This is a genomic window from Pseudarthrobacter siccitolerans (genome assembly GCF_001046895.1).
In the GTDB taxonomy this organism is placed as follows: Bacteria; Actinomycetota; Actinomycetes; order Actinomycetales; family Micrococcaceae; genus Arthrobacter; species Arthrobacter siccitolerans.
Window position 1 is genome coordinate 1 of the sequence record NZ_CAQI01000035.1, and the last position, 55,634, is coordinate 55,634.

General features: G+C 63.0%; 62 protein-coding genes, 1 tRNA gene and 1 pseudogene (1 of these 64 running past the window's edge). 48 read left to right on the plus strand and 16 right to left on the minus strand.

Annotation, left to right across the window (positions count from 1 at the left end):
* Window positions 1-111: 111 nt before the first annotated feature.
* Entirely contained in the window at window positions 112-1,329 is a 1,218-nt protein-coding gene (locus ARTSIC4J27_RS05885; RefSeq protein WP_050054295.1) for a pyridoxal phosphate-dependent aminotransferase, read from the minus strand.
* 278 nt (window positions 1,330-1,607) lie between these two features.
* Between ARTSIC4J27_RS05885 and ARTSIC4J27_RS05890 the strand changes: the two genes are divergently transcribed.
* From ARTSIC4J27_RS05890 to rplL, 9 genes are all read left to right on the plus strand, one after another.
* Window positions 1,608-1,680, plus strand: a tRNA-Trp gene (locus tag ARTSIC4J27_RS05890).
* Between the two features lie 83 nt (window positions 1,681-1,763).
* A complete protein-coding gene (gene secE, locus ARTSIC4J27_RS05895) occupies window positions 1,764-2,048 on the plus strand; it encodes a preprotein translocase subunit SecE (RefSeq protein WP_050054296.1) in 285 nt (94 codons plus the stop codon).
* 113 nt (window positions 2,049-2,161) lie between these two features.
* Entirely contained in the window at window positions 2,162-3,010 is an 849-nt protein-coding gene (nusG, locus tag ARTSIC4J27_RS05900) for a transcription termination/antitermination protein NusG (protein WP_050054297.1), read from the plus strand.
* A gap of 129 nt (window positions 3,011-3,139) precedes the next feature.
* Window positions 3,140-3,571: a 50S ribosomal protein L11 gene (gene rplK, locus ARTSIC4J27_RS05905; RefSeq protein ID WP_003803853.1), complete on the plus strand. Its 432-nt coding sequence runs from the start codon at window positions 3,140-3,142 to the stop codon at window positions 3,569-3,571.
* Window positions 3,572-3,703: 132 nt separating this feature from the next.
* Window positions 3,704-4,411, plus strand: coding sequence for a 50S ribosomal protein L1 (rplA, locus tag ARTSIC4J27_RS05910; protein ID WP_050054298.1), 708 nt, complete (start codon window positions 3,704-3,706; stop codon window positions 4,409-4,411).
* Window positions 4,412-4,538: 127 nt separating this feature from the next.
* The gene (locus tag ARTSIC4J27_RS05915; RefSeq protein ID WP_050054299.1) at window positions 4,539-5,672 is read left to right on the plus strand and encodes a GNAT family N-acetyltransferase; all 1,134 of its coding nucleotides are present in this window, start codon (window positions 4,539-4,541) and stop codon (window positions 5,670-5,672) included.
* Window positions 5,673-5,679: 7 nt separating this feature from the next.
* Complete coding sequence (locus ARTSIC4J27_RS05920) at window positions 5,680-6,798, plus strand: GNAT family N-acetyltransferase (protein WP_050054300.1); 1,119 nt, start codon at window positions 5,680-5,682, stop codon at window positions 6,796-6,798.
* A 297-nt stretch (window positions 6,799-7,095) separates the two neighbouring features.
* Window positions 7,096-7,677, plus strand: a complete 582-nt coding sequence (rplJ, locus tag ARTSIC4J27_RS05925; protein ID WP_050054301.1) for a 50S ribosomal protein L10 — start codon at window positions 7,096-7,098, stop codon at window positions 7,675-7,677.
* 78 nt (window positions 7,678-7,755) lie between these two features.
* On the plus strand, window positions 7,756-8,133 hold the full coding sequence (gene rplL / locus ARTSIC4J27_RS05930; protein ID WP_050054302.1) for a 50S ribosomal protein L7/L12: 378 nt from the start codon (window positions 7,756-7,758) through the stop codon (window positions 8,131-8,133).
* Window positions 8,134-8,201: 68 nt separating this feature from the next.
* Here the strand turns inward: rplL and ARTSIC4J27_RS05935 are convergent, their stop codons facing one another.
* Window positions 8,202-8,687, minus strand: a complete 486-nt coding sequence (locus ARTSIC4J27_RS05935) for an aminoacyl-tRNA deacylase (protein ID WP_050054303.1) — start codon at window positions 8,685-8,687, stop codon at window positions 8,202-8,204.
* Entirely contained in the window at window positions 8,687-9,886 is a 1,200-nt protein-coding gene (locus tag ARTSIC4J27_RS05940; RefSeq protein ID WP_050054304.1) for an acetyl-CoA C-acetyltransferase, read from the minus strand. The genes ARTSIC4J27_RS05935 and ARTSIC4J27_RS05940 overlap by 1 nt, the downstream gene beginning before the upstream one ends.
* A gap of 452 nt (window positions 9,887-10,338) precedes the next feature.
* Here ARTSIC4J27_RS05940 and rpoB point away from each other — a divergent pair, with 452 nt between their 5' ends.
* The 7 genes from rpoB to ARTSIC4J27_RS23395 all read left to right on the plus strand — a co-directional run bounded on the left by rpoB (window position 10,339) and on the right by ARTSIC4J27_RS23395 (window position 23,001).
* Entirely contained in the window at window positions 10,339-13,848 is a 3,510-nt protein-coding gene (gene rpoB, locus ARTSIC4J27_RS05945; protein ID WP_050054305.1) for a DNA-directed RNA polymerase subunit beta, read from the plus strand.
* A 105-nt stretch (window positions 13,849-13,953) separates the two neighbouring features.
* The gene (locus ARTSIC4J27_RS05950; RefSeq protein WP_050054306.1) at window positions 13,954-17,853 is read left to right on the plus strand and encodes a DNA-directed RNA polymerase subunit beta'; all 3,900 of its coding nucleotides are present in this window, start codon (window positions 13,954-13,956) and stop codon (window positions 17,851-17,853) included.
* Window positions 17,854-18,290: 437 nt separating this feature from the next.
* Window positions 18,291-18,665, plus strand: a complete 375-nt coding sequence (gene rpsL, locus ARTSIC4J27_RS05955) for a 30S ribosomal protein S12 (protein WP_009358312.1) — start codon at window positions 18,291-18,293, stop codon at window positions 18,663-18,665.
* Between the two features lies 1 nt (window position 18,666).
* Entirely contained in the window at window positions 18,667-19,137 is a 471-nt protein-coding gene (rpsG, locus tag ARTSIC4J27_RS05960; RefSeq protein ID WP_026531948.1) for a 30S ribosomal protein S7, read from the plus strand.
* 69 nt (window positions 19,138-19,206) lie between these two features.
* Complete coding sequence (gene fusA, locus ARTSIC4J27_RS05965; protein WP_050054307.1) at window positions 19,207-21,321, plus strand: elongation factor G; 2,115 nt, start codon at window positions 19,207-19,209, stop codon at window positions 21,319-21,321.
* 264 nt (window positions 21,322-21,585) lie between these two features.
* Window positions 21,586-22,776 (plus strand): elongation factor Tu, encoded by a 1,191-nt coding sequence (gene tuf, locus ARTSIC4J27_RS05970; RefSeq protein ID WP_050054308.1) that lies wholly within the window; start codon window positions 21,586-21,588, stop codon window positions 22,774-22,776.
* 99 nt (window positions 22,777-22,875) lie between these two features.
* Window positions 22,876-23,001, plus strand: a complete 126-nt coding sequence (locus ARTSIC4J27_RS23395; RefSeq protein ID WP_268794383.1) for a hypothetical protein — start codon at window positions 22,876-22,878, stop codon at window positions 22,999-23,001.
* A gap of 13 nt (window positions 23,002-23,014) precedes the next feature.
* On the opposite strand, the gene ARTSIC4J27_RS05975 is transcribed toward ARTSIC4J27_RS23395, so the two are convergent.
* Window positions 23,015-24,451 carry a GH1 family beta-glucosidase gene (locus ARTSIC4J27_RS05975; RefSeq protein ID WP_050054309.1) on the minus strand — a complete coding sequence of 479 codons (1,437 nt, stop codon included), beginning with the start codon at window positions 24,449-24,451 and terminating at the stop codon, window positions 23,015-23,017.
* A gap of 384 nt (window positions 24,452-24,835) precedes the next feature.
* Between ARTSIC4J27_RS05975 and rpsJ the strand changes: the two genes are divergently transcribed.
* The 31 genes and pseudogenes from rpsJ (at window position 24,836) to ARTSIC4J27_RS06130 (ending at window position 43,404) form a co-directional block, all read left to right on the plus strand.
* Entirely contained in the window at window positions 24,836-25,144 is a 309-nt protein-coding gene (gene rpsJ, locus ARTSIC4J27_RS05980) for a 30S ribosomal protein S10 (protein WP_043119398.1), read from the plus strand.
* Window positions 25,145-25,161: 17 nt separating this feature from the next.
* Window positions 25,162-25,812 carry a 50S ribosomal protein L3 gene (gene rplC / locus ARTSIC4J27_RS05985; protein WP_050054310.1) on the plus strand — a complete coding sequence of 217 codons (651 nt, stop codon included), beginning with the start codon at window positions 25,162-25,164 and terminating at the stop codon, window positions 25,810-25,812.
* 4 nt (window positions 25,813-25,816) lie between these two features.
* On the plus strand, window positions 25,817-26,440 hold the full coding sequence (gene rplD, locus ARTSIC4J27_RS05990) for a 50S ribosomal protein L4 (protein WP_050054311.1): 624 nt from the start codon (window positions 25,817-25,819) through the stop codon (window positions 26,438-26,440).
* The gene (gene rplW / locus ARTSIC4J27_RS05995; RefSeq protein ID WP_011692807.1) at window positions 26,437-26,742 is read left to right on the plus strand and encodes a 50S ribosomal protein L23; all 306 of its coding nucleotides are present in this window, start codon (window positions 26,437-26,439) and stop codon (window positions 26,740-26,742) included. The genes rplD and rplW overlap by 4 nt, the downstream gene beginning before the upstream one ends.
* Before the next feature lie 29 nt (window positions 26,743-26,771).
* Window positions 26,772-27,611, plus strand: a complete 840-nt coding sequence (gene rplB, locus ARTSIC4J27_RS06000) for a 50S ribosomal protein L2 (protein WP_050054312.1) — start codon at window positions 26,772-26,774, stop codon at window positions 27,609-27,611.
* 12 nt (window positions 27,612-27,623) lie between these two features.
* Window positions 27,624-27,905: a 30S ribosomal protein S19 gene (rpsS, locus tag ARTSIC4J27_RS06005; RefSeq protein ID WP_003803803.1), complete on the plus strand. Its 282-nt coding sequence runs from the start codon at window positions 27,624-27,626 to the stop codon at window positions 27,903-27,905.
* A gap of 38 nt (window positions 27,906-27,943) precedes the next feature.
* A complete protein-coding gene (gene rplV / locus ARTSIC4J27_RS06010; protein WP_050054313.1) occupies window positions 27,944-28,309 on the plus strand; it encodes a 50S ribosomal protein L22 in 366 nt (121 codons plus the stop codon).
* Entirely contained in the window at window positions 28,310-29,140 is an 831-nt protein-coding gene (rpsC, locus tag ARTSIC4J27_RS06015; protein WP_050054314.1) for a 30S ribosomal protein S3, read from the plus strand. It begins immediately after the preceding gene.
* A complete protein-coding gene (rplP, locus tag ARTSIC4J27_RS06020; protein WP_050054315.1) occupies window positions 29,141-29,557 on the plus strand; it encodes a 50S ribosomal protein L16 in 417 nt (138 codons plus the stop codon). It begins immediately after the preceding gene.
* 2 nt (window positions 29,558-29,559) lie between these two features.
* Complete coding sequence (rpmC, locus tag ARTSIC4J27_RS23465; protein WP_018760452.1) at window positions 29,560-29,889, plus strand: 50S ribosomal protein L29; 330 nt, start codon at window positions 29,560-29,562, stop codon at window positions 29,887-29,889.
* Window positions 29,886-30,192 (plus strand): annotated as a pseudogene (rpsQ, locus tag ARTSIC4J27_RS06030) (30S ribosomal protein S17). The gene rpmC and the pseudogene rpsQ overlap by 4 nt, the downstream one beginning before the upstream one ends.
* Window positions 30,193-30,820: 628 nt before the next feature.
* Entirely contained in the window at window positions 30,821-31,189 is a 369-nt protein-coding gene (rplN, locus tag ARTSIC4J27_RS06035; RefSeq protein WP_009358299.1) for a 50S ribosomal protein L14, read from the plus strand.
* A gap of 3 nt (window positions 31,190-31,192) precedes the next feature.
* Window positions 31,193-31,555 (plus strand): 50S ribosomal protein L24, encoded by a 363-nt coding sequence (rplX, locus tag ARTSIC4J27_RS06040; RefSeq protein WP_013601824.1) that lies wholly within the window; start codon window positions 31,193-31,195, stop codon window positions 31,553-31,555.
* Window positions 31,555-32,136, plus strand: a complete 582-nt coding sequence (gene rplE, locus ARTSIC4J27_RS06045) for a 50S ribosomal protein L5 (RefSeq protein WP_050054317.1) — start codon at window positions 31,555-31,557, stop codon at window positions 32,134-32,136. The genes rplX and rplE overlap by 1 nt, the downstream gene beginning before the upstream one ends.
* Before the next feature lie 86 nt (window positions 32,137-32,222).
* Window positions 32,223-32,621 carry a 30S ribosomal protein S8 gene (gene rpsH, locus ARTSIC4J27_RS06050; protein WP_050054318.1) on the plus strand — a complete coding sequence of 133 codons (399 nt, stop codon included), beginning with the start codon at window positions 32,223-32,225 and terminating at the stop codon, window positions 32,619-32,621.
* 18 nt (window positions 32,622-32,639) lie between these two features.
* Window positions 32,640-33,176, plus strand: a complete 537-nt coding sequence (gene rplF, locus ARTSIC4J27_RS06055) for a 50S ribosomal protein L6 (protein ID WP_050054319.1) — start codon at window positions 32,640-32,642, stop codon at window positions 33,174-33,176.
* A gap of 2 nt (window positions 33,177-33,178) precedes the next feature.
* A complete protein-coding gene (rplR, locus tag ARTSIC4J27_RS06060; protein ID WP_050054320.1) occupies window positions 33,179-33,562 on the plus strand; it encodes a 50S ribosomal protein L18 in 384 nt (127 codons plus the stop codon).
* On the plus strand, window positions 33,559-34,281 hold the full coding sequence (gene rpsE / locus ARTSIC4J27_RS06065) for a 30S ribosomal protein S5 (RefSeq protein ID WP_050054321.1): 723 nt from the start codon (window positions 33,559-33,561) through the stop codon (window positions 34,279-34,281). The genes rplR and rpsE overlap by 4 nt, the downstream gene beginning before the upstream one ends.
* A 2-nt stretch (window positions 34,282-34,283) precedes the next feature.
* Entirely contained in the window at window positions 34,284-34,490 is a 207-nt protein-coding gene (gene rpmD / locus ARTSIC4J27_RS06070) for a 50S ribosomal protein L30 (RefSeq protein ID WP_050054322.1), read from the plus strand.
* A 2-nt stretch (window positions 34,491-34,492) separates the two neighbouring features.
* A complete protein-coding gene (rplO, locus tag ARTSIC4J27_RS06075) occupies window positions 34,493-34,984 on the plus strand; it encodes a 50S ribosomal protein L15 (protein WP_050054323.1) in 492 nt (163 codons plus the stop codon).
* Between the two features lie 215 nt (window positions 34,985-35,199).
* Window positions 35,200-36,510: a preprotein translocase subunit SecY gene (secY, locus tag ARTSIC4J27_RS06080; RefSeq protein ID WP_050054324.1), complete on the plus strand. Its 1,311-nt coding sequence runs from the start codon at window positions 35,200-35,202 to the stop codon at window positions 36,508-36,510.
* 5 nt (window positions 36,511-36,515) lie between these two features.
* Window positions 36,516-37,085 carry an adenylate kinase gene (locus tag ARTSIC4J27_RS06085; RefSeq protein WP_200900761.1) on the plus strand — a complete coding sequence of 190 codons (570 nt, stop codon included), beginning with the start codon at window positions 36,516-36,518 and terminating at the stop codon, window positions 37,083-37,085.
* 70 nt (window positions 37,086-37,155) lie between these two features.
* Window positions 37,156-37,983: a type I methionyl aminopeptidase gene (map, locus tag ARTSIC4J27_RS06090; protein ID WP_050054326.1), complete on the plus strand. Its 828-nt coding sequence runs from the start codon at window positions 37,156-37,158 to the stop codon at window positions 37,981-37,983.
* Between the two features lie 21 nt (window positions 37,984-38,004).
* Window positions 38,005-39,048 carry a P1 family peptidase gene (locus ARTSIC4J27_RS06095; RefSeq protein ID WP_083435349.1) on the plus strand — a complete coding sequence of 348 codons (1,044 nt, stop codon included), beginning with the start codon at window positions 38,005-38,007 and terminating at the stop codon, window positions 39,046-39,048.
* Between the two features lie 172 nt (window positions 39,049-39,220).
* Window positions 39,221-39,442, plus strand: a complete 222-nt coding sequence (gene infA, locus ARTSIC4J27_RS06100; protein WP_009358723.1) for a translation initiation factor IF-1 — start codon at window positions 39,221-39,223, stop codon at window positions 39,440-39,442.
* A 70-nt stretch (window positions 39,443-39,512) separates the two neighbouring features.
* Window positions 39,513-39,626, plus strand: coding sequence for a 50S ribosomal protein L36 (gene rpmJ / locus ARTSIC4J27_RS06105; RefSeq protein WP_009358722.1), 114 nt, complete (start codon window positions 39,513-39,515; stop codon window positions 39,624-39,626).
* 174 nt (window positions 39,627-39,800) lie between these two features.
* Window positions 39,801-40,175 carry a 30S ribosomal protein S13 gene (gene rpsM / locus ARTSIC4J27_RS06110; protein ID WP_003803743.1) on the plus strand — a complete coding sequence of 125 codons (375 nt, stop codon included), beginning with the start codon at window positions 39,801-39,803 and terminating at the stop codon, window positions 40,173-40,175.
* 106 nt (window positions 40,176-40,281) lie between these two features.
* Window positions 40,282-40,683: a 30S ribosomal protein S11 gene (gene rpsK / locus ARTSIC4J27_RS06115; RefSeq protein ID WP_009358720.1), complete on the plus strand. Its 402-nt coding sequence runs from the start codon at window positions 40,282-40,284 to the stop codon at window positions 40,681-40,683.
* A gap of 131 nt (window positions 40,684-40,814) precedes the next feature.
* Window positions 40,815-41,825, plus strand: a complete 1,011-nt coding sequence (locus tag ARTSIC4J27_RS06120; RefSeq protein ID WP_013601812.1) for a DNA-directed RNA polymerase subunit alpha — start codon at window positions 40,815-40,817, stop codon at window positions 41,823-41,825.
* Window positions 41,826-41,893: 68 nt separating this feature from the next.
* Entirely contained in the window at window positions 41,894-42,478 is a 585-nt protein-coding gene (gene rplQ, locus ARTSIC4J27_RS06125; protein ID WP_050054328.1) for a 50S ribosomal protein L17, read from the plus strand.
* A gap of 32 nt (window positions 42,479-42,510) precedes the next feature.
* On the plus strand, window positions 42,511-43,404 hold the full coding sequence (locus ARTSIC4J27_RS06130) for a tRNA pseudouridine synthase A (RefSeq protein ID WP_200900762.1): 894 nt from the start codon (window positions 42,511-42,513) through the stop codon (window positions 43,402-43,404).
* On the opposite strand, the gene ARTSIC4J27_RS06135 is transcribed toward ARTSIC4J27_RS06130, so the two are convergent.
* On the minus strand, window positions 43,401-45,068 hold the full coding sequence (locus ARTSIC4J27_RS06135; protein ID WP_050054330.1) for a sensor histidine kinase: 1,668 nt from the start codon (window positions 45,066-45,068) through the stop codon (window positions 43,401-43,403). The genes ARTSIC4J27_RS06130 and ARTSIC4J27_RS06135 overlap by 4 nt on opposite strands.
* A gap of 256 nt (window positions 45,069-45,324) precedes the next feature.
* Between ARTSIC4J27_RS06135 and ARTSIC4J27_RS06140 the strand changes: the two genes are divergently transcribed.
* Complete coding sequence (locus tag ARTSIC4J27_RS06140; protein WP_050054331.1) at window positions 45,325-46,116, plus strand: response regulator transcription factor; 792 nt, start codon at window positions 45,325-45,327, stop codon at window positions 46,114-46,116.
* A 28-nt stretch (window positions 46,117-46,144) separates the two neighbouring features.
* Here the strand turns inward: ARTSIC4J27_RS06140 and ARTSIC4J27_RS06145 are convergent, their stop codons facing one another.
* From ARTSIC4J27_RS06145 to ARTSIC4J27_RS06195, 11 genes are all read right to left on the minus strand, one after another.
* Window positions 46,145-46,609: an Hpt domain-containing protein gene (locus ARTSIC4J27_RS06145; protein ID WP_050054332.1), complete on the minus strand. Its 465-nt coding sequence runs from the start codon at window positions 46,607-46,609 to the stop codon at window positions 46,145-46,147.
* Window positions 46,610-46,703: 94 nt separating this feature from the next.
* Window positions 46,704-47,588: a type II secretion system F family protein gene (locus tag ARTSIC4J27_RS06150; protein WP_050054333.1), complete on the minus strand. Its 885-nt coding sequence runs from the start codon at window positions 47,586-47,588 to the stop codon at window positions 46,704-46,706.
* 7 nt (window positions 47,589-47,595) lie between these two features.
* The gene (locus tag ARTSIC4J27_RS06155; protein ID WP_050054334.1) at window positions 47,596-48,528 is read right to left on the minus strand and encodes a type II secretion system F family protein; all 933 of its coding nucleotides are present in this window, start codon (window positions 48,526-48,528) and stop codon (window positions 47,596-47,598) included.
* An 8-nt stretch (window positions 48,529-48,536) separates the two neighbouring features.
* Window positions 48,537-50,033 (minus strand): CpaF family protein, encoded by a 1,497-nt coding sequence (locus ARTSIC4J27_RS06160; protein ID WP_050054335.1) that lies wholly within the window; start codon window positions 50,031-50,033, stop codon window positions 48,537-48,539.
* Window positions 50,033-51,226 (minus strand): AAA family ATPase, encoded by a 1,194-nt coding sequence (locus ARTSIC4J27_RS06165; protein ID WP_050054336.1) that lies wholly within the window; start codon window positions 51,224-51,226, stop codon window positions 50,033-50,035. The genes ARTSIC4J27_RS06160 and ARTSIC4J27_RS06165 overlap by 1 nt, the downstream gene beginning before the upstream one ends.
* Complete coding sequence (gene cpaB, locus ARTSIC4J27_RS06170) at window positions 51,223-51,978, minus strand: Flp pilus assembly protein CpaB (protein WP_235436571.1); 756 nt, start codon at window positions 51,976-51,978, stop codon at window positions 51,223-51,225. The genes ARTSIC4J27_RS06165 and cpaB overlap by 4 nt, the downstream gene beginning before the upstream one ends.
* 30 nt (window positions 51,979-52,008) lie before the next feature.
* Window positions 52,009-53,049: a TadE/TadG family type IV pilus assembly protein gene (locus ARTSIC4J27_RS06175; protein ID WP_050054338.1), complete on the minus strand. Its 1,041-nt coding sequence runs from the start codon at window positions 53,047-53,049 to the stop codon at window positions 52,009-52,011.
* Window positions 53,037-53,411 (minus strand): TadE/TadG family type IV pilus assembly protein, encoded by a 375-nt coding sequence (locus ARTSIC4J27_RS06180; protein ID WP_050054385.1) that lies wholly within the window; start codon window positions 53,409-53,411, stop codon window positions 53,037-53,039. The genes ARTSIC4J27_RS06175 and ARTSIC4J27_RS06180 overlap by 13 nt, the downstream gene beginning before the upstream one ends.
* Before the next feature lie 100 nt (window positions 53,412-53,511).
* Window positions 53,512-53,703, minus strand: a complete 192-nt coding sequence (locus ARTSIC4J27_RS06185) for a Flp family type IVb pilin (RefSeq protein ID WP_050054339.1) — start codon at window positions 53,701-53,703, stop codon at window positions 53,512-53,514.
* A 262-nt stretch (window positions 53,704-53,965) separates the two neighbouring features.
* Window positions 53,966-54,844, minus strand: coding sequence for a type II secretion system F family protein (locus ARTSIC4J27_RS06190; RefSeq protein WP_050054340.1), 879 nt, complete (start codon window positions 54,842-54,844; stop codon window positions 53,966-53,968).
* Window positions 54,845-54,853: 9 nt separating this feature from the next.
* Window positions 54,854-55,634: the 3' portion of a type II secretion system F family protein gene (locus tag ARTSIC4J27_RS06195; protein ID WP_235436573.1), read on the minus strand. It continues 161 nt past the right edge of the window; the window shows 781 of its 942 coding nt (coding positions 162-942); the start codon falls outside the window, past its right edge; its stop codon occupies window positions 54,854-54,856.

The following is a 55,634-nucleotide window of genomic DNA, read 5'->3' on the forward strand; positions in this document are numbered from 1 at the left end:
CCGCCCCCGACGCTCTCTCACTTAATGCGCCTTAAACCGGAACGCTCTATCACTCTCCTCAAGAGAGTGATAGAGCGTTCGGGATTTTCCCGCGTTAAGTGAGAGAGCGTCCTACTGGGCTTTGCCGAGGAAGTCCTGCAGGCGCTGCACGCCGGTGGCGAGGTCCTCGTCGCCCAGGGCATATGAAAGGCGCAGGTAGCCGGAAGGCCCGAATGCTTCACCCGGCACCACTGCCACCTCGACCTCATCCAGGATCAACGCAGCCAGCTCGGCGGAGGTCTTCGGCGTGGAGGTGCCGGACGCCGTCGGGAATTCCTTGCCCAGCAGCGCGCGGACGTCCGCGTACACGTAGAAGGCACCCGTCGGCGTCGGGCATTCCACGCCTTCGATGGCGTTGAGCCCGGCAACGATGGCCTTGCGGCGGCGGTCGAAGGCAACCTTCATCTCGTCGACGGCGGTCAGCGGCCCGGACACAGCCGCGAGGGCGGCGATCTGCATGATGTTCGAAACGTTGGAGGTGGCGTGTGACTGGAGGTTGGTGGCGGCCTTGATGACATCCGCCGGGCCGATCATCCAGCCCACCCGCCAGCCGGTCATGGCATAGGTCTTGGCCACACCGTTCAGGATGACCACCTTGTCGCCCAGCTCAGGGGCGGCGGTGGCGATGGAGGTGAAGGGAACGCCGTCGTAGGTCAGGTGCTCGTAGATCTCGTCCGTGACAACCCACAGGCCCTTGGCGGCGGCCCACTTGCCGATCTCCGCCACCTGCTCCGGCGAGTAGACCGAGCCGGTGGGGTTGGACGGCGAGACGAACAGCAGGATCTTCGTTTTGTCGGTAACGGCGGCCTCAAGCTGCTCGATGGTCACCAGGTAGTCCTGCTCGGGGCCGGCAAAAACCTCAACGGGCACACCGCCCGCGAGCCGGATGGCTTCCGGGTAGGTGGTCCAGAACGGGGTGGGGACGATGACTTCGTCACCCGGGTCCACAAGGGTGGCGAAGGTGTTGTAGACGGCCTGCTTGCCGCCGTTGGTCACCAGGACCTGGGAAGGGTCGACGGCGTAGCCTGAGTCCCGGAGCGTCTTCTCGGCAATGGCTTTCTTCAGCTCAGGCAGCCCGCCGGCGGGGGAGTAGCGGTGGTACTTCGGCTGGCTTGCCGCCTCGATGGCAGCCTGGACGATGTAGTCCGGGGTGGGGAAGTCCGGTTCGCCGGCGCCGAATCCAATAACCGGCCGTCCTGCTGCCTTCAGCGCCTTAGCCTTGGCGTCAACGGCAAGGGTTGCGGATTCGGCAATTGCGGATATGCGCTGGGAAACGCGGGCGGCAGACATGGCAGGTCCGTTCTTCGCTTGCAGCCCGAAGGCTGGAATGTGGGATTCGACGAGTTCTACTCTATGCTGTTCACCGGACCCTCCGGGTTGCCGGTTTTGAATGTGACTGCCCTGCAGCCACGGTTATGACAAGGCAGCGCGAGGGGCCGGAATCGGGCCGGTTCGACGAACGCGAAGTTGTTGCGTAGACTGGTTCACCGGTGTTGAAAACACGGATGATGGCGTGCGCCCCAGTGCAAGCTGGCGGTTCGTTATGGTCAGGGTGAAATTCACTCCATAGGGTAGTGGCGCAATTGGTAGCGCAGCGGTCTCCAAAACCGCAGGTTGCAGGTTCGAGTCCTGTCTGCCCTGCGCAAGCTGCCCCGGGCTAAAGGCCCGGGGCACGCGCAGCAACCATGGTTCTGATCAGGGCCGGGTAATCCAACATTGCAAAGATGAGCGAGGACCAGGTGACCGAAACAGCTGCCAGCAGCTCCAAGGGCCGCCCAGCTAAGAAGGACGCCAAGGCAAACTTCTTCGCCCGCATTGCACTCTTTGTCCGCCAGATCATCGGCGAACTGAAGAAGGTTGTTGCACCAACCCGCAAGGAACTGATCAATTACACGCTCGTGGTGCTGGTGTTCGTGGCCATCATGATGGTCATCGTCAGCCTGCTGGACATCGGTTTCGGAACTGCTGTCGGTTGGGTCTTCGGCGGTACCGGCCCCACGGACAGCTAAGGCTGAACCATCCGCAGCTGAGTGTTCCGTCCGGGAAACCGGAGGGAAACACCGGTGTGCGGAATTGAGCCATTTAAATAGGCATGTTAGGCAATGAGGAAGCAGGAGACCAAGTGTCTGAGCAGGAGCTCGAGGTAACCGAGACTGAGCTGGAAGAGTCCGCGGACATCACGGCAGAAGCCGGTGACGAGTCTGAGGTTGAGTCCTCCGCGCCCGAAGCCAGCGACGCCGATTCCGATGACGACGCCGAAACCGCTGACGACGCCGAAGCGGACGACTTTGACGCAGAGTCCGATGACGAGGCCGGGTCCGAGGAAGAATCGGCTGACGCCCTCGCCGCTGCCGCAGCCAAGGCAGACGTTGACCCCGCCGAGGAATTCAAGGCCAAGCTGCGCCGCCAGGAAGGTGACTGGTACGTCATCCACTCCTACGCCGGTTACGAAAACCGCGTGAAGGCCAACCTGGAGACCCGCATCCAGACCCTGGACATGGAAGATTACATCTTCGAAATCCAGGTGCCCATGGAAGAAGTCGTTGAGATCAAGAACGCCCAGCGCAAGGTCATCAACCGCGTCCGCATCCCCGGCTACGTCCTGGTCCGCATGGACCTGACCGACGCCTCCTGGGGCGCCGTCCGCCACACCCCCGGCGTCACCGGCTTCGTGGGCAACGCCCACAACCCCGTGCCGCTGCGCCTGGACGAGGTCTTCTCCATGCTCGCGCCGGTCTTCGAAGAAGAGCAGGCCGAGAAGGGCAAGCCCGTCAACAAGCAGAACCAGGCTCCGGTGGCTGTCGACTTCGAAGTCGGCGAGTCCGTCATCGTCAAGGAAGGCCCCTTCGAGACCCTTCCGGCCACGATCTCCGAGATCAAGCCCGAGTCCCAGACCCTCGTGGTGCTGGTTTCGATCTTCGAGCGCGAAACGCCGGTGACCCTGGCGTTCAACCAGGTCACCAAGATCTGACAACCCAAGAATTCGTCCCGGCGCTGTCCGCTTTAGCAGCACCGGAACGGCCGGCCGCCTTGCCATGGCGGCCAAAAACCTGAGGCACGCTCCTGTGCCCCAGGACGTTATTGAGAGAAGGACCCTACATTGGCTCCCAAGAAGAAGGTCACCGGCCTCATCAAGCTGCAGATCCAGGCAGGTGCCGCTAACCCGGCTCCGCCGATCGGTCCTGCGCTTGGCCAGCACGGTGTCAACATCATGGAATTCTGCAAGGCGTACAACGCTGCGACGGAAGCCCAGCGCGGAAACGTCATCCCCGTGGAAATCACGGTCTACGAAGACCGTTCCTTCACGTTCATCACCAAGACCCCGCCGGCTGCAGAGCTCATCAAGAAGGCTGCAGGCGTCGCCAAGGGTTCAGCTACCCCGCACACCGTCAAGGTTGCCAAGCTGACCCAGGCCCAGGTCAACGAGATCGCCTCCACCAAGATGGAAGACCTCAACGCCACCAGCCTGGAAGGCGCAGCGAAGATCATCGCCGGCACCGCCCGCTCCATGGGCATCACGGTCGAAGGCTAACAGCAGCTTTCCACTACCGGGCAACCGGTCAACAAAAACATTGAATTGTCGCAGGATCCACGCCGGATCCTCGACTGTGGCAGGGCCCAGCGCGGTCCGCAGACCACAACTGCACAAGGAGAAATAAGCAGCATGGCAAAGCGCAGCAAAGCATATGAGGCAGCAGCCGCCAAGATCGACGCGGAGAAGTTCTACGCGCCGTTCGAGGCCGTAACGCTGGCCAAGGACACCAACCCGTCCAAGTTCGACGCCACCGTTGAGGTTGCATTCCGCCTCGGCGTCGACCCCCGCAAGGCTGACCAGATGGTCCGCGGCACCGTCAACCTGCCCCACGGCACCGGTAAGACTGCCCGCGTCCTGGTTTTCGCCACGGGTGACAAGGCTGAGGCAGCAATCGCTGCCGGCGCCGACTTCGTTGGTTCCGATGACCTGATCGAAAAGATCGCCGGCGGCTGGACCGACTTCGACGCCGCCGTCGCCACCCCTGACCTCATGGGCAAGGTTGGCCGCCTCGGTAAGGTCCTGGGCCCGCGTAACCTGATGCCGAACCCGAAGACGGGCACCGTGACCCCCGACGTCACCAAGGCCGTCAACGACATCAAGGGTGGAAAGATCGACTTCCGCGTCGACAAGCACTCCAACCTGCACTTCATCATCGGCAAGGTGTCCTTCGACGCCGTCAAGCTGGCCGAGAACTACGCAGCAGCTCTGGAAGAGGTGCTTCGCCTGAAGCCGTCCGCTTCCAAGGGCCGCTACATCCAGAAGGCCACGGTTGCCACCACGTTCGGTCCCGGCATCTCCGTCGACCCGAACGTCACCAAGGTTCTCGTCGAGGCCTAAATCCTCGCCTGAAGCTCCCGCCGCGGATTTCCGCGGCAAACAAAACCGCCCGGCACCTGCCGGGCGGTTTCGTTTTTAAGCCACAGGAATCATCCCGCAAGTGCAGATTGCTGCCTAAGCTGGGGAAATGGCCGAACCGGAACCGGGTCCCTCTGCAAGCGAAGACGCAGCGCTGTCCATAGAGGCCGTGGAGGTGCCGCCGGCCGGCGGGCCCGGACCCGGGGGAGCGGAACCCGGTGCCGGGTTCCGGGAATGCCATAACCTGCGGGTGGCGCACGAGCTTTCCGTGTGGGGCAACCTGGACCGCTGCCCCACCCTGCCGGAAGCCTTGGAGTACTGGCGCGGCAACGAGTATGAGGAACGGCAGCTCTTCCGGGCCAGGCTGGGACCGGAAACGGTGGGCACGTGCTCCGTAACGCTCCCGTTGCGCGAGAACACCCACACTGCCGGCATCGACGTCCTGATCGCCCCTGGCCGTCGCCGCCAGGGCCTTGGCCGCGCCCTCCTGGCCTACGCCGAAGGCGTTGCCAGGGTACGCGGCAGGACCTCCCTGGACGCCTACCACGAGGTTCCGCTGGACCGGAGTGACGGCGGTGCACTGCTTCCGGCCAAATCCGGGGCAGGCGGCCTGCCCCTGGATGACCCTGCCGTGGCCTTTGCTGTCGCCGCCGGCTACGAACTGGAGCAGGTGGAACGGTCCAGCCGCCTGGACCTGCCCGTGCCGACGGACGTGCTGGACCGCCTCGAAGCCGAAGCCTCACCGAAAGCCGCGGGGTACACCATTACCGGCTGGGATGACACCTGCCCCGAGGACCTCGTCCAGGCCTATGCCCGGCTCAAGGCAACCATGAGCACAGACGTTCCCATCGCCGGACTGGACTGGGAACGCGAGGACTGGGACACAGCCCGCGTCCGCGAGGAGGAACAGGCTCTGATCCGGGGCGGGGTCCAGTCAGCCGTGACGGCAGCAGTTCACGGCAGCACAGGGGAACTGGCGGGCTACACGGTGCTGAACTGGCGCCCGGCGGTCCCCGGATCAATCGCGCAGCAGGACACCCTGGTGACGTCGGAACACCGCGGCCGGCGCCTTGGCATGCGCATCAAAGTGGCCAACCTGCGAAGGGCGCACGCCAGATGGCCGGCGGCACGATCGGTCCTGACATGGAATGCCAACGAAAACCAACATATGCTGGCCATAAATATCGCACTTGGATTCAAGCCTGCAGGTTATGAAGGCGAGTGGCAGAAACGGCTGGGATGATGCGCCTATGGCAAGAGACGTAAAGATCGAGCAGCTTTGGATTCCCGACTCAGTGGACGCTCCGGACGCAGCTGACTTCCTGGCCGCCGTCGAGGTGGGCAGAAAAGTCCGGATGCAGACCTGGGGCAGTGACGACCTCGCCTACGGTCCGCTGGAGAAGCTGCTCGAATTCCAGGACCCTTACGAACGGCAGCTCATCCTCGTGGCCAAGGTGGACGGGGAGATCGTGGGCACGGTCGATATTGCCCTGCCCCTCACCGACAACCTGGACCTGGCGGAGTTCACCCTTGACATCCTGCCCGAATTCCAGCGCCAGGGTGTTGGCCGGCGGCTGCTGCAGGCAGCGGAACAGCTGGCCCGCGAGGAGGGCCGCACTATGATCCTCGTGGACACCAACCATCCCGGCGCATCCCTGCACGAATTTGAGCGCGCCCAGTTGGTGCCCGGGACGGGACAGGGCTTCGTGCCGCTGGAAAGCCGCGAGGTCGAGTTCGCACAGCGCACCGGTTACACACTGCAGCACATTGAACAGTTCAGCTCCTGCACGTTGCCGCTGGACACCAAGCTGGTGGCCGACCTCCAGGCAGAAGCGGACGAGGCGAACAACGGGCGCTACCGGCTGCACCATTGGACGGACCGCTGCCCGGACCAGTGGCTGGAAGCCGTCGCCGTCCTGGAGAACCAGGCGGGCGCCGACGTCGATCCCGCCTTGGATGCGCCGGTCGAGCAGGAGATGGTGTTCGACGGCGCCCTCCTCCGGGAGGCCGAAGAGGTGGCCATTGCGCAGGGCCGGCGGACCGTGGTCACCGCCGTCGAGCACCTCGCCACCGGAACGCTGGTGGGCCTGACCACCATCACCGTACTGGCGCACCGCGCCGACGTCGTTTTCCAGGACGACACCCTGGTCCTGCAGGAACACCGCGGCAATAAGCTCGGGCTGCTGATCAAGGTGGCCAACATGGAGCGGCTCACTGAGCAGTTCCCGGACGCGCGGGTCATCTACACCTGGAATGCCCCGGAGAACCGGTACCTCCTGACCGTCAACCAACAGCTGGGATTCCAGACGGCGGGAGTCACAGGCATCTGGCAAAAGGAGCTCCCGCACCTGCACACCAGTACCAGCTAGGGCCTCGATTTGGCGGTCTCCGGGGCTCTCCCGTAGACTGGGATGACCAAAGACCGTCGGTTGTTGGAAATCCACTCTCCTGAGCATTGCTCAACTCTGCAGTTGTGCGCGGGAGATGCAGTGGGTTTCTGGACGAAGGACCCTCAACGCAGGGCGGCCGGCGCAGGTGAACGAAGCAAAGCTCCATGGACTGATCCGTGTTGAGCCAAGCCCCGTGCATCTGCGCGGGGCGTTTTTAGTTTTAGCTCTCTTGAGCGGGGACCGTCGCATACCGGCACTATCCCCGGAAGGAGGGTTATGGCAACGCCTACCAAGGTTTCAGCAGTAGCTGAGATCACTAACGATTTCAAGGAATCGAACGCCGCTGTCCTGACCGAATACCGCGGGCTCACCGTTGCACAGCTCAAGCAGCTGCGTGTTTCTCTCGGCCAGGACACCAAGTTCACGGTCGTCAAGAACACCCTGACCGCCATTGCAGCCAAGGAAGCCGGCGTCGAAGCATTCGACGGCCAGCTTGCCGGCCCCACTGCAATCGCGTTCATCAAGGGTGACGCAGTTGCCGCTGCAAAGAGCCTGACGGATTTTGCCAAGACCAACAAGCAGCTGGTCATCAAGACCGGTTACTTCGAGGGCAAGGCACTGAACGCCAGCGAGGTTGCCGCACTGGCAGCGCTCGAATCCCGTGAGCTGCAGCTCGCCAAGGTTGCAGGCGTCCTCAAGGCACCTGCCGCAGCCGCTGCACGCATCATTGACGCACTGCGCCTCAAGCTTGAAGAAGAGAACGGTGCACCGGCAGCTGCCGAAGCGCCTGCCGCTGACGAAGCTCCCGCCGCTGAAGCAGAGGCCCCGGCCGAAGCTCCGGCTGCCGAAGAGAACTAATTCTCTTTACCCCACCAGACTCCGGTGTGATGCAAGGTTTCGTGCCGCGCGGACACCACAACAGGAAGGACGCCTACCATGGCGAAGCTCACCAACGAAGAGCTCATTGAAGCTTTCAAGGAACTGACCATCATCGAGCTCTCCGAGTTCGTCAAGCTCTTCGAAGAGACCTTCGAAGTTACCGCTGCTGCTGTTGCAGTTGCCGGCCCTGCCGGTGGCGGAGCTGCTGAAGAGGTTGAAGAGAAGACTGACTTCGACGTTGTCCTCGAAGCAGCCGGCGACAAGAAGATCGCAGTGATCAAGGAAGTTCGCGCCATCACTTCCCTGGGCCTCAAGGAAGCAAAGGACCTGGTTGACAGCGCTCCCAAGGCTGTCCTCGAAGGTGCGACCAAGGAAGCTGCCGAGAAGGCCAAGGAGCAGCTCGAGGCTGCAGGCGCCACCGTTACCCTCAAGTAACAGCGCTTTTCCGCAAAAAGCCCGTCCACGGTTGTGGGCGGGCTTTTTGCTGTCCTCTTTCGGCAGGGTCAGGCGGGGTCGCTGATGTCCGCCACGACGGCGCCCAGCGCACCGGTGAGGGCATCCGCGTCCACGAACGCGCTGTAGCCGTGGGCTCCGGCGCCCATCGAGATCCTCCGGCCGGTGATCGTTGCGTCCGCGTAGACAGGCCAGCTGTTGGTGCTGCCGAGCGGCGTGATGGTGCCCCGTTCGTAGCCGGTGGCGTCCAGCGCCACGTCAGCGGGAGGCAGGGAGAGCTTGTTGACGCCCACCAGGTTGCGGAGCTTGGGCCAGGAAATCTGGCGGTCGCCCGGAACGAGGGCGAACAGGAAGGAGCCGTCCTTGTGCTTGACCACCAGGGATTTCACGATGTCCGACGGCGTGATCCCCAGGATGCCGGCTGCTTCCGCCAGGCTTTTGGCGGCGGGCCGTTCCACTACTTCGACCTGCAACCCGCGGGCCGCGGCGTCGGCAAGGAATCTCTCCCTGCCGGCGCCGGCGGCTGCGTCCGCCATCAGTCGCGGTACAGCAGGAGCGCTTCGCCCTGCCCGCCGCCCCCGCACAGGGACACCGCGGCCTTGCCCTTCCCGCGCCGCTTGAGCTCGTGCGCTGCGTGCCCTGCCAGGCGCGCACCGGATGCCCCGATGGGATGGCCTAGGGCGATGGCCCCGCCATGGATGTTGCACTGCTCCAGGGGGTAGTCCAGGTCCTTCAGCGACTGCACCGCCACGGAACCGAACGCTTCGTTGATCTCGATGAAGTCAAGGTCAGCGGCGGACCAGCCCGCACGGCCCAGGGCATTCCGGATGGCGTTGGACGGCTGGGAGTGCAGGGAGTTGTCCGGCCCGGCAACCTGCCCGGGCTTGCCCACTACTGCCAGATACTCCAGTCCGTGTTCTTCCGCGTAGGCGCGGGAGGAAAGGACCAGCGCCGCTGCGCCGTCGGACAGGGGAGAGGAGTTGCCGGCGGTGATGGTGCCGTCAGTAACGAAGGCTGCCCGCAGCCCGGCCAGTGATTCCACGGAAGTGTTGGGCCGGACGCCTTCGTCGGTGGAGACCACCAGGGGATCACCCTTGCGCTGTTTGACGCTGATCGGCGCGATTTCGTCGTCGAACGTTCCGTTCTTGGCGGCCAGCGCGGCGCGCTGGTGGGATTGTGCGGCCACGTTGTCCTGGGATGTCCTGTCGATGCCGAGCGCGAGGTTGCGGGTTTCGGTGGACAGGCCCATCGACTGGCCGTCGAAGGCGTCGGTCAATCCGTCGTTGGCGGCGACGTCGAGGGCCTGGATGGAACCGTAGGTCCAGCCCTGCCGGGAGCCCGGCAGAAGGTGGGGTGCCCGGGTCATGGATTCCTGGCCGCCGGCCACCACCACGGAGGCCTCCCCGCCGCGGATCATCCGGGCGGCGTCGATCACGGCCGTGAGGCCCGAAAGGCAGACCTTGTTCACGGTTACGGCCGGGACATTCCAGCCGATGCCGGCCCCGATGGAGCTTTGCCGCGCCGGATTCTGCCCGGCGCCGGCCTGCAGCACCTGCCCCATGATCACGGCCTCCACCTGGCCGGCATCCACGCCGCTGGCCTTGAGCGCTGCCTTGATGGCATGCGCCCCGAGGTCGACGGCGGTGAAGCTCGCCAGTTGCCCGTTGATCCGGCCCTGCGGCGTGCGCGCTGCTGCGAGAATGACAACGTCAGTGTTGTCCGTGGAGTTGCCCATGTTTATCTCTCCCGATCTTTTTCCGGTGGTAGGCCACCTAGGCTACCGTGACGCTGCTCACTCAACTATTCAAACGCCCGGGCACCTGCAGGCATTCCGAAGGATGGTTGGCGCACCGCCCGGAATTTACCGTCTGTCCAGGCCGACGACGGGCGCGCTCACTCCGGAGCCGGAAAAACCAGTGCTTGCAATCGCGCCGGATGTGGGGTAGACATGTAGGTTATTTTGCCGTATCGTAGATATTTGCGTCTTCCCTGTTTACCTTCAGCCTTCATATAGCGGTGGGCTTTCGCCTGGCAGCTGGCAATCAACGTGCCGTCAACAACGTCACAGTATGGTCAGCACCGGCCCCGGGTCATATAGCGGAACCGGATGGTAGCACTGCGGAGTCATTCCGCAGGGTGCAGCGGGGGAGATCTGAAAACGCCTGAAGGTCTGTGGAAGGATCCCTCTTGGTCGCCTCGAGCACCTCTAATAACGAAACCGCTAACACCGCCGACAGCACTGATGGTGCCACTCGCCGGCTTTCATTCGCAAAGATTCACGAACCTCTTGACGTTCCGAATCTGCTTGCCCTCCAGACCGACAGCTTCGACTGGCTGGTCGGAAACGAGCGCTGGCAGGCCCGCGTAGCGAAAGCCGTTGAAGAAAACGATCTTAGCGTCGCCACCACGTCCGGCCTGTCGGACATCTTCGAAGAGATCTCCCCGATCGAGGACTTCCAGGGCACCATGTCCCTGAGCTTCTCCGATCCGGAGTTCGCTGACCCCAAGTACACCATGGCCGAGTGCAAGGACCGGGACGCTACGTACTCGGCTCCGCTGTACGTCAAGGCCGAGTTCATGAACAACAACACGGGCGAAATCAAGCAGCAGACCGTGTTCATGGGCGACTTCCCGCTGATGACCGAGAAGGGCACCTTCGTGGTCAACGGCACCGAGCGTGTCGTCGTCTCCCAGCTGGTCCGTTCCCCGGGCGCCTACTTCGAGCGCGCCGCTGACAAGACCAGCGACAAGGACATCTTCACCGCGAAGATCATCCCGTCCCGCGGCGCCTGGTTCGAGCTCGAGATCGACAAGCGCGACCAGGTGGGCGTCCGCCTTGACCGCAAGCGCAAGCAGTCCGTCACGGTGCTGCTGAAGGCCCTCGGCTGGACCGAAGGCCAGATCCTCGAAGAGTTCGGCCAGTACGACTCCATGCGGGCAACCCTGGAGAAGGACGCCACCGAGACCCGCGAAGACGCGTTGCTGGACATCTACCGGAAGCTGCGCCCGGGCGAGCCGCCCACCGTCGAGGCTGCCCAGTCGCTGCTGGACAACCTGTACTTCAACTCCAAGCGCTACGATCTGGCCAAGGTTGGCCGCTACAAGATCAACCGCAAGCTTGGCATCGACCGCTCCCTTGGCGACAAGGAAGCTTCGGTCCTGCACGTTGAAGACATCGTTGCGATGATCAAGTTCCTCGTTGCGCTGCACGCCGGCGAGAAGACCATCAAGGGCACCCGCGATGGCCAGGAAGTGGACCTGCGCGTCGAAATCGACGACATCGACCACTTCGGCAACCGCCGCATCCGCGCCGTCGGTGAGCTCATCGAGAACCAGGTCCGCACCGGCCTGTCCCGTATGGAGCGCGTTGTCCGCGAGCGTATGACCACCCAGGACGTCGAGGCCATCACGCCGCAGACCCTGATCAACATCCGCCCCGTCGTGGCAGCCATCAAGGAGTTCTTCGGAACCTCCCAGCTGTCGCAGTTCATGGACCAGAACAACCCGCTCTCGGGCCTGACCCACAAGCGCCGCCTGTCCGCGCTTGGCCCCGGTGGTCTGTCCCGTGACCGCGCCGGCATGGAAGTCCGTGACGTGCACCCGTCCCACTATGGACGTATGTGCCCCATCGAAACCCCTGAAGGCCCGAACATTGGTCTGATCGGTTCGCTGGCATCCTACGGACGCATCAACCCGTTCGGCTTCATCGAGACCCCGTACCGCCTGGTCAAGAACGGCGTCGTCTCCGACGACGTCCAGTACCTGACGGCCGACGACGAGGCCGAGGTACTGATCGCCCAGGCCAACGCGCCGCTGGACGAGAACAAGAAGTTCGCCGAGGACACCGTCCTGGTGCGTGCCCGTGGTGGTGGAGGCGAGCCGGTCCTGGTTCCCGCCGAGGACGTCGAGTTCATGGACGTTTCCCCGCGCCAGATGGTGTCCGTGGCTACCGCCCTGATCCCGTTCCTCGAGCACGACGACGCCAACCGCGCACTCATGGGTGCCAACATGCAGCGCCAGGCAGTGCCGCTGGTCCGTTCCGAGGCTCCCTTCGTGGGCACCGGCATGGAGCGCGCCGCCGCCGTCGACGCCGGTGACGTTGTCATCGCGAAGAAGGCCGGTGTGGTCACCGAGGTTTCCGCCGAGCTCGTCATCATGCTTAACGACGACGGCACGGAGACCAACTACCGCATCAACAAGTTCGCCCGCTCCAACCAGGGCAACTGCTACAACCACCGTGTCCTGGTGAACGAAGGCCAGCGCCTGGAAGTTGGCGGCATCATCGCCGACGGCCCGGCAACGGACCAGGGCGAGCTCGCCCTCGGCAAGAACCTGCTCGTGGCATTCATGTCATGGGAAGGCCACAACTTCGAGGACGCCATCATCCTCTCGCAGCGCATCGTTGCCGAGGACGTTCTTTCCTCCATCCACATCGAGGAGCACGAGATTGATGCCCGCGACACCAAACTTGGTGCCGAGGAAATCACCCGTGACATCCCCAACGTGTCCGAGGAAGTCCTGGCAGGCCTGGACGAGCGCGGCATCATCCACATCGGTGCCGAGGTTGAAGCAGGGGACATCCTGGTCGGAAAGGTCACTCCGAAGGGTGAAACCGAACTGACCCCGGAAGAGCGCCTGCTGCGCGCCATCTTCGGCGAGAAGTCCCGCGAAGTGCGCGACACCTCGCTGAAGGTGCCCCACGGCGAGTCCGGCACGGTCATCGGCGTGCGCGTCTTCGACCGCGACAACGACGACGAGCTGCCCCCGGGCGTGAACCAGCTGGTCCGCGTCTACGTCGCTGCCAAGCGCAAGATCACCGACGGCGACAAGCTCGCCGGCCGCCACGGCAACAAGGGTGTTATCTCCAAGATCCTCCCCGTTGAGGACATGCCCTTCCTTGCCGACGGCACCCCCGTTGATATCGTCCTGAACCCGCTGGGTGTCCCGGGCCGTATGAACGTGGGCCAGGTGCTCGAGACGCACCTCGGCTGGGTCGCCAAGACCGGTTGGAAGATCGAAGGCGAGCCCGAGTGGGTCAAGCAGCTGCCGAACCTGCCGCGCGAGAGTGGCCAGACCACTGTTGCCACGCCGGTGTTCGACGGTGCCCGCGAAGAGGAAATCACGGGCCTGCTGGACTCCACCAACCCGACGCGTGACGGCGAACGCCTGATCAACTCCTCCGGCAAGACCCGCCTGTTTGACGGCCGCTCCGGCGAGCCGTTCCCGGATCCGATCTCGGTCGGCTACATGTACATCCTGAAGCTCCACCACCTGGTGGACGACAAGATCCACGCGCGCTCCACCGGCCCGTACTCCATGATCACGCAGCAGCCGCTGGGTGGTAAGGCACAGTTCGGTGGCCAGCGCTTCGGTGAAATGGAAGTGTGGGCGCTCGAAGCTTACGGCGCCGCCTACACGCTCCAGGAACTCCTCACCATCAAGTCCGATGACATCCATGGCCGCGTGAAGGTCTACGAAGCCATCGTCAAGGGCGAGAACATCCCCGAGCCGGGTGTTCCCGAGTCCTTCAAGGTCTTGATCAAGGAAATGCAGTCGCTGTGCCTGAACGTGGAAGTCCTCTCCACGGACGGAACCACAATTGAAATGCGTGACTCTGATGACGCAGTCTTCACGGCTGCGGAGGAACTGGGTATCGATCTGTCCCGTGCAGAGCCCAGTTCCGTAGAAGAGGTCTAGCAGGTGCGGTACGACGGCGGGTGACCGCCCGCCGTCGTACCTTGCCTCCCTCCTCCCCGCACCCAAGACTTCAGAATTTAGAGAACAAGAGAGAACAGGGACCATATGTCCAGCGAATCCTCCTTCGGCCTCATGCAGATCGGCCTCGCCACCGCGGAAGACATCCGCGGCTGGTCTTACGGCGAGGTTAAGAAGCCGGAAACCATCAACTACCGCACGCTCAAGCCCGAGAAGGACGGCCTCTTCTGCGAGAAGATCTTCGGCCCCTCCCGGGACTGGGAATGCTACTGCGGCAAGTACAAGCGCGTGCGCTTCAAGGGCATCATCTGCGAGCGTTGTGGCGTTGAGGTCACCCGCGCAAAGGTACGCCGTGAGCGTATGGGCCACATCGAGCTCGCCGCTCCCGTCACGCACATCTGGTACTTCAAGGGTGTTCCCTCCCGCCTGGGCTACCTCCTTGACCTGGCACCGAAGGACCTCGAAAAGGTCATCTACTTCGCCGCCTACATGATCACCAGCGTTGACGAGGCCGCCCGCCACGAGGAACTGCCCAACCTTCAGGTTGAGCACGACATCGAGAAGAAGCAGCTGATCGACAACCGCGACTCCGACATCGCGGCGATCGCCCGCGACCTCGAAGGCGAGATCGCCCGCCTTGAGGGTGAAGGCGCCAAGGCTGCCGACAAGAAGAAGGCCCGCGACTCCGCCGACCGCCAGATGGCCAACGTGCGCAAGCGTGCCGACGCCGATATCGAGCGCCTCGAGCAGGTCTGGGACCGCTTCAAGAACCTGAAGGTCGCCGACCTCGAAGGTGACGAAGGCCTGTACCGCGAGCTGCGCGACCGCTACGGCATGTACTTCGAGGGCTCCATGGGTGCCGAAGCCATCAAGAAGCGTCTTGAAAGCTTCGACATGCAGGCCGAGTCCGACCTGCTGCGCGACGTCATCGCCAACGGCAAGGGCCAGCGCAAGACCCGTGCCCTTAAGCGCCTGAAGGTGGTCAACGCGTTCCTGACCACCAACAACAGCCCGCTTGGCATGGTCCTTGACGCCGTCCCGGTGATCCCGCCGGAACTGCGCCCCATGGTCCAGCTGGACGGTGGCCGCTTCGCGACCTCCGACCTCAACGACCTGTACCGCCGCGTGATCAACCGCAACAACCGCCTCAAGCGACTGCTTGACCTGGGTGCTCCGGAGATCATCGTCAACAACGAGAAGCGCATGCTTCAGGAAGCTGTTGACAGCCTCTTCGACAACGGCCGCCGCGGCCGTCCGGTCACCGGACCGGGCAACCGTCCGCTGAAGTCCCTGAGCGACATGCTCAAGGGCAAGCAGGGCCGTTTCCGCCAGAACCTCCTCGGCAAGCGCGTCGACTACTCCGGCCGTTCGGTCATCGTCGTTGGCCCGCAGCTGAAGCTGCACCAGTGCGGCCTGCCCAAGCAGATGGCGCTGGAGCTCTTCAAGCCGTTCGTGATGAAGCGCCTGGTTGACCTCAACCACGCCCAGAACATCAAGTCGGCCAAGCGCATGGTGGAGCGTTACCGTCCGCAGGTTTGGGACGTGCTCGAAGAGATCATCACCGAACACCCGGTGCTGCTCAACCGTGCACCTACCCTGCACCGCCTCGGCATCCAGGCGTTCGAGCCCCAGCTTGTTGAAGGCAAGGCCATCCAGCTTCACCCGCTGGTGTGCGGCGCGTTCAACGCTGACTTCGACGGCGACCAGATGGCAGTCCACCTGCCGCTGAGCCCCGAGGCCCAGGCCGAGGCCCGCATCCTGATGCTGTCCTCGAACAACATCCTGAAGCCTTCCGACGGACGCCCGGTCACCCTGCCTTCGCAGGATATGATCATCGGCCTCTACCACCTGACCACCAAGCGTGTCGGTTCGGCTGGAGAAGGCCGCGTCTTCGGTTCGGTTGCCGAGGCCATCATGGCGTTCGATGCCCGCGAGCTGCACCTGAACTCGCAGGTCAAGATCCGCCTCGAAGGCTTCGTCCCGTACGCCGGCTGGGAAGCTCCAGAAGGCTGGGAGCAGGGTCAGCCCGCGCTCGTCCAGACCTCCCTGGGCCAGGTCCTCTTCAACGAGACCCTGCCCGAGGACTACCCCTGGGTTGAGGCTGTTGCCGACAAGGGCGAACTGTCCCGCATCGTCAACGACCTCGCCGAGCGCTACCCGAAGGTTGTCACCGCAGCAACGCTGGACAACCTGAAGGATGCCGGTTTCTACTGGGCCACCCGATCAGGGGTCACCGTCGCCATCTCCGACATCGAGGTTCCGGCTGCCAAGCCGCAGATCCTCGCCGGTTACGAGGAGCGGGCCGCCAAGATCCAGGGCCAGTACGACAAGGGCCTGATCGACGACGACGAGCGTCGCCAGGAACTGATCGAGATCTGGAACAAGGCAACCAACGAGATCGCCCAGGCGATGCGTGACAGCCTGTCCCCGATGAACACCATCAACCGCATGGTGTCCTCCGGTGCACGTGGTAACTGGATGCAGGTCCGCCAGATCGCGGGTATCCGTGGCCTGGTGGCCAACCCGAAGGGTGAAATCATCCCGCGTCCCATCAAGTCCTCCTACCGCGAGGGCCTGTCGGTGCTGGAATACTTCATCGCCACCCACGGTGCCCGTAAGGGTCTGGCTGACACCGCGCTGCGTACCGCCAACTCGGGTTACCTGACCCGTCGCCTGGTGGACGTCTCCCAGGACGTCATCGTCCGCGAAGAGGACTGCGGCACTGAGCGTGGCCTGGTCACGCCCATCGCCGTCGCCGATTCCAATGGCGAGCTGGTCCTGGACGAGAACGTCGAGAACAGTGCCTACGCACGTACGCTCGCCGTCGACGTCGTGGACTCCGAGGGCAAGGTCCTCGCAGCTGCCGGCACCGACTGCGGTGACGTGGTGATTGACGAGCTCTTCAAGGCCGGCATCACCGAGGTCAAGGTCCGCTCCGTACTCACCTGTGAGTCCAGCGTCGGCACCTGCGCCCTGTGCTACGGCCGTTCGCTGGCCACCGGCAAGACCGTGGACATCGGCGAGGCTGTGGGCATCATCGCCGCACAGTCCATCGGTGAGCCCGGCACGCAGCTGACCATGCGTACGTTCCACACCGGTGGTGCTGTTTCCGCCAGCGGCGGCGACGACATCACGCAGGGTCTGCCCCGTATCCAGGAGCTCTTCGAAGCCCGTACTCCGAAGGGTGTTGCCCCGATTGCAGAAGCAGCCGGCCGCATCACCATCGAAGAGTCCGAGCGCCAGATGCGCCTCGTCATCACTCCCGATGACGGAACCGAAGAGATCGCCTACCCGGTCCTGCGCCGTTCACGCCTGCTGATCGAGGATGGCGACCACGTCACCGTCGGCCAGAAGCTGATCAACGGACCGGTCGATCCCAAGCAGGTCCTGCGCATCATGGGTCCGCGTGCGGCACAGAAGTTCCTGGTGGACGAAGTCCAGGGCGTGTACCGCAGCCAGGGCATCGGTATCCACGACAAGCACGTCGAGGTTATCGTCCGCCAGATGCTGCGCCGCGTCACGGTCATCGAGTCCGGCGAATCGGACCTGCTGCCCGGCGAGCTCGCCGAGCGCAGCCGCTTCGAGGAGGCCAACCGCCGCGTTGTATCCGAGGGCAAGACTCCGGCCTCCGGACGTCCTGAGCTCATGGGTATCACCAAGGCGTCCCTGGCCACCGAGTCCTGGCTGTCCGCGGCTTCCTTCCAGGAGACCACCCGCGTCCTGACGCAGGCGGCCATGGAAGGCAAGAGCGACCCCCTGCTCGGCCTCAAGGAGAACGTGATCATCGGTAAGCTGATCCCGGCCGGCACGGGTCTCCCGCGCTACACCGAGGTCACCGTGGAGCCCACTGAAGAAGCGAAGGCCAACCTGTTCACCGGCCCCAGCGCGTTCAGTGACTTCTCGTACGACACCCTGGGCGGCGACGGAGCTCCTGAGTTCCACGCCATCCCGCTGGATGACTACGACCTGGGCAACGACTTCCGCTAACTGTCAGGGCGGGCCCTTTCGTGTCGCGTTCCGCGCCACGTAGGGACCCGCCGCCCTGCCCTTAGGAGTCAAAACGGATTGGTCCTTCACCGCAAGGTGGGGGACCATCCCCGGTTAACCCCGCCGATTAAGGCATGGAGGCCGTCCATGCTAGACTTGTTACCAATTGTTATTGTGGCAGTGGATGAGTGCGCCGGTTCCAGCTGAAAGGCTGAACCAGAGCGACGTTTCCGGTTTGCAGGGTTCTTGTGCAACGTATGCCACATTTTTGCATGCCTAGGGACTGCTGGCCGCGCGCCAAGCCCCAAGAATGCGATCCGACTATTAAGGCTTCGCCTTCGCCGCCCTGGAGATCTTCTTCGAGGCCCGGGCGGCGGGGCAACGCAACAAGAGAGTGGCCGGAAGCGGCCACTCCGGATAAAACGGAGAACACGAGAGTGCCTACGATTAACCAGCTGGTCCGCAAGGGCCGCACGCCTAAGGTCTCAAAGACCAAGGCTCCCGCGCTTAAGGGCAGCCCCATGCGCCGCGGTGTTTGCACCCGCGTCTACACCACCACCCCGAAGAAGCCGAACTCGGCTCTGCGTAAGGTGGCACGTGTGCGCCTCAACGGCGGCGTTGAAGTAACCGCCTACATCCCCGGTGTGGGACACAACCTGCAGGAGCACTCCATTGTGCTCGTCCGCGGCGGTCGTGTGAAGGACCTCCCGGGTGTCCGCTACAAGATCGTCCGTGGCGCCCTCGATACCCAGGGTGTCAAGAACCGTAAGCAGGCCCGCAGCCGCTACGGCGCAAAGATGGAGAAGAAGTAATATGCCTCGCAAGGGTCCGGCCCCCAAGCGGCCGCTCGTACTAGATCCCGTTTACGGCTCCCCGCTGGTCACCCAGCTCATCAACAAGGTGCTCGTTGACGGCAAGAAGTCCACGGCAGAGCGCATCGTCTACGGTGCACTCGAAGGCGCACGCGCCAAGTCCGGCGGCGACCCCGTAGCAGCCCTCAAGAAGGCCATGGACAACGTCAAGCCTTCCCTCGAGGTCCGCTCACGCCGCGTCGGCGGCGCCACCTACCAGGTTCCGGTTGAGGTCAAGCCGGGCCGCTCCACCGCACTCGCCCTGCGCTGGCTGGTCGGCTACTCCAAGGCCCGCCGCGAGAAGACGATGACCGAGCGCCTCCAGAACGAAATCCTGGATGCCTCCAACGGTCTCGGTGCCGCTGTGAAGCGTCGCGAAGACACCCACAAGATGGCCGAGTCCAACAAGGCCTTCGCACACTACCGCTGGTAATACTCCCCGGGCGCCGCCGGCTCAACCGAGCCGGCGGCGAACGTGTAGTCCATCCCAAAAGGAGACCCCGTGGCACAGGACGTGCTTACCGACCTTAGTAAGGTCCGCAACATCGGCATCATGGCCCACATTGATGCCGGCAAGACCACCACCACCGAGCGCATCCTGTTCTACACGGGTGTGAACCACAAGATCGGCGAAACGCACGACGGCGCTTCGACCACCGACTGGATGGAACAGGAAAAGGAACGCGGCATCACCATCACGTCTGCCGCCGTGACCTGCTTCTGGGAAAACAACCAGATCAACATCATCGACACCCCCGGCCACGTGGACTTCACCGTTGAGGTTGAGCGCTCCCTGCGCGTCCTCGACGGCGCCGTTGCGGTGTTCGATGGCAAGGAAGGCGTTGAGCCGCAGTCTGAGACCGTTTGGCGCCAGGCTGACAAGTACAACGTTCCGCGCATCTGCTTCGTCAACAAGATGGACAAGCTCGGTGCCGACTTCTACTTCACCGTAGACACCATCATCAGCCGCCTCGGTGCCAAGCCGCTCGTTATGCAGCTGCCGATCGGTGCCGAGAACGACTTCATCGGCGTCGTCGACCTGCTCTACATGCGCGCACTGGTATGGCCCGGCGATGCCAAGGGCGACGTGACCATGGGTGCCAAGTACGAGATCCGCGAGATCCCGGCTGACCTCAAGGAAAAGGCCGAAGAGTACCGCGCGAACCTCGTTGAGACGGTCGCAGAGTCCTCCGAGGAACTCATGGAGAAGTACCTCGAGGGTGAAGAGATCTCCATCGACGAGCTCAAGGCCGGCATCCGCAAGATGACGATCAACTCCGAGCTCTACCCGATCTTCTGCGGTTCCGCATTCAAGAACCGCGGCGTGCAGCCCATGCTCGACGCAGTTGTGGACTACCTGCCGAACCCGCTCGACGTCCCGCCGATGGTCGGCCACGATCCTCGCGACGAAGAGAAGGAACTGACCCGCAAGCCTTCTTCCGAAGAGCCGTTCTCCGCACTGGCCTTCAAGATTGCTGCGCACCCGTTCTTCGGCCAGCTCACCTTCATCCGCGTGTACTCCGGTCACGTGGAAGCAGGCGCCCAGGTGGTCAACTCCACCAAGGGCAAGAAGGAGCGCATCGGCAAGCTGTTCCAGATGCACGCCAACAAGGAAATGCCCGTCGAGGGCGCTACCGCCGGCCACATCTACGCAGCCATCGGTCTGAAGGACACCACCACGGGTGACACCCTGTGTGATTCCAACAACCAGATCGTCCTCGAGTCCATGAGCTTCCCGGAGCCCGTGATCTCGGTTGCCATCGAGCCGAACACCAAGGGTGACCAGGAGAAGCTCTCCACGGCTATCCAGAAGCTCTCCGCTGAGGACCCCACCTTCCAGGTGTCCCTCAACGAAGACACCGGCCAGACCATCATCGCCGGCATGGGCGAGCTCCATTTGGACATCCTGGTGGACCGCATGCGCCGCGAATTCAAGGTCGAAGCCAACGTGGGCAAGCCCCAGGTTGCTTACCGCGAAACCATCAAGCGCGCCGTGGAACGCCACGACTACACGCACAAGAAGCAGACCGGTGGTTCGGGTCAGTTCGCAAAGATCCAGATCGCCATCGAGCCGCTGGACACCGCCGAGGGCGAGCTGTACGAGTTCGAGAACAAGGTCACCGGTGGCCGCGTTCCGCGCGAGTACATCCCGTCGGTTGACGCCGGTATCCAGGATGCACTGAACGACGGCGTCCTGGCCGGTTACCCGGTTGTGGGCATCAAGGCAACGCTGATTGACGGCGCCTACCACGATGTCGACTCTTCGGAAATGGCGTTCAAGATCGCCGGCCGTATGGCTTTCAAGGAAGCCGCACGCAAGGCGAACCCGGTTCTGCTCGAACCGCTGATGGATGTCGAGGTCCGCACCCCTGAGGAATACATGGGTGAAGTTATCGGTGACCTCAATTCCCGCCGTGGCCAGATGCAGTCCATGGAAGATGCACAGGGCGTCAAGGTCATCCGTGCGCACGTCCCGCTGTCCGGCATGTTCGGCTACATCGGTGACCTGCGTTCCAAGACCCAGGGCCGCGCTGTGTACTCCATGACGTTCAACAGCTACGCCGAGGTCCCGAAGGCTGTTGCCGACGAGATCATCCAGAAGACCCGCGGCGAATAGTCTTTTACGACTTTCGCAGCGAACAAATTCGGGTGCGCTTGCCGGTTTCGGAAAGCACAGCCGGTGCAGGTGGCCGGAGACGGTCGGATTCATCCGGTCAAGCCGGGTTCCGGCCATCTGCACGAACAGGCTTTGGGGACTAGTATTAGTTCCTGAATCTGCAATTTCACCAATCCAAAGCCCCCCAAGTAGACTTACCTGAGTTTCTGCCGCGACAAGCGCGGTTGAAGGGTATGTCATTTGAAAACGTTCTAGGAGGAACCTGTGGCAAAGGCAAAGTTCGAGCGGACTAAGCCGCACGTTAACATCGGCACCATTGGTCACGTTGACCACGGTAAGACGACGTTGACGGCCGCCATTTCCAAGGTGCTGTACGACAAGTACCCGACTCTCAACGAGAAGCGTGACTTCGCGTCGATTGACTCTGCTCCCGAAGAGCGTCAGCGCGGCATTACCATCAACATCTCCCACGTTGAGTACCAGACCGAGAAGCGCCACTACGCACACGTAGACGCTCCGGGTCACGCTGACTACATCAAGAACATGATCACCGGTGCTGCACAGATGGACGGTGCAATCCTCGTGGTTGCCGCCACTGACGGCCCGATGGCACAGACCCGCGAGCACGTTCTGCTCGCCCGCCAGGTTGGTGTTCCCTACCTGCTGGTCGCCCTGAACAAGTCCGACATGGTTGACGATGAGGAACTGCTGGACCTCGTTGAAATGGAAGTTCGTGAGCTCCTGAGCTCGCAGGGCTTCGATGGCGACGAAGCACCGGTTGTCCGCGTTTCCGGCCTGAAGGCCCTGGAAGGCGACCCCGAGTGGGTCAAGTCCGTTGAGGACCTGATGGCTGCTGTGGACGAGTCTGTTCCGGACCCCGTACGTGACCGTGACAAGCCGTTCCTGATGCCTATCGAGGACGTCTTCACCATCACGGGCCGTGGCACCGTTGTTACGGGCCGCGCCGAGCGTGGAACCCTCGCCATCAACTCCGAGGTCGAGATCGTCGGCATCCGCCCGGTCCAGAAGACCACGGTTACCGGTATCGAGATGTTCCACAAGCAGCTCGACGAAGCATGGGCCGGCGAGAACTGTGGCCTCCTGCTCCGCGGTCTGAAGCGCGATGACGTAGAGCGTGGCCAGGTTGTCGTCAAGCCGGGTTCCATCACCCCGCACACCGACTTCGAGGCCAACGTCTACATCCTCTCCAAGGACGAAGGCGGACGTCACAACCCGTTCTACTCCAACTACCGCCCGCAGTTCTACTTCCGTACCACGGACGTAACCGGCGTTATCACCCTGCCCGAGGGCACGGAAATGGTTATGCCTGGCGACAACACTGAGATGACCGTTGCGCTCATCCAGCCCATCGCTATGGAAGAGGGCCTCGGCTTCGCTATCCGCGAAGGCGGCCGCACCGTTGGTTCAGGACGTGTTACCAAGATCATCAAGTAATTCTTGTTGAACTGAAAAACAGCCCCGCTGCATCTGCAGCGGGGCTGTTTTTGCGTTAACCGTCCCCTGATAAGGTTGCTGGACCGAAAGGAGTTCACCATGGGATGGCTTATCTTCCTGATCATCGCGGTTGCGGTGGTGGCCGGCGTGTTCTGGGCCAAAAAGCACTTCCGCTACGAGATTGACCGCGCCAAGCGGATCAACCGGGCGAACAAGAACCAGTAGAAGGGCGCGGCGGCTAGCCGTGCAGCGCCCGCCGCGCCTTGCTCAGCTCCTGGTACCAGTAGAAGGACCGCTTGGGTGTCCGCTCGAGCGTCTCGAAATCCACGTGGACGAGGCCAAACCGCTGCGAATACCCCGCAGCCCATTCGAAATTATCCATCAGGGTCCACACGTAGTAGCCCCGCAGGTCCACACCTGACGCCGGGCCGCCAGGGGACGTTGCGTCCAGCGCGGCCCTCAGATGCGACGAGATGTACTTCACCCGCTCCTCGTCCTGAAGGGGACCGGATACCTGGTCAGGTTCCGGGAAGCTTGCTCCGCCTTCTGTGATGTACACCGGCGGCAACGCCTCCCCATACCGGTCGTGCAGTTCCTTCAGCAGGACGCCCAAGTGCCCGGGTGCCACCGGCCAGCCGAACCCTGTGCTGCTGTATTCGGGGTATCCCACTTCATGGAAGGGCAGCCGGGCTACGGCCTTATGCGTGTTCGCCGGAATAGGGGTCACCCCGCGGCCGAGGGCCACCTTCACCGGGAAGTAGTAATTCAGGCCGTAGAAGTCCAGCGGCTGATGGATGGTCCGCAGGTCGGCGTCGGAGATCCGGCCGATGGAACGCAGCCACGGCCGGGCGTACAGCGGAAGGCTGGGGTAACGGCCCAGCAGCACGGGGTCGGCGTAGATCCTGTTCATCAGCAGGTCGTACATCCGTGCCACCAACCTGTCCCCGGGCTTCCCTGAAGCGGGCCGGATCGGTGAATGCAGGTTCGTGACACCCACCTCCCCCTTGACGCCGGCGCCACGGAGGGCCTGCGCACCGAGCCCGTGGGCAAGGAGCTGGTGGTGGATGGACGGAAGGGCGTCAAACATCAGGGTGTGGCCCGGGGCATGGACTCCCAGGGCGTAGCCGTTCAACGTGACGGAGACCGGTTCATTGAGCGTGACCCACTGGGCCACGCGGTCCCCGAAACGTTCCCCTGCGCCGGCCGCGTAGTCACCGAAGCGCTCGGCCGTTTCGCGGTTCATCCAGCCGCCGCGGTGTTCCAGGGGCAGCGGAGTGTCCCAATGATAGAGGGTGGCCATGGGGGAGATCCCGGCCTCAAGGAGCTGGTCGATGAGCCGGTCGTAGAAATCCAGCCCTTCTGCGTTGAAGCTTCCCCGGCCCTCCGGCTGGATCCTTGGCCAGGACAGGGAAAAGCGGTAGGAGTCCACGCCCAGCTCCTGCAGCAGGCCGATGTCCTCCGGCAGGCGGTTGTAGTGGTCGCAAGCCATGGCGGGGGAGTGTCCGTCCATGATGGCGCCCGGCTTCTCCGCGAAGGCGTCCCAGCCGGACGGTCCCCGGCCTCCCGCAGTAAGGGCTCCTTCAATCTGGAAGGCGGCCGCGGCAACCCCCAGGGTGAACGACGGCGGCATGCGGCCGGCCAGTTCGGTCACGGACTCAGTGCTCTCCAGCGTCATGCCCCTATCATCCGTTCCGGCGTAGCCGTTGGCAATGATCCCGCCCGGGGCCGCCCGGAATGGCCCGATTCGCTTCTGGAGCCAAATTCCGGCATACTAGATGAGTTGTTCAAGCGCTTCTTCGTGTCCCGATCCGGATAATGCCGGGTGCCAGGGTCCAAGTGGAAGACCAAACATAACCCACCCCCATGGAACTGCGGATTTGTATGCGTGCCAAGCGCGACACGCCCGACCGCGGGGGTCGGTTGCGCCGGCAAGGTGAGGAACCCGGATTCATCCGGATTCAGTTTGTGCGGCGGGTGGTAGTTACGACTTCAAATGCTTCGGCAGCCATACAACACGTAAGTAAACAGAGCAGCATTTACTGAAAGAGAGTCAGGCGACATGGCGGGACAAAAAATCCGCATCCGGCTGAAGTCTTACGACCACGAGGTCATTGACACTTCAGCACGGAAGATCGTTGAGACGGTCACGCGCGCAGGCGCAACGGTAGTGGGCCCCGTGCCGCTGCCGACGGAGAAGAACGTGTACTGCGTGATCCGCTCTCCGCACAAGTACAAGGACAGCCGCGAGCACTTTGAAATGCGCACGCACAAGCGTCTTATCGACATCATCGATCCCACGCCCAAGGCTGTTGACTCGCTCATGCGTCTCGACCTGCCGGCTGACGTGAACATCGAAATCAAGCTGTAGGGAGGTGCTGAGAGACTATGACCGCAACCCGTAACGTAAAGGGCCTGTTGGGCACGAAGCTCGGCATGACCCAGGTCTGGGACGAGAACAACAAGCTCATCCCCGTCACTGTGGTCCAGGCAGATTCGAACGTCATCACCCAGCTGCGCAACGCAGAAGTTGATGGCTACGTAGCCGTTCAGATCGGCTACGGCCAGATCGATCCCCGCAAGGTCACCAAGCCGCTGGCTGGTCACTTTGAAAAGGCAGGCGTCACGCCTCGCCGCCACGTCGTCGAACTCCGTACCGCAGATGCTGCTGAGTACGAGCTGGGCCAGGAGCTCTCCGTAGAGGTCTTCGAAGCCGGCCAGAAGATCGACGTCATCGGCACCACCAAGGGTAAGGGCTTCGCCGGTGTTATGAAGCGTCACGGCTTCCACGGCGTTGGAGCTTCCCACGGTGCCCACAAGAACCACCGTAAGCCCGGTTCAATCGGTGGCGCATCCACCCCGAGCCGCGTCTTCAAGGGCATGAAAATGGCCGGCCGCATGGGCGCCGTTCGTCACACCACGCTGAACCTGACGGTCCACGCGGTTGACGTCGAGAAGTCGCTGCTCCTTATCAAGGGTGCCGTTCCCGGCGCCCGCGGCCAGGTCGTCCTCGTACGCACCGCCGTGAAGGGAGCCTAGTTCAATGGCTAACACTGTCCAGGTTGACCTGCCTGCAGAAATCTTCGACGTTCAGACCAACGTGCCGCTGCTGCACCAGGTTGTCGTTGCTCAGCTTGCTGCTGCTCGCCAGGGTACCCACAAGACCAAGACCCGCGCTGAAGTTTCCGGTGCAGGACGCAAGCCGTTCAAGCAGAAGGGCACCGGCCGCGCCCGTCAGGGTTCCATCCGTGCTCCGCACATGACCGGCGGTGGCATTGTCCACGGTCCCACCCCGCGTGACTACAGCCAGCGCACCCCCAAGAAGATGATTGCTGCTGCACTGCGCGGCGCACTGTCTGACCGGGCACGCAACGGCCGCATCCACGTTGTCGCCGAACTGGTTGAAGGCGACAAGCCGTCGGCCAAGACTGCGCTGGCAACGCTGCGCGGCGTGTCCGACCGCAAGAACCTGCTGGTCGTCATCGAGCGCGCCAACGATGTTGCTGCACTGTCCGTGCGCAACCTCGCCGGTGTTCACGTTCTGTACGCAGACCAGCTGAACACCTACGACGTTCTCGTGTCTGATGACGTTGTCTTCACCAAGGCTGCCTACGAAGCATTCGTTGCCGGCAAGGCAGTGGCAAAGAACGAGGAGGATGCCAAGTGAGTGCAGCCACCATCAAGGATCCCCGCGACGTCGTGCTTGCACCCGTCGTGTCGGAAAAGAGCTACGGCCTGATCGACGAGGGCAAGTACACCTTCCTGGTGGACCCCCGTTCGAACAAGACCGAGATCAAGCTGGCCGTGGAGAAGATTTTCTCCGTCAAGGTCGAATCGATCAACACCATCAACCGTGCCGGTAAGCGCAAGCGCACCAAATTCGGATGGGGTACCCGCAAGAACACCAAGCGTGCGATTGTCACCCTCAAAGAAGGCACTATCGACATCTTCGGCGGTCCGCTCGCGTAGCGGAGACCACTTTAACGAGGAAATAAATTATGGGAATCCGTAAATACAAGCCGACTACCCCGGGCCGTCGCGGCTCGAGCGTAGCGGACTTCATCGAAATTACGCGGTCGACGCCGGAAAAGTCGTTGGTACGTCCGCTGCCCAAAAAGGGCGGCCGTAACAACACCGGTAAGATCACCACCCGTCACAAGGGTGGCGGACACAAGCGCCAGTACCGTCTGATCGACTTCCGTCGCCACGACAAGGACGGCGTTGACGCCCGCGTTGCTGAAATTGAGTACGATCCGAACCGCACGGCTCGCATCGCCCTCCTGCACTACGTTGATGGCACCAAGCGTTACATCATCGCCCCGAACAAGCTGTCCCAGGGTGACTTCGTAGAGGCCGGCGCCAACGCTGACATCAAGCCTGGCAACAACCTGCCCCTGCGCAACATCCCCGTGGGTACCGTTGTTCACGCGGTGGAACTGCGTCCGGGCGGCGGTGCCAAGATGGGCCGCTCCGCAGGTGCATCCATCCAGCTCGTCGCCAAGGAAGGCCGCTTCGCCCAGCTGCGTCTGCCCTCCGGTGAAATCCGCAACGTTGACGTGCGCTGCCGCGCAACCGTCGGCGAGGTCGGCAACGCCGAGCAGTCGAACATCAACTGGGGCAAGGCTGGCCGTATGCGCTGGAAGGGCGTCCGCCCGACCGTCCGTGGTGTCGCCATGAACCCGGTTGACCACCCGCACGGTGGTGGTGAGGGTAAGACGTCCGGTGGACGTAACCCCGTCAACCCGAACGGTAAGCGCGAAGGCCGCACGCGCCGCCCCAACAAAGAGAGCGACAAGCTTATTGTGCGTCGCCGTCGTACTGGCAAGAACAAGCGATAGGAGCCTGGACACATGCCACGCAGCCTGAAAAAAGGTCCTTTCGTTGACCAGCACCTCTTTGTGAAGGTAGCCAGGGAAAACGAAAAGGGCACCAAGAACGTCATCAAGACCTGGTCCCGCCGTTCGATGATCATCCCCGACATGCTCGGGCACACGATCGCCGTACACGACGGACGCAAGCACATCCCGGTGTTTGTCACTGAGTCGATGGTCGGGCACAAGCTCGGCGAATTCGCTCCCACGCGGACATTCCGCGGCCATGTCAAGGACGACCGTAAGGGCAAGCGCCGCTAGGCGCCTGCACTTACGTCAAAGACGAGAGAAGGAAAGCAATGGAAGCCAAGGCAATTGCGCGCCACATCCGCGTAACGCCTATGAAGGCCCGGCGCGTCGTCAACCTTGTTCGTGGTTTGCAAGCGAATGAGGCTCTGGCAATTCTGAAGTTTGCCCCGCAGGCAGCTTCGGAGCCGGTATTCAAGGTAGTTCAGTCGGCAGTCGCCAACGCCCGGGTCCTCGCGGACCGCGACGGCGTGGCGTTTGACGAAGGCGACCTCATCATCAGCGAAGCGTTTGTTGATGAAGGCCCGACCATGAAGCGGTTCCAGCCGCGTGCCCAGGGTCGTGCATTTCAGATCAAGAAGCGCACCAGCCACATCACCGTGGTAGTCGCTACCCCGGAGAAAGAGGAGGCTCGCTAAGTGGGACAGAAAGTAAACCCGCACGGGTTCCGACTCGGCATCACCACCGATCACGTATCGCACTGGTTCGCTGACAGCACCAAGGCAGGCCAGCGGTACAAGGACTTCGTTCGCGAAGACATCCGCATCCGCCAGCTCATGTCCACGGGCATGGAGCGCGCCGGCATCGCCAAGGTCGAGATCGAGCGCACCCGTGACCGTGTCCGCGTGGACATCCACACGGCCCGCCCGGGCATCGTCATCGGCCGCCGTGGAGCAGAAGCAGACCGCATCCGCGGCGAGCTCGAAAAGCTCACCGGCAAGCAGGTCCAGCTGAACATCCTCGAGGTCAAGAACCCCGAGATGGAAGCACAGCTTGTTGCCCAGGGCGTTGCTGAGCAGCTGACTTCACGTGTGGCATTCCGCCGCGCCATGAAGAAGGCCATGCAGTCCGCGCAGCGTGCAGGTGCCAAGGGCATCCGTATCGCCTGCTCGGGTCGACTGGGTGGCGCTGAAATGTCCCGCTCGGAGTTCTACCGCGAAGGCCGTGTGCCCCTGCACACCCTCCGTGCGAACATCGACTACGGCTTCTACGAAGCCAAGACCACCTTCGGCCGCATCGGCGTGAAGGTCTGGATCTACAAGGGTGACGTCACCGCCAAGGAACTGGCCCAGCAGGCCGCTTCCGCCCCGTCCCGCGGACGCTCCGGCGACCGTCCGGGCCGTCCGGGTGGCGCTGACCGTGGTGACCGCCGCCGTCGCAACGACCGTCCGGCCGCTGAAGCAGCTCCTGCTGCAGAGGCTCCGGCAGCTGAAGCTGCTGCTCCCGCAGCAGAAGGAGGACAGGCTTAAATGCTTATCCCACGTCGAGTCAAGCACCGTAAGCAGCACCACCCGGGTCGTTCCGGCGCTGCCACGGGCGGCACCAAGGTCACTTTCGGTGAGTACGGCATCCAGGCCCTGAGCCCGGCATACGTCACCAACCGTCAGATCGAATCCGCCCGTATCGCGATGACCCGCCACATCAAGCGTGGCGGTAAGGTCTGGATCAACATCTACCCGGACCGTCCCCTCACCAAGAAGCCTGCCGAAACCCGCATGGGTTCCGGTAAGGGTTCACCGGAATGGTGGGTCGCAAACGTCAAGCCGGGCCGGGTTCTCTTCGAGATCTCCGGCGTCGAAGAATCGGTAGCACGCGAGGCACTGCGCCTGGCAATCCACAAGCTCCCGTTGAAGGCACGCATTCTGCGTCGCGAAGGTGGTGAATAGAAATGGCAGTAGGATCCAAGGATCTGGCTCCCGCACAGCTGGACGGTTTCGACAACGAGCGTCTCGTTGAAGAACTCCGCAAGGCCAAGGAAGAGCTGTTCAACCTGCGTTTCCAGTCCGCCACCGGACAGCTGGAGAACCACGGCCGGCTGCGCGCGGTAAAGAAGGACATCGCCCGCATCTACACCGTTCTCCGTGAGCGCGAGCTGGGCATTCGTGCTGAGGTTGCCGCACCTGTTGTGGAAGCCAAAGAAGAGAAGAAGTCCAAGAAGGCTGCAACCAAGAAGGCCGAGAAGGCTGAAACGGTTGAGACCGAGGAGGATGCCAAGTGAGTGAAAAGGACCAGAACGTGACGGAAACTGCTACCGCAGCCACGGCTGAGCAGCGCGGTTACCGCAAGACGCGTCGCGGCTACGTGGTCTCGGACAAGATGGAAAAGACCATCGTTGTCCAGGTTGAAGACCGCGTGAAGCACGCGCTGTACGGCAAGGTCATCCGCCGTACCTCCAAGGTCAAGGCACACACGGGAAGAGAACACCGCCGGCATCGGCGACCTCGTTGTCATCGCCGAGACCCGTCCGCTGTCCGCCACCAAGAACTGGCGGCTCGTGGAAATCCTCGAGAAGGCCAAGTAGCACCTGCTGCTTAGCCGGAAGCCCCCGCTCCTTTGGAGCGGGGGCTTCCTCGTTTAAGCAGTCCCGCGGTCGTCCCCCTTCGACGCTCTCTCACTTAATGCGTGTTTCTGGCCGACGCTCTCTCACTTCTCTTAGGAAAGTGAGAGAGCGAACGCCCAAAAGGCACGTTAAGTGAGAGAGCGTCAGCCGAAAGGGCACGTTAAGTGAGAGAGCGTGCCAATGTCGGGGAGGGCTTGGTGGGCGGACGACGGCGGTGGCGTGCCTTTGCGGGGGAGTGGCACACAAGGTGGGCCAAGAGGCTGCCGTGCGTGACGCCGTCGTGCGCCTTGCGGGGGAGCCCCAGGCGGTGATATGGGGATGGGCGGAAAACGTGCTAGGATATTGAGTTTGTATGGCGCCTTTCGCGCGCCGTCATCAAACTCGTAAACAAGCGTGCCACGGCATAGTGCCCCCTTGCGCCCAGGACCTGTCCTGGACCGGATGGAGGCAACTGCTTCTGGCACGGGCGTTTAGGCCTGGTCTGGCAAAATCCAGGCAGGTCAAGAGACACCCCGATCAACCGTTCCGCAAGGCTCATTCCGTAGGAAGATTTTCGGTCTGAGAACCGGCGCGACGCAAGGAGTAAATAGTGATTCAGCAGGAGTCGCGACTCAAGGTCGCCGACAACACGGGTGCTAAGGAAATCCTTACCATTCGCGTTCTCGGTGGATCCGGCCGTCGCTACGCAGGCATCGGTGACGTCATTGTCGCCACCGTCAAGGACGCAATCCCGGGCGGCAACGTAAAGAAGGGCGATGTTGTCAAGGCAGTCATCGTCCGTACCAAGAAGGAACGCCGCCGTGCGGATGGTTCCTACATCAAGTTTGACGAGAACGCAGCTGTGATCCTGAAGGGCGACGGTGACCCCCGCGGTACCCGTATCTTCGGACCGGTTGGTCGTGAACTCCGTGACAAGAAGTTCATGAAGATCGTTTCTCTGGCTCCGGAGGTGCTCTAGTCCATGGCTGCAAAGATCAAGAAGGGTGACCTCGTTCAGGTCATCACTGGCGCCAAGGCTGAGCGCGGCGGCGACCGCGGCAAGCAGGGCAAGGTCCTGCGCGTGTTCACCGACACCAACCGCGTGCTGGTTGAAGGCATCAACCGCGTCACCAAGCACACCAAGGTCGGTCAGTCGCAGCGCGGCACCAAGACCGGTGGCATCGAGGTTGTTGAAGCTCCGATCCACATCTCCAACGTGGCTCTGGTAGACCCCTCCACCAAGAAGCCCACCCGCGTCGGCTTCCGCACTGAAACCGTTGAGCGCAACGGCAAGCAGCGCGAAGTGCGCATCCGCGTGGCCAAGAGCTCAGGGAAGGACATCTAATGACTGAGACTCTCGAGACTCCGGCAACGAAGATCGTTCCTCGTCTGAAGACCAAGTACGCCGAATCCATCAAGAGCACGCTCATTGAGGAATTCAAGTACGAAAACGTCAACCAGGTTCCCCGTCTGGTGAAGGTCGTTGTGAACATGGGTGTTGGAGATGCCGCCAAGGACTCCAAGCTGATCGACGGCGCTGTCCGCGACCTCACCCAGATCACCGGCCAGAAGCCGCAGGTAACCAAGGCCCGCAAGTCGATCGCACAGTTCAAGCTGCGCGAAGGCATGCCCATCGGTGCACACGCTACCCTGCGTGGCGACCGCATGTGGGAATTCCTGGACCGCCTGGTCACCCTCGCACTGCCCCGTATCAGGGACTTCCGTGGTCTCTCCGGCAAGCAGTTCGACGGTAACGGAAACTACACCTTCGGTCTGACCGAGCAGGTTATGTTCCACGAAATCGACCAGGACAAGATCGACCGCACCCGCGGTATGGATATCACGGTTGTTACCACTGCAAAGACCGATGACGAAGGCCGCGCGCTGCTCAAGGCGCTTGGTTTCCCGTTCAAGGCCGAAGACTAATCTAACTACGTAAAAGGTCCGGCGGCACGGCTTCGGAAACGAAGCGATACCGCGGAAACCGTTATGAGGAAGGGCAAGAGCCCACAATGACAATGACAGATCCTGTCGCAGACATGCTTACGCGTCTGCGCAATGCAAACTCGGCATACCACGATTCCGTGTCCATGCCGTACAGCAAGCTCAAGGCACGCGTTGCTGACATCCTCAAGGCAGAAGGCTTCATCGCCGGCTGGAAGGAAGAAGACGCTGAAGTTGGCAAGAAGCTGACCATCGAGCTCAAGTTCGGACCGAACCGCGAGCGTTCAATCGCTGGTGTTCGCCGTATTTCCAAGCCCGGTCTGCGCGTTTACGCAAAGTCCACCAACCTGCCGCACGTGCTGGGTGGCCTGGGTGTCGCAATCCTGTCCACCTCTTCCGGCCTCCTGACTGACAAGCAGGCCGGCAAGAAGGGCGTGGGCGGCGAAGTCCTCGCTTACGTCTGGTAACGGGAAAGGAAGAGAATAATGTCACGTATTGGACGTCTCCCCATCACCGTTCCTGCCGGCGTTGAGGTCAAGGTTGACGGCTCTGTCGTCAGCGTCAAGGGATCCAAGGGAGAGCTGAACCACACTGTGGCCAGCCCGATCGAGGTCACCCTGGATGCAGACACCCTGACTGTCGCCCGCCCGAACGACGAGCGCGCCTCCCGTTCACTCCACGGCCTGACCCGCACCCTGATCTCCAACATGATCGAGGGCGTTACCAAGGGCTACGAGAAGAAGCTTGAAATCGTCGGTACCGGTTACCGCGTTCAGGCCAAGGGATCTGACCTTGAGTTCGCTCTCGGTTTCAGCCACCCGGTCAATGTCTCCGCACCGGAGGGCATCACCTTTGCAGTTGAGACCCCGACCAAGCTCTCTGTTTCAGGTATCAACAAGCAGCAGGTCGGCGAGGTTGCTGCCAATATTCGCAAGCTGCGGAAGCCGGACCCCTACAAGGGCAAGGGCATCCGTTACGCCGGCGAAGTCATCCGCCGCAAGGTCGGAAAGGCTGGTAAGTAACCATGGCCATCTCAATTAACAAGAAGCGTACGAACAAGAGCAAGTCTGCTTCGCGCAGCCGCCGCCAGCTTCGTATCCGTAAGCGCATCTCCGGTACGGCTTTACGTCCTCGTCTGGTCGTCAACCGTTCCGCACGCCACGTATTCGTCCAGGTTGTCGATGACACCAAGGGCCTGACCGTAGCGAGCGCCTCCACTCTGGAAGCCGACCTTCGTGCATTCGACGGCGACAAGACTGCCAAGGCCAAGCGCGTTGGCGAACTCGTTGCAGAGCGTGCCAAGGCTGCCGGTATCGAAGCTGTTGTCTTCGACCGCGGTGGTAACAAGTACCACGGCCGGATCGCTGCCGTCGCTGACGGTGCACGTGAAGGTGGACTGTCACTGTGACGGAAGCAAACAAGGAAAAGGACACTGTGTCTGCAGATCAGAAGGCTACTGAAGCCGTAGCTGCCGCTGAGACCACTGCCCCCGCAGCTGCCGACGACCGCCGTGGCGGCGCTCGTCGTGGCGAGCGTGGCGACCGTGGCCAGGGCCGCGGCGAACGTGGTGGCCGTGGTGGCCGCGACGGTGGCCGCGAAGCCGAGAAGAGCCAGTTCGTAGAGCGCGTTGTCACCATCAACCGCGTCTCCAAGGTGGTCAAGGGTGGTCGTCGCTTCAGCTTCACCGCCCTGGTCGTCGTCGGTGACGGCAACGGCATGGTCGGCGTTGGCTACGGCAAGGCTAAGGAAGTTCCTGCCGCTATCGCGAAGGGCGTAGAAGAGGCCAAGAAGTCCTTCTTCCGCGTTCCCCGCGTTGGCAACACCATCCCGCACCGCGTACAGGGTGAGGCCGCCGCAGGTGTTGTTATGCTGCGCCCGGCTTCCGCCGGTACCGGTGTTATCGCCGGTGGCCCGGTCCGTGCAGTACTGGAGTGCGTGGGCATCCACGACATCCTCTCCAAGTCGCTCGGTTCCTCCAACGCCATCAACATCGTTCACGCGACCGTTGATGCCCTCAAGCGCCTCGAAGAGCCGGCAGCAGTGGCAGCACGCCGCGGCCTGCCCCTCGACGAGATCGCTCCGGCGGCACTGGTGAAGGCCCTCCTGGCTCCGAAGGCAGGTGCGTAGCCATGGCTAAGAACCTGGTCCCCTCCGACGCACAGTTGGAGATCACTCAGATCAAGTCCGCCATTGGCGGCAAGCAGAACCAGCGCGACACCCTGCGGTCCCTCGGCCTGAAGCGGATCGGACACACCGTTGTCCGCACCGCCGACGCCGTGACCGTTGGAATGCTCAACACGGTTCCGCACCTGGTTCAGGTAGAGGAGGCGAAGTAACAATGGCAGAGAACACTCCTGCAAGGGCTCAGGACGCCGCTGCTGACAAGCAGAACGCCCTGAAGGTTCACCACCTGCGTCCCGCCCCGGGTGCAAAGACCGCCAAGACCCGTGTTGGTCGTGGTGAAGCATCCAAGGGTAAGACCGCTGGTCGCGGTACCAAGGGTACTGCAGCCCGCTACCAGGTAAAGGCTGGCTTTGCCGGCGGCCAGCTGCCGCTGCACATGCGCCTGCCCAAGCTGCGCGGCTTCAAGAACCCGTTCCGCGTTGAGTTCCAGGTTGTAAACCTGGACAAGCTCAACGAGCTGTTCCCGGAAGGTGGCACTGTCACCGTCGAGAACCTGGTCGAAAAGGGCGCCGTTCGCAAGAACCAGCCCGTCAAGGTGCTGGGCACCGGCGACATCACCGTCAAGGTCGACGTCACCGCCCACGCATTCTCGGCCAGCGCTGCTGAAAAGATCGCTGCAGCAGGCGGAAGCACCACCGCTCTCTAGAGCCGGTGGGCGCCAAGCCCGTTGTTGAACTCCCGGTATCGGGGCCCAGGCCCCGGTACCGGGAGTTTTTCACATCCGTCGGGCGTGTTTTTCCCGCCACCGGGCGCACGTGGGCTTCCCCGGATTGTTCGCATGGCGCATCCAACCGTTAGACTCGGTTGTTGGGATTCTTAGATCCCCATCACACACTCTTATCCACATCACCAGGAGGACGCTTGCTTAGCGCATTTGGCCGGGCCTTTCGCACGCCTGATCTGCGACGCAAGTTGTTGTTCACGCTGGGAATCATCACCATCTTCCGCTTGGGTGCCTTCATTCCCTCGCCCGGTGTGAACTACCAGAATGTCCAGCAATGCTTGCAGAACGGTCAGACCGCAGGCGGCCTGTACCAGCTCGTTAACCTGTTCAGCGGCGGCGCGTTGCTCCAGGTGTCCATCTTCGCCCTGGGCATCATGCCGTACATCACGGCGAGCATCATCGTCCAGCTGCTCCGGGTGGTCATTCCCCGGTTCCAGGAGCTGTACGAAGAGGGCGCAGCCGGTCAGTCCAAGCTGACCCAGTACACCCGGTACCTCACCATCGCCCTCGGCCTGCTCAACGCCACCACACTGGTGTCCCTGGCGCGGTCCGGCCAGCTGCTCCCCGGCTGTAACCTGCCGATCATCCCTGATGACAGCGTGATCACCACCATCCTGCTCATCATCACCCTGACGGCCGGCACCGGCCTGATCATGTGGATGGGCGAGCTCGTCACCGAGAAGGGCGTGGGCAACGGTATGTCCCTGCTCATCTTCACCTCCATTGCGGCAACGTTCCCCACCTCCCTGGGCGCCATCTGGAGCGCACAGGGTCCCGGCACCTTCTTCATCGTTCTGGCCGTGGGCCTGCTGACGGTGGCCCTGGTGGTCTTCGTCGAGCAGTCGCAGCGCCGTATCCCGGTGCAGTACGCCAAGCGGATGATCGGCCGCCGCACCGTGGGGGGTACCAGCACGTACATCCCCATCAAGGTCAACATGGCCGGCGTTATCCCCGTGATTTTTGCTTCCTCGATGCTTTACCTGCCTGGACTGATCTCCCAGTTCAATCAGCCGAAGCCGGGCGAGCAGCTACAGCCGTGGGTCGAATGGATCAACAACAACCTGACCCGCGGTGACCACCCGATCTATATGGCGATTTACTTCGCCCTGATCGTGTTCTTTACCTACTTCTACGTCGCGATCACCTTCAACCCTGAAGAGGTCTCGGACAACATGAAGAAGTACGGCGGCTTCATTCCAGGTATCCGCGCCGGTAAACCGACCGCTGATTACCTGCAGTACGTGCTCTCCCGGATCACGCTGCCCGGTGCCCTTTACCTGGGCTTCGTGGCGCTGATCCCGCTGGTGGCACTGGTACTGATCAACGCAAACCAGAACTTCCCGTTCGGTGGCACCTCGATCCTGATCATGGTGGGCGTTGGCCTGGAGACCGTCAAGCAGATTGATGCGCAGCTACAACAACGTCACTACGAAGGGCTTTTGCGATGACGAGAATGCTGATTATTGGACCTCCCGGTTCCGGAAAAGGAACGCAGGCGGAGCGGATTTCAGAGCGCCTCGGCGTTGTGGCGATCTCCACGGGAGATATCTTCCGTGCCAATGTAAAGGGCGAGACCCCGCTTGGCATCGAGGCCAAGAAGTACATGGACAACGGCGACTTCGTTCCGGACAGCGTCACCAACAAGATGGTGCGTGACCGCCTGAGCGAGTCCGACGTCGAAAACGGCTTCCTGCTCGACGGCTACCCGCGCACCACTGCGCAGGTGGACTACCTCGACGAGATCCTGGCCACGGGCGAGGAGAAGCTCGACGTCGTCCTGCAGCTGACGGCCGACGACGAGGAACTGGTGCACCGGCTCCTGGGCCGGGCCAAGGAAACGGGCCGGAGCGACGACAACGAAGCCGTCATCCGCCACCGCCTTGACCTGTACCACGAGCAGACCGAAGCCGTGGTGGCCAAGTACGCCGAGCGCGGCATCCTCACCCAGGTGGACGGCATCGGCCCCATCGACGAAGTGACGGACCGCGTGATGCAGGCCATCAAGGCCGCACAGGCAGCCTGATCCAGGCATGTTTTTCCGAGGCTCCTCCCGGTACACGGGAGGAGCCTCAGCCATTTGAAAGGAAATCCCCATGGCCTTTGGCCAGCCCCGCATCGAATACAAGACCAACGCCCAGATGCGCACCATGCACGAAGCAGGCCTGGTCCTGAGCCGTGCCCTGGATGCCGCTGTTGCAGCGGCCGTTCCTGGCGTCACCACCAAGCACCTGGATGACGTCTTCGCCGCCGTCCTCAACGAGGCCGGCGCCAAGTCCAACTTCCTGGGCTACCACGGGTTCCCCGCCACGATCTGCACCTCCGTGAATGAGGAAGTGGTCCACGGCATTCCCGGCAGCCGGGTCCTGAAGGACGGCGACATCATCTCGATCGACGGCGGTGCCATTGTGAACGGCTGGCACTCCGACTCGGCGCGGACAGTTATCGTGGGCACGGCCGATCCTGCGGACCAGCGGCTTTCCGACGTGACCCATGCCGCCTTGTGGCGGGGGATCGCGGCACTGGCCACCGGCAAGCACGTAGGCGATATCGGCGCCGCCATCGACGACTACGTCTCTTCCGTCCCGGGCAAACCGCTGGGGATCCTCGAGGACTATGTGGGCCACGGCATCGGATCTGAAATGCACATGGCACCGGACGTCCTGAACTACCGCACCAGCCACCGCGGCCCGAAGATCCGTCCGGGCCTCTGCCTGGCGATCGAGCCCATGCTGGTCCGCGGCGGCATTGAGACTGCGGTCCTGGAGGACGACTGGACCGTCATCACCACCGACGGTGCCCGCTCCTGCCAGTGGGAGCACTCCGTGGCCGTCCACGAGAAGGGCATCTGGGTCCTCTCAGCGCCCGACGGCGGTGCGGAGCATCTGGTGCCCCTCGGCGTCACTCCGGTGCCGATTCCGTAGGTTCCCGGAACAATGGGTGCCATGGGAGCGATCACCGATGTGCCCGGGATCCGGGTTGGCCACGTACAGAAGACCGGCGACGGCTGGCTGAGCGGGGTGACGGTGGTCCTGCCGCCGCCGGGCACCGTGGGATCGGTGGACGTCCAGGGCGGCGGACCGGCCACCCACGAGACCGACGCCCTGGATCCCACCACCCTGGTCAGCGCCGTGGACGCCGTGGTCCTCACCGGCGGCAGCGCGTACGGCCTCGCCTCCGCGGCCGGCGCCCAGCGCTGGTGCGAGGAGAACAATCGGGGCTTCGCCGTTCCCGGGGGAGTGGTACCGATCGTCCCGGCAGCCGCCATCTTCGACCTTGGCCGCGGCGGCGACTTTTCAGCGCGTCCGACGCCGGACATGGGCTACGCTGCAACCGCCGCCGCTGCTGCTGAAAAGGACGGGCACGACGTCGGACGCGGCAACGTGGGTGCCGGCACCGGAGCAGTCATCGCCCGGACGTATAAGGGCGGGGTGGGTACGGCATCGGCGACGCTCGATAACGGCGTGGTGGTGGGCGCGATCGCTGTCGTCAACGCTCTTGGTTTGCCGGTGGTTGACGGCGGGCAGGCGCCGCGGCCCTCCGCGCGCTCGGTCGTTCCGCCCCACGAGCCCCCTAGCCTCGCAAGCTCGGCCAGGGAACCCGGCTCGCGTGGGCCCACCTTAGACGCGCGCTTCCGGGCCCCGGAACCTGCCCACCTAGACGCGCCCCTGAACACCACGCTTGTCGTCGTCGCTACCAACGCCGTTCTTGATGTGGCCGAGTGCAAGCGGACTGCTTCTGCCTCGCATGCCGGGATTGCGCGGGCCCTAAACCCGAGCCACACCTTGGCGGATGGGGACACGGTCTTCTGCCTGTCCACCCAAGCTGTGGCACTTGACCGCTCCGACGAAGCTGCCCGGCAGATTGGCCTGATCACGCTGCAAAGTGCGGCAGCCGACGTCGTCCGCCTGGCCATCCTTGACGGCGTGGCCAGCGCCCGGGCTGTGAGCACTCCGGCCGGTGATTATGGTGTGTACGGTGCCGGGTAGGTTACTATTGCCGATTTAACTTTTACGGCCAGACAGAGTAGTGTTGTTTGTTGGTTGTCTGGACTGCCACGCCCTTTTGGGGCCTGGAGCCGGCAATCGATCCAACAAAAACGTTCGTGGTCATGCCCGGTGCAATCCGGCGGGACTGCGGCAACAACAGTTAGCGGAGGGTATGGCCAAGAAGGACGGGGTCATTGAGATCGAAGGCGTTGTGACTGAGGCGCTGCCTAACGCGATGTTTCGCGTTGAGCTGACCAACAAGCACATCGTACTGGCACACATCTCTGGAAAGATGCGTCAGCACTACATCAGGATTCTCCCTGAGGACCGCGTAGTGGTGGAGCTGAGCCCGTACGACCTCACCCGTGGTCGTATCGTCTACCGCTACAAGTAAATTGCTGGGCGGCCTCAGTGTGAACTGAATGCCGCTCCAGTTGACCAACTGTTACACGCAAAGGAATGCCATGAAGGTCAAGCCGAGCGTCAAGCAGATCTGCGAAAAGTGCAAAGTGATCCGCCGTAATGGCCGGGTCATGGTGATCTGCGAGAACCCGCGCCACAAGCAGCGCCAGGGCTAATTCCCTTCATCGGGAATTCCTGGGTTGCTAACCCACGCAAGTAAATAAAGGCAGCACAAGCTGATCTGGGACGTATGGAGCCCGGACAGCTAACCCCCGGTCGGAGGCTGGGGCCGCATGGAACATGCGGGTGTACTGCCTACGACCTCCGGTTTATCAAGGAGTACTGCCACTATGGCTCGTCTCGCTGGCGTAGACATTCCCCGCGAAAAGCGGCTGGAAATTGCGCTTACTTACATCTACGGCGTGGGCAAGACCCGTGCACACGAAACCCTGGCTGCCACTGGCATCAGCGCTGACGTTCGCGTCAAGGACCTGACTGATGCCCAGCTGGTTGAGCTGCGTGACTACATTGAAGGCAACTACAAGGTTGAGGGTGACCTTCGCCGCGAAGTAGCAGCAGATATCCGCCGCAAGGTTGAAATCGGCAGCTACGAAGGCCTGCGCCACCGCAAGGGCCTGCCCGTACGCGGACAGCGTACGAAGACCAACGCCCGTACCCGCAAGGGCCCGAAGCGCACCGTCGCCGGCAAGAAGAAGGCACGCTAAACCTCCCCACTTGCTCCCTAAAATCGCTGGCGCGATTTCAAGGAACCCTGCAAGTGTGGGCCCAGGTTAACGGCCTTCCCCCAATAAACTTTCTGTAGGAGAAATAATGCCCCCGAAGACTCGTGGCGCGGTTCGCAAGCCGCGTAAGAAGGACAAGAAGAATATCGCGCTTGGCCAGGCGCACATCAAGAGCACGTTTAACAACACCATCGTTTCCATCACGGATCCGACCGGCGCTGTTATCTCTTGGGCTTCCTCAGGTGAGGTTGGCTTCAAGGGCTCGCGTAAGTCCACCCCGTTCGCTGCCCAGATGGCTGCTGAAGCTGCTGCAAAGCGCGCCCAGGAGCACGGCATGCGCAAGGTTGACGTTTTCGTGAAGGGCCCGGGCTCGGGACGCGAAACCGCGATCCGTTCGCTGCAGGCTGCCGGCCTCGAGGTTGGCTCCATCCAGGACGTCACCCCCGCCGCCCACAACGGCTGCCGTCCCCCGAAGCGCCGCCGCGTCTAAGGCTTTCGATGCCGCATGAGCTTGCCCGGACCGTTGATGGTCCGGGCAAGCCCAGCGCGTTAAGTCTTCAGACCGAATTTCCACCACCTGTGTTGCGTCATATAGCGGATGCTCGCCGAAAGGAAACCTAAGTGCTCATTGCACAGCGCCCCACCCTCTCCGAAGAGGTAGTCTCCGAAAACCGTTCGCGTTTCATCATTGAACCGCTGGAACCGGGCTTCGGCTACACCCTCGGAAACTCCCTCCGCCGTACCCTGCTCTCCTCCATCCCCGGTGCTGCTGTAACCAGCATCCGGATCGATGGCGTGCTGCACGAGTTCACCACGGTTCCGGGTGTGAAGGAAGATGTCACTGAGATCATCCTGAACATCAAGAGCCTGTCGGTTTCCTCCGAGCACGATGAGCCGGTTGTTGCTTACCTGCGCAAGCAGGGCCCCGGAGTCGTCACCGCCGCGGACATCGCTCCGCCGGCCGGCGTCGAATTCCACAACCCGGATCTGCACATCGCCACGCTGAACTCGAAGGGCAAGTTCGAACTCGAACTGACCATCGAGCGCGGCCGCGGCTACGTTTCGGCAGCTCAGAACAAGTCCGGCGACGCAGAGATCGGCCGCATCCCGGTCGACTCCATTTACTCGCCGGTGCTGAAGGTTACTTTCCGCGTGGAAGCAACCCGTGTTGAGCAGCGCACCGACTTCGACAAGCTTATTGTCGACGTCGAGACCAAGCAGGCTATCGCCCCGCGCGATGCTGTTGCTTCCGCAGGCACCACCCTGGTGGAGCTCTTCGGTCTGGCACGTGAGCTGAACACCGCAGCTGAAGGTATCGAGATCGGCCCGTCACCCACCGACGCTGCCCTGGCAGCCGACATGGCACTGCCGATCGAGGATCTGGACCTCACCGTCCGTTCCTACAACTGCCTCAAGCGTGAGGGCATCCACACCGTGGGTGAACTCGTTGCCCGCTCCGAGGCTGACCTGATGGACATCCGCAACTTCGGTGCCAAGTCCATTGACGAGGTCAAGGCAAAGCTGGTTGAACTGGGCCTGTCCCTCAAGGACTCGCCTCCCGGTTTTGACCTCGCAGCACGCGCCGCAGCAATCGAAGAGGACGACGCCGCCTTCGGCGACGACGAACTCTAAACCAGACCTTGGCCGGCGGGCAGCACCATGGTGTGCGGTCCACGGCTTCCACATGAGGAGAAACAATTATGCCTACCCCCACTAAGGGTCCGCGCCTCGGAGGCGGCCCGGCTCACGAGCGCCTCATGCTCGCGAACCTGGCAGCATCCCTGTTCGAGCACAAGCGGATCACCACCACGGTGACCAAGGCCAAGCGCCTGAAGCCGTATGCAGAACGCCTGGTCACCTTCGCCAAGCGCGGCGACCTCGCTTCCCGCCGCCGCGTGCTCGGCCTGATCAGCAACAAGGGCGTCGTCCACGAGCTGTTCACCGACATTGCCCAGGCAGTGGAGAACCGCGACGGCGGCTACACCCGCATCACCAAGATCGGCAACCGCAAGGGCGACAACGCCCCCATGGCTGTCATCGAGCTCGTTCTTGAGCCCGTTTCCGCCAAGCAGGCTGTAGTGGCCGAGGCTACGCAGGCTGCCGCCAAGGCTGCTCCGGCTGCCGAGGAAGCTCCCGAGGCTGAGGTCGCCGAGACCGAAGCTGCGGAGGCTCCCGCCGAGGAAACCACCGAGGCTCCTGCTGCTGAAGAAGCTGCAACCGAAGAGGCTCCGGCCGCTGAGGAAGCTGCCGAAGCTCCGGCTGCTGAAGAGAAGGACGCGAAGTAATTCGCTGATTTTCTTCGCATAGACTTAAGTCTATGAACGACCAAAAACCCGCGGCCCCCGTTTTGGGGGGCGGCGGGTTTTTGCGTGTCCGGCTGGATTTGTCGTACGACGGCGGCCCCTTCAGCGGGTGGGCCCTGCAGCCGGGCCTGCGGACCGTCCAGGGCGCCCTCGAGGAAGCCCTGCAGCTGCTGGTCCGCCGCCCGGTCCGCGTGACTGTTGCCGGCCGCACCGACGCCGGCGTGCACGCCCGCGGCCAGGTGGTCCACCTGGACCTCAGCGAAGCCGAGTGGCTGGGACTGCCGCGGGGGCACGAACTCGATCCCGCCGTCGCCATGCTGCGAAGGATCCGCGGCGCCCTCAGCCGCGTGCTCGGGGACCTGACCGGGGCGGTGGAGGTGCACCGGATTTCGCTGGCGCCGGAGGGGTTTGATGCCCGGTTCTCGGCGCTCTGGCGGCGCTACAGCTACCGCATCGCGGACGGACCCGCGCTCTGGGATCCGCTGGGCCGGTACTCCACCCTGTGGCACAAAAGCCCGCTTGATGTGTCCCTGTTGAACGAAGGCGCCTCGAAGTTGCTGGGGCTGCAGAACTTCCTGTCCTTCTGCAAACCGCGTGAAGGTGCCACCACCATCCGTGAACTGCAGCGCTTCGAGTTCGCACGCGCGGAAGACGGCGTCATTGTGGCTACCGTCCAGGCCGATGCCTTCTGCCACAACATGGTGCGCGCCCTGATCGGTTCGGCCCTGTATGTGGGGGAGGGCGTGGAGGAACCGGGGTGGCTGTACGAACGGCTGCTCGCCCGGAAGCGTGACGCCAAGTCCGTGCTGGCGGCGCCGCACCCGCTGGTGCTGGAGGAAGTGGCCTACCCGTCCGACGACGAGTTGCTGGCACGCGCGGAACTCACCCGGGCGCTGCGGGAGTACTAGAAGGCCGCCGGCGGGCCCTCTGCCGGCAGTGTCAGGGTGAAGGTGCTGCCCTTGCCCTCACCGCTGACGCACGAGATCTGCCCGCCGTGTCGCTCGACAATCATCTTGGTGATCGACAAGCCGAGCCCGGCGCCGGCGATGGCGGCCTCTCTGGCTGATTCGGTGCGGAAGAAGCGTTTGAAGACCCTGTCCCTGTCCTCACTGCTGATGCCCATTCCGGTGTCGCTGACGCTGAGCTGCACCCACTCCCGGCTGCTGCGGGCGCTGATGCTGACGTTGCCGCCGCCGGGGGAGTACTTGATGGCATTCGACACCAGGTTGTCCAGCGCCTGGCCTATGCGGAGCGGGTCCGCGTAAGCCCAAAGTGGCGAGGGAACGTCCGCTGACAGGCGGATGTTGGCCACCTCGGCCTGGGCCTGGGCTGAGCCGATGGTGGTCTCCACCAGGCTCGCCAGGTCCGTTCGCTTGGGATGGACATTGAGCGCCGCCGACGCCGACGCCGACAGGTCAGCCACCAGGGCGAGCAGCCGCTCCGCGTTCCTCTGCACCACCACCAGACGCTGGGCCACTTGCGGCGGCAAGGCGGCAACGTCGTCGAGCACCAGGTCCACGTTGCCGATGATGGAGTTCAGCGGGGTCTTGAACTCGTGGGTCACGTTGGACACCAGCTCCTGGTTGGCCGCCAGAGCCTCCACCCAGCCAGTCACATCGCTGTAGACAACCACGGCGCCGGTCAGCTGGCCGGACTCACTCACCAGGGGACGGGCGGCTGTGGACACAGCCCGCTGGTCCGCTCCCTCCCCGGCCCACACCAGGTAGTCGGCGAAGGATTCGCCGGCCATGGCCCTGCTGATGGGCCGCTTCTCCGGGGGCAGCAGTGTCCGCCGGTCCTGGCCGAAGATCAGCTGGTGGCCCTGCCCGGGGACGGCGTCGTCCGCGTGGGTGGCCTGGCGGAAGTTCCGCTGCCGGCTGTTGGACACCAGGAAGTGGCCGGAGCGGTCGACGGCGGCAATTCCCACGTCCGTTGCGTCCAGGACCGTCTCCAGCAGCTTCTCCCGTTCCCTGCTTTCGCGCAGCAGCGCCCGGAGTTCCGTGTCTTTCTCTGCCAGCTCACGCTGTTGCAGCCTGACGTGGATGCTGGCGAACCTGATGGCGAGGGACACTGCGAGAGTCATCAGGGGAAAGAGGAAAGTACTGGTGATGTCCGAGGCGGTCAGGTTGGGGAACCGTCCGGCGAGCGTCGGGACCATGATGAACATAGGTCCGAAGAAGCTCAGGACCAGGCTGCTGCGCGTGAGCATCCCGGAGGCGGAGAGCCAGATCACCGGGAACACTGCCAGGACCGCCAGCCCGGGGAGCAGGGGAGCGGCGCCGTTCCGGAGCAGCCCGATGGCCACAAAGTCCAGGACGGGAATCAGCAGGTACGGGCGGTGCGCCAGCCGCTCCCACGGGACCAGGAGGCAGGCCAGGAAGAGCACACCCGAGAGGGTAATCCCCGCGAGGTACAGGGGGCTGTGCAGAAGCGTGGGCCAGGCGAAGGGCGTTGCTACCGCGAGGGCGGCCACGATCAGGGTCAGGGGGAGCTGGCACAGTGCCACCTGCGAACGCGGCCCCAGCGCCTGGAAGATCCGCGCGGACCGGCGCGGAAAGAGGCGGTCAGCCATGGATCCTGGCCCGGTCAAGCGGGGCCGTGAAACGAGTTCCTGGGGCAGGCGCGACCGAATTCCTCAAGGGCACGCTGGCACACATCCTCTCCATGCTCGTAATCCACATGCTCTGTCATAATAATTGACTTTTCAAATGCAATGTTGAAACAGGTGTCATCAGCCCTACTTACTTGTAGCGTATAAAGAGTTGGAGCGGGAATGGCATTGGCGCTGGGCCAATGGGGGGCCGTAACCGCCTGGCGCAGGGATATCAATGGACGATCTTGGTGTGGCTGTAGTAATTGAAGACGACGCCGATGTGCGGAACCTCCTCGAGGGAGTGTTGAGCCAGGCGGGCTTCGAGGTGCATACGGCCGTTGACGGGCGGGCCGGCGTGGAAGTGGTCCGCAGCAAGCAGGCCAACGTGGTGACTCTGGACATCGGGCTGCCGGACATCGACGGGCTCGAGGTCCTGCGGCGGATCCGCAACTTCAGCAACGCCTACATTGTGATGCTCACGGGCCGGACGGAGGAGCCGGATCTGCTGTCCGCGCTCAACGCCGGCGCTGACGACTACATAGCCAAGCCCTTCCGGCCCCGTGAGCTGCGGGCCCGTGTAGCTGCGATGATGCGCAGGCCGAGGCATGAGATCACCGGGCCGAAGCCGGCGCTGGCGGGGTGGGGAGCCGCGCCCGCAGCGGCAGCCCGTCCCGAAGACGCCGCGGTCCTGCAGCATAACGGCCTGGAACTGAACCACCGCACCCGCACCGTGGAGGTCAATGGGGAACCCTTGACCCTCACGCGCAGCGAGTTTGATTTGCTGCACGTGCTCCTGAAGGGCGGCGGGGCAGTGTGTACCCGGGCCGATCTGGTGCGGGCAGTCCGGGGCGAGTTCTACGACGAGGACACCTACATCAGTGAGGCAGACGAACGCGCTGTTGAGGTCCACATCGGCAATCTTCGGCGCAAGCTGAAGGAGGATGCCGTCTCGCCCCGCTGGCTGCAGACCGTCCGCGGCGTGGGATACCGCCTGGCGCCGAGCCGGCAGGACGCGGCGAAGGGCTGAGGGCCCGTTGGGTCCGGAGGGCCGCGGGTCAGCCGTTTTTGAGGATGTAGGTGGACTGCAGCTCGGACACGGTCTGGCCGCCGTCCTGGGTAACCCGCTCCATCAGGACCTGCCCCTGGCCGAATTCGCCCTGCCGGATCAGGGTCTCCAGCAGTTCTGCCAGTTTCGCCAGGCGCACGCCGCCCACCATGGCGGAGCTGATCTTGAGGCTGATGGCGGCATCCAGGGCGGATTCAATGTCGCGGCTGTTCACGGCCGCTGCCAGCCGGGCGCAGCGCTGGTCCCACATGGCCGCATAGTCACGGGCGAACCGCTGTGCGAGGCCGGAGCCGGCCAGTTCGTCTTCCAGCTCTTCCAGCACGGCTGCGTCAACGAGCGGCAAGAGCCCGGCCGCTTCCTGTGAGAACGCGGAACCGGAGGTTGCTGTGATCCCGGGCCGCGGTGGGTCCGCAGCTGCGCCCCTGTCGCTGGAGCCGGGATCTGGACTGTGCATTCTTCAAGGCTACTTCCTGGAATTCGATGGTTGTCCTATTTCGGGTGATCCTGTGTAAACCTTGAGGGATCTTTTGGGGTGAGGCTGATGGGTCCTATTGGCTGCTGAAGGTGACGATGGTATTGATGACGGCCGGGCCGAGAATGGCGATGAACAGCACCGGGAAAATAAAGAACAACAGCGGAAACAGGATCATCACCGGAAGTTTCATGGCCTTTTCTTCAGCCCGCTGCCTGCGCTTCACCCGCATCACTTTTGCCTGGACCCGGAGGACCCGGCTGATCGCGATGCCGTACGTGTCCGCCTGCACCACTGCCTGGACAAAGCTGCGCAGCTCCGGAATGTTGGTTCTCTCAGCAAGGGCGAGGTAGGACTCCCTGCGGCTCCGGCCCACCTGCATGTCCTGCAGGGTCCGCACCAGTTCCTCCGCCAGCGGTCCCTTGCCGTTGTCCCCGGCCCGCGCCATAGCGCCCTCGAAACCAAGGCCGGCCTCAACGGAGATCAGCATCTGGTCCAGGGTGTTGGCGAGTTCCAGCTGGATGACTTTCTGGCGCTCCAGCCCTTTGCTGTAGAGCAGGAGGTCCGGGATGAAGTAGCCCAGGAACAGCAGGAACAGCCCCGCCAGTTTCATCAGGGGCGTGCTGCCCACCGAGCTCAGATAGACACCGGCGGTCACGCCCGCCACGCCGATGCCCAGTTTGGACCCCAGCACTTTGCCCAGCGGCATGGACACGGGCCTGCCAGCCAGGGCCAACAACCGGTCAAGGAAGGCTACGTAGGCGGGCGGGGTGAGCCGGCGGCCGATCCCCTCGAGCAGGCCCGGTTTGGCAACGGGAGCGACAGCCAGGGGAGTGGCCCCGCGGGACAGCAGGTCGCTGACCGCCACGCGGCCCTGCTTGTCCACGGTCAGGGCTGACCACGCCAAGGCGCCGACGGGGACGCAGACCAGCAGGACGGAGAGGAGAACTATGAGGTTCATGGCATCCTCAGAACTTCAGGTCGATGATCTTGCGCATCCAGAGCGCGCCGATGGTCATAAGGACGAACGACGCGCCGATCATCACCCAGCCCAGGGGATGGGTGAACATCGAGTTCATGTAGTTCGGGCTCACGGACAGGAGCATGGCCACGATACCGAAGGGCATGGCGATGAGGATGTAGGCAGAGAACTTGCCCTCGGCCGCCAGGGCCTTGATGTGTCCCTTGATCTCAGCGCGCTCGCGGATGGTTTCGTTCACCTGGTCCAGGACGTCCGCCAGGTTGCCGCCTACTTCGCGGTTGATCTGGATGGCCTGGGAAATCCAGACAAAGTCCTCGTTCTTCATCCGGTCAGCTGTATCGTTGAGGGCCGCGAGCAGGTCGCGGCCCAGGCTGGTCTCGGTGATCACCCGCCGCATCTCCTCCGAGGTCGGTTTCTGGGATTCGGCGGCCGCAGCATCGATGGCGCGCAGGATGCTGTGGCCGGCGCGAAGGCCGCCGGAGAGCAATTGGAGCGTATCGCCGAGTTGGCTGTCGAACGTGGCACGGCGTTTTCCGGCGAGGAATCCCAGGACCAGCTTCCCCACGAAGGGCGCGAGCAGGGCCAGCAGGATTCCCACCAGCGGACCGACGGTGACCATACCCACGAGCATCCCGACGCACGCACCGATGCCCACCAGGAGGAAGAACTCGGCCTGGCTCAGGCGCAGCCCGGCGTCTTCGAGTTCGGTCCGGGAGAAGAGGCGGACGTTCCGTCCCTGCAGGAGGCGTTCGAAGGACCGGACGCCGGAGAGGGCCAGGCGGGAGATCGACGACGGCGGCTCGGGGTCAAAAGGGCGGCGGCGGTCCAGTGGCACTTCTGGAGTGCTGGGCAGCAGTACGGCTAGGCCCAGGAGGGTGACGGCGAGCAGCAGGATGACTGCTCCGACAGCGAGGATCACGGCTGTGCCTATCTTCCGGGTGTTTGGTGTGCGGGGTTTTGCGGACCGGCGAAGACGCTGGGGGAGACGTGGATGCCCAGGTCCTCGAACCGGTCGATGAAGCGCGGCCGGATTCCGGTGGCGACAGGTCTGCCGAGGAAGCGGCCCTGGGCGTCCACACCGGCGGAGTAATCGAAGACGAACGCGTCCTGGAGGGTCACGATGTCCCCTTCCATACCCTGCACTTCGGTGACGTGGGTGATGCGGCGGGAGCCGTCACGCAGCCTGGAAATCTGGACGATGAGGTTGACGGCGGAGGCAATCTGCTCGCGGATGGCCCGCAGCGGCAGGTCCATGCCGGCCATCAGCACCAGCGTCTCGAGACGGGCCACGGCGTCGCGTGGCGAGTTGGAGTGCACCGTGGAGAGGGAACCGTCGTGGCCGGTGTTCATGGCCTGGAGCATGTCCAGCGATTCCCCGCCACGGACTTCACCCACCACGATCCGGTCCGGCCGCATACGCAGGGAGTTGCGCAGCAGCTCGCGGATGGTGACTTCGCCCTTGCCTTCGGTGTTCGGCGGCCTGCTTTCGAGACGGACCACGTGCTGCTGCTGGATCTGGAGTTCCACCGCGTCCTCGATGGTGACGATCCGTTCGTCGGACGGAAGGAAGGAGGACAGCACATTGAGCAGGGTTGTCTTACCGGTGCCGGTACCGCCGGAGACGATGATGTTGAGCTTGGCCTTGACGCAGGCGTTGAGCAGCTCGGCCATTTCCGGGGTGAGGGTTCCGAAGTCGATGAGGTTCTGTACCGTCAACGGAGTCTTGCTGAACTTTCGGATGGTCAGTGAGGAGCCGCCGACGGCGAGTGGCGGGATTACGGCGTTCACACGGGAGCCGTCCTCGAGCCGGGCATCGACCAAAGGCGAGGACTCGTCGATGCGGCGGCCGACCTTGGAGACGATGCGCTCGATGACCTTGCGCAGGTGCTCCTCAGAGCCGAACCGGAATTCGGTGAGCGTCAGCTTGCCTTTCCGCTCCACGTAGATCTGGTCCATGCGGTTGACCATGATTTCCGTGACGGCGGGATCGTCCAGCAGGCGCTGGAGGGGGCCGTAGCCCAGCACGTCATCCGCGACGTCCCGGACCAGGCGGGTGCGCTCCTCGGGGCTGAGGGGTACCTGTTCGGCGTCGATGATCCGGGTCAGTTCCTCCTTGGCCGTAGCCCGGAGCTCCTGCTCAGTGACGGCCGCGTCGTTGAACCGCGTGCCCATCCGCTCGAAAAGTGCGGTGGCCGCCCTGTCCTTCATGGCTGCGAAGACATCCACCTTCGGTGAGGCGGGCACTGAGGGGGTGCCGGCGTCGTACGTTGGCGTGAGGGGAGCCTGCTGGGCAGGAGCGTGCCGCACCCCGCCGTCCTGGGAGGGGGGCACGACGGCGGGGCTTGGCGGTTCGAGAACGGCAACATTGCTGCCGGTCGTCTGGGCGCGGTCCTGGACGGCGCTGATCCGTTCGGAGAGCTTCATTAGATGACCACCCTTCGGTGAAGCTTGCGCTGGGCCTGGGCGCGCCATGCCGGGTTGAACCGTTCCACCAGGTGGCGGAGGCTCTTCACGGCGGGGTCCTTCTTGGATTCCTGGAGGACGGGGATGCCGCGGTTGGTGGACAGTGCCACGGCGCGGGACCGGGGGACGCTGACGTCTACCGGCGCGCCGATGGTCGATTCGACGTCGCGGACGTTGAGGCCTGCCTTGGGGTCGGCCATGTTGAGGACAACGTGGCGCGATTCGGGCATGATGTCGAGCTGGCGGAGCACCTCGAGGCCGGAGCGGAGGCCGCGCAGGCTGGGGATGTCCATGGCGCTGACCCACACCACGTCGGTGCACTGCTCCATGGCGGCGAGGCCGATTTCGGGCATGCCGGGGGCGGTATCCAGGACTACGTACTGGAATTCGTGGGACAGCTGTTCCACCAGGCGGCTGACCTGTTCCGGGGTGATGTGATCCGCGTCCACCGGGTTGGGCGGTGCGCAGAGGGCGTAGATGCCGGCCGGGTGCACCGTGAGGAAGGCCTTGAGGACCAGGGAGTCCTGGGCGGCTGCGGGGGTGACGGCATCGGTGACCGTGTGCTGCGGGTTGAGGTAGAGGCCGGAAGCGACGTCGCCGAACTGCAGGTCCAGGTCCACGATGACCACGCTCATGGGCGCGATCTGGCCCAGGCCGATAGCGATGTTGGTGGCAAGAGTGGTCTTACCGACGCCGCCCTTGGGGGAGAAGACGCCGATCACCAGGCCCTTGCCGTTCTCTGTTTGTTGAGCCTCGGGGCTGCGGTGGCGGGTGGCGAAGGACTGGCAGGCCCGTTCGAGCAGTACGCGGATTTCCGCGGCGTCCGCCTGCGGGCTGAGGATGTCCCGGATGCCGGCGCGCATGGCGTGCAGGAGGAGGGCGGGGTCCACGTCGCTGACCAGCACCAGGCTGAGGCCGGGGAGCTGGACGTCGAAGACCTTTGCGAAGCGCAGCGCCTCCTCGTAGGGGACGTCGGGTCCGATGATGAGGACTTCGGGCTGTTCCTGGTTGAGGAGGGCGAACAGTTCCTGCGGGCCGGCCGGGAGGATGTCTGAGGCTATGGTCTGCACGGAACCGCGTAGGCCGTTGGCCACGGCGGCGCGCAGCTTCTGGTCGAAGTCGCCGTTGGGGGAGAGCAGGACGAAGCGGCTCACTTGTACACCCCTTCCTTGCGTTCGATCCGGGGGCCGTTGTCCTGGGCGTCCAGGGGTTCCTTGGTGAGCCAGAGGCTGCCGTTGATGGATGTGAAGATGATCTTGCTGGCATCCACATCGGTGACTGCGACGGTGAGCATCAGGGAGCCTTCCGGGAGGGTGGTGTCCGCGGGGTTGGTTCCGTCCTCGGCTTTCTCGGCGCTCGCGGCTTGGGGTGCCCGCTGCACGGCGGTGACGAGTACTTTGCGGAGGGTGAGTTGGGTGGTGGCATCGGCAGCGGCGGCCTTGACGGCGCCGTTTTCGAAGTTGAGTGAGATGCCCACGTGATCGCCGACGTTGATGCGTCCGCCTACTACGCGCTTGGGTTCCACTTCAAAGGAGACTTCCTGCAGGCCTGCGGGGACCTCGACGGCGCCTTGGGCTTTGACGTCTTCGGGGGCGACTAGGCGCTCGGCGAGGAGCTGTTCGCCGGGTACCAGATCCACCGCACTGACGGTCCCGGCCTTGTTTTCGAGGGTGCTGAGGGCGGTGTCTGAAACGCCGGCGGCCGGCATCTTCTCCACGGCCAGCGAGGCCGTCATGTCATTGACGGGGGTGCCGGCGGGGATTGCGGTCTTGACGACCAGTACGTCTTTGGGCTGCGTTGAAGCCAGCGCCCGCTGGTCCGCGCCCTGGGCATAAAAGACTATGAGGAGGGCCCCTACGATCGCCAAAGCGACCGCAGCCGTTCCGGCGAGCATGCGAGACTTCACTTTCAACTCCTGGATAAGGGATTACTGGTTCTAGAGGACTGGGCGGGCGATCGTGGCGCCGTAGGCGTCCACGGGGCCAAGGGTGTAGCCGTCCGCGAGGGAAACGTATTTGATGAATTTGCCGATGATGCCCCGGCACTCACCCTTGCACTCTGTCGCGGTGGTGACGCCCGTCGTCGTCGATTTTTCGGCTTGGTATTCGTACGGCAAGCCTGTGCCGCCACTGAATTTCCAGCCGGTGACTTCGAACGCCGCAAAGGACACCAGTCCGTAGATGGCGCCGGAGCCGGTACCGGTGACTTTGTTGAATACCGGCAGCAGGACGACGATTTTTCTTCCTGCCGCCATTTCGCTGGCCCAGCGGTTGAGCTCGGTTGAACAGTTGCCGGGCGCGTTGTTGCCCGGGTCGCTGCCGCCTTCGCTCACCGCGAGATCGATGGTGCCGCCGCACTTTCCAGCGTCCTGAACGAGCCATCCGAACCCGCCCTGGACGGCTGCGCCCGAGGGGCCGTAATTGCAGTCTGCGTTCTGGTTATTGCCGTGTTCTTGGAGGAGTTGTAGCGAACCGCCGATGTTGTCCTTGACTTGGCAGATGGAGAATGCCAGGGGAAAGGCAGTTCGGCCGGCCTTGGGACTTCCCCAGATTGCGGAGGCGCGGGCTCCCACTTCCTTGCTTGGGATACCCAGGACATCGGCGAAGAAGAGGGAGACAGAGTTGTCTGCTCCGCCGGTTTCCTTCGCGGAAGTAGTGACGCTGACCGTTCTGGCGGTCTTGTCCAGCTCGATGTTGTAGACCTTGCTCATGCCGTCCAGGGCGTTCTGGTTGGCGAGGCTGCCGGCGAGGGTTGACGTCTTAGAGCAGTCGGCGTCTGCTGCATCTTTGGCGCACTTCTGGGCCAAGGCGATTGCTGACGCGTCAGCACCGTTCTGCAGCTGGGCTCGTTCCGAGTAGATGACCCCGACGTCGACGGCGATCGCCGTGAAGCCGAGGAGGCTTACGAGGAGGATGGCCACGATGACGGAGATGGCTCCGCGTTCATTGGTCTTCTGGTGTTTGTCTAGCCGCCGCACAGCATGACCCCCTTGCCGGTCATAGGGAACGGTCCCGCGATGCCGGTGATGGTGGACAAGTTGTACTTGATAGTCAATGTGACCTGGTCGCCCGTGCTGCAGGCGTTGGTGCTGAGGGTGATGTCCGAGGTAGGGATCGTGGTGCTCACCGAAGTGGCTGCGTTCTGTGCCGCGGTTTTGGCGCCAGCTGGGTCGTTGCCTATGGCCATGACGCGAACGCCATCACGTGCTGCGTTTGTGAGCGTGATCTGGGCGTTGTAGGCACGACCGAATTCGATGGTGCCCAGGACAAGCATTAAGAGGAGGGGCAGCAGGATCGCGAATTCGACGGCGGCTGCACCGCGCTCCGATTCGTGTGACACCTGCTGCACCTCCTCTCCATGTCTCGTTATTGCCCCTGCTGTTCGAGGCGGGGCGGTTCCGATATGGGGTCCGGAACCGGCTATTGGCGAACGCCGCAGGCTAGAGCTGGTTGTTGACGGAGTCGAAGAGACCGTCCAGCTTGGTGCCCAGCAGGTTGACAGCCACGATGATGACGACGGCAATGAGGCCAACCATGATGCCGTACTCAACCGCGGTTGCGCCCTTTTCGTTCTGAAGGCGGGTCTTGAGGCTGAAACCGAGGGTCTGAAGGGTAGCGATAAGGGAAAGCATTTTGTACTCCTGAGCGAGTCGGATGGCTGGCCCTGCACCAGCTCTAAAACGAAGGTAGCAACGGTTTATGGCCTCATTTCCGGATCTTGGGACATCCTGCGCGAAGGCTTTCCAGGCTGTACTTTTCTTGCGCTTTTGCTTGGTTACCCCTGCGCTATTGCTGGGACTTTAATGCGGGGGCACGCCAGAGGACCCCCTCGGTTCTGGGTGCCGAGGGGGTCCTGTCTTCGGGCGCCGATTGGCGCGGGGGTGGGGTGGCGGTCTAGGTAAATGCCTCGACGATCTTGATGGCTGCAGGCCCCAGGAGAACGATGAACAGGACCGGGAAGATGCAGAGCAGGAGCGGGAAAAGCACCTTCACAGGCAACTTCATCGCTTTCTCTTCGGCCCGCTGACGTCGCTTCACCCTGGCCTGTTTGGCTTGGGTGCGAAGAACCTTAGCAATGCCAATACCGTATTTGTCTGCCTGCACCACTGCCCGAACGAAGCTCCGCAGGTCTTGGACAGATGAGCGGTCCGCCAACGCCTGGTACGCCTCCTGTCGTGGCCGCCCTACCTGAATATCCTGGAGCGTGCGCATGAGTTCCTGCGCGAGTGCCCCGCCGCCATAACCTCCGGCTCGGGCCATGGCAGCTTCGAACCCGAGACCGGCTTCCACCGAGATGAGCAGCTGGTCAAGCGTGTTCGGCAGCTCAAGCTCAATTTCCTGCTGACGTTTGATGCCCTTGTTGTAAACCAACAGGTCGGGGACGAAGTAGAGGAGAACTGTCAGGAAGAGCCCCAGCGCGATCACCTGTGCGGACGGGGAATTTGCGAACATCAGCAATCCGAGAACTGCGCCTGCAAGTGCGAGCAGCGGTTTACCGACAATTAGCCTGTCCAAGGGCAAGGATGCGGGTCTTCCTGCTAGTGACAGCCAGCGGTCCAACTTTGCTTCATAACCTGTCGGAGTGAGGCGCCTCGACAGGTCCAGCAGCGCAGGTGGTCGTTGTATCGCCAGGCCGCCCTCCTGCGTGAAGCCCTGGGTCAGGTTTGTTTGGACGGCAATTGCTGCCTTGCGGTCCGTCGTTGCCAGGCCCCAGACGAGGTAGGCGAGTGGAAAGACGATGAGTGAAATGAAAACCCATGCCAAAGGTGTCACGGTGTCCCCCTAGAACTTGATCTTCACGACGCGGCTCATCCAGAAGCCGCCCACGGTGAACATGGCTACTGCCGCCACGAGCATCAGCAAGCCGAGCGGTTTCTCGACGAAGACATTGAGGTAACCGGGATTGATAAGGGCGAGGATAAAGGCGACGCCCACCGGCATAGCCATCAATACGTAGGCGGACATCTTTCCCTCGGCGCTGAGGGACCTGATCTGGCCCTTGATTTCGCTCCGCTCACGTATGGTTCCCGCGACCTGCTCAAGAACTTCTGCTAAATCACCGCCGACTTCGCGATTAATCTGAATTGCCTGTGAGATCCACCGGAAGTCCTCGCTGTCCATGCGTTCGGCGACGTCGTCAAAGGCCGCTCGTGCGTCCTTGCCGATCCGGGTTTCATTGACGATGCGGAGGAGTTCCTCCGAAGTGGGGGCATCTGCTTCCTGTGCCGCAGCTTCAACCGACCGGAGAACACTGTGCCCAACTCTCAGCCCACCAATCAGCATCTGAATGGTGTCCGTCAGCTGTTCCTCAAACTTGGCGCGGCGCTTGTCCCTGAGAATGATGAGGACGACCTTGGCGAGAAATGGTGTCGCAGCTCCGGCCAACAGGCCTAACAGGGGATGGGTGAGCAGCGCGGTAAAAGCCCCGATCAGGACGGATGCGATCGCTACACCAACTGTGAAGTCTGCTGGGGCCACTTTGACTCCTGCATTGTAAAGCACTTCACGGTTATAGGGACCCCCGGACTCACCGATGACATTCTCCACCACGTTGACGGCCGTC

Bases quoted from the DNA above. Each gene is read 5' to 3' on its own strand.
- ARTSIC4J27_RS05885 (WP_050054295.1), bottom strand. From the start codon at position 1,329: ATGTCTGCCGCCCGCGTTTCCCAGCGCATATCCGCAATTGCCGAATCC.
- secE (WP_050054296.1), top strand. From the start codon at position 1,764: ATGAGCGAGGACCAGGTGACCGAAACAGCTGCCAGCAGCTCCAAGGGC.
- rplA (WP_050054298.1), top strand. From the start codon at position 3,704: ATGGCAAAGCGCAGCAAAGCATATGAGGCAGCAGCCGCCAAGATCGAC.
- ARTSIC4J27_RS05915 (WP_050054299.1), top strand. From the start codon at position 4,539: ATGGCCGAACCGGAACCGGGTCCCTCTGCAAGCGAAGACGCAGCGCTG.
- ARTSIC4J27_RS05920 (WP_050054300.1), top strand. From the start codon at position 5,680: ATGGCAAGAGACGTAAAGATCGAGCAGCTTTGGATTCCCGACTCAGTG.
- rplJ (WP_050054301.1), top strand. From the start codon at position 7,096: ATGGCAACGCCTACCAAGGTTTCAGCAGTAGCTGAGATCACTAACGAT.
- rplL (WP_050054302.1), top strand. From the start codon at position 7,756: ATGGCGAAGCTCACCAACGAAGAGCTCATTGAAGCTTTCAAGGAACTG.
- ARTSIC4J27_RS05935 (WP_050054303.1), bottom strand. From the start codon at position 8,687: ATGGCGGACGCAGCCGCCGGCGCCGGCAGGGAGAGATTCCTTGCCGAC.
- ARTSIC4J27_RS05940 (WP_050054304.1), bottom strand. From the start codon at position 9,886: ATGGGCAACTCCACGGACAACACTGACGTTGTCATTCTCGCAGCAGCG.
- ARTSIC4J27_RS05950 (WP_050054306.1), top strand. From the start codon at position 13,954: ATGTCCAGCGAATCCTCCTTCGGCCTCATGCAGATCGGCCTCGCCACC.
- rpsG (WP_026531948.1), top strand. From the start codon at position 18,667: ATGCCTCGCAAGGGTCCGGCCCCCAAGCGGCCGCTCGTACTAGATCCC.
- ARTSIC4J27_RS23395 (WP_268794383.1), top strand. From the start codon at position 22,876: ATGGGATGGCTTATCTTCCTGATCATCGCGGTTGCGGTGGTGGCCGGC.
- ARTSIC4J27_RS05975 (WP_050054309.1), bottom strand. From the start codon at position 24,451: ATGACGCTGGAGAGCACTGAGTCCGTGACCGAACTGGCCGGCCGCATG.
- rpsJ (WP_043119398.1), top strand. From the start codon at position 24,836: ATGGCGGGACAAAAAATCCGCATCCGGCTGAAGTCTTACGACCACGAG.
- rplC (WP_050054310.1), top strand. From the start codon at position 25,162: ATGACCGCAACCCGTAACGTAAAGGGCCTGTTGGGCACGAAGCTCGGC.
- rplD (WP_050054311.1), top strand. From the start codon at position 25,817: ATGGCTAACACTGTCCAGGTTGACCTGCCTGCAGAAATCTTCGACGTT.
- rplB (WP_050054312.1), top strand. From the start codon at position 26,772: ATGGGAATCCGTAAATACAAGCCGACTACCCCGGGCCGTCGCGGCTCG.
- rpsS (WP_003803803.1), top strand. From the start codon at position 27,624: ATGCCACGCAGCCTGAAAAAAGGTCCTTTCGTTGACCAGCACCTCTTT.
- rplV (WP_050054313.1), top strand. From the start codon at position 27,944: ATGGAAGCCAAGGCAATTGCGCGCCACATCCGCGTAACGCCTATGAAG.
- rplP (WP_050054315.1), top strand. From the start codon at position 29,141: ATGCTTATCCCACGTCGAGTCAAGCACCGTAAGCAGCACCACCCGGGT.
- rpmC (WP_018760452.1), top strand. From the start codon at position 29,560: ATGGCAGTAGGATCCAAGGATCTGGCTCCCGCACAGCTGGACGGTTTC.
- rplX (WP_013601824.1), top strand. From the start codon at position 31,193: ATGGCTGCAAAGATCAAGAAGGGTGACCTCGTTCAGGTCATCACTGGC.
- rplE (WP_050054317.1), top strand. From the start codon at position 31,555: ATGACTGAGACTCTCGAGACTCCGGCAACGAAGATCGTTCCTCGTCTG.
- rpsH (WP_050054318.1), top strand. From the start codon at position 32,223: ATGACAATGACAGATCCTGTCGCAGACATGCTTACGCGTCTGCGCAAT.
- rplF (WP_050054319.1), top strand. From the start codon at position 32,640: ATGTCACGTATTGGACGTCTCCCCATCACCGTTCCTGCCGGCGTTGAG.
- rplR (WP_050054320.1), top strand. From the start codon at position 33,179: ATGGCCATCTCAATTAACAAGAAGCGTACGAACAAGAGCAAGTCTGCT.
- rpmD (WP_050054322.1), top strand. From the start codon at position 34,284: ATGGCTAAGAACCTGGTCCCCTCCGACGCACAGTTGGAGATCACTCAG.
- rplO (WP_050054323.1), top strand. From the start codon at position 34,493: ATGGCAGAGAACACTCCTGCAAGGGCTCAGGACGCCGCTGCTGACAAG.
- ARTSIC4J27_RS06085 (WP_200900761.1), top strand. From the start codon at position 36,516: ATGCTGATTATTGGACCTCCCGGTTCCGGAAAAGGAACGCAGGCGGAG.
- map (WP_050054326.1), top strand. From the start codon at position 37,156: ATGGCCTTTGGCCAGCCCCGCATCGAATACAAGACCAACGCCCAGATG.
- ARTSIC4J27_RS06095 (WP_083435349.1), top strand. From the start codon at position 38,005: ATGGGAGCGATCACCGATGTGCCCGGGATCCGGGTTGGCCACGTACAG.
- infA (WP_009358723.1), top strand. From the start codon at position 39,221: ATGGCCAAGAAGGACGGGGTCATTGAGATCGAAGGCGTTGTGACTGAG.
- rpmJ (WP_009358722.1), top strand. From the start codon at position 39,513: ATGAAGGTCAAGCCGAGCGTCAAGCAGATCTGCGAAAAGTGCAAAGTG.
- rpsM (WP_003803743.1), top strand. From the start codon at position 39,801: ATGGCTCGTCTCGCTGGCGTAGACATTCCCCGCGAAAAGCGGCTGGAA.
- rpsK (WP_009358720.1), top strand. From the start codon at position 40,282: ATGCCCCCGAAGACTCGTGGCGCGGTTCGCAAGCCGCGTAAGAAGGAC.
- rplQ (WP_050054328.1), top strand. From the start codon at position 41,894: ATGCCTACCCCCACTAAGGGTCCGCGCCTCGGAGGCGGCCCGGCTCAC.
- ARTSIC4J27_RS06130 (WP_200900762.1), top strand. From the start codon at position 42,511: ATGAACGACCAAAAACCCGCGGCCCCCGTTTTGGGGGGCGGCGGGTTT.
- ARTSIC4J27_RS06135 (WP_050054330.1), bottom strand. From the start codon at position 45,068: ATGGCTGACCGCCTCTTTCCGCGCCGGTCCGCGCGGATCTTCCAGGCG.
- ARTSIC4J27_RS06140 (WP_050054331.1), top strand. From the start codon at position 45,325: ATGGACGATCTTGGTGTGGCTGTAGTAATTGAAGACGACGCCGATGTG.
- ARTSIC4J27_RS06145 (WP_050054332.1), bottom strand. From the start codon at position 46,609: ATGCACAGTCCAGATCCCGGCTCCAGCGACAGGGGCGCAGCTGCGGAC.
- ARTSIC4J27_RS06150 (WP_050054333.1), bottom strand. From the start codon at position 47,588: ATGAACCTCATAGTTCTCCTCTCCGTCCTGCTGGTCTGCGTCCCCGTC.
- ARTSIC4J27_RS06160 (WP_050054335.1), bottom strand. From the start codon at position 50,033: ATGAAGCTCTCCGAACGGATCAGCGCCGTCCAGGACCGCGCCCAGACG.
- ARTSIC4J27_RS06185 (WP_050054339.1), bottom strand. From the start codon at position 53,703: ATGCTTTCCCTTATCGCTACCCTTCAGACCCTCGGTTTCAGCCTCAAG.